57 protein-coding genes and 1 pseudogene are annotated in these 53,863 nt (G+C 71.3%); 35 read left to right on the top strand and 23 right to left on the bottom strand.

What is annotated here, in order from left to right; translation table 11 throughout:
* The first annotated feature begins 281 nt into the window (after positions 1-281).
* The 3 genes from ACIRPT_RS15315 (at position 282) to ACIRPT_RS15305 (ending at position 3,313) form a co-directional block, all read left to right on the top strand.
* Positions 282-443 (top strand): hypothetical protein, encoded by a 162-nt coding sequence (locus ACIRPT_RS15315; RefSeq protein WP_403511072.1) that lies wholly within the window; start codon positions 282-284, stop codon positions 441-443.
* 161 nt (positions 444-604) lie between these two features.
* Positions 605-2,593, top strand: coding sequence for an ABC transporter ATP-binding protein (locus ACIRPT_RS15310; protein WP_403827188.1), 1,989 nt, complete (start codon positions 605-607; stop codon positions 2,591-2,593).
* 96 nt (positions 2,594-2,689) lie between these two features.
* A complete protein-coding gene (locus tag ACIRPT_RS15305; RefSeq protein ID WP_403827186.1) occupies positions 2,690-3,313 on the top strand; it encodes a GNAT family N-acetyltransferase in 624 nt (207 codons plus the stop codon).
* 36 nt (positions 3,314-3,349) lie between these two features.
* On the opposite strand, the gene mshD is transcribed toward ACIRPT_RS15305, so the two are convergent.
* Both mshD and ACIRPT_RS15295 read right to left on the bottom strand, forming a co-directional pair.
* Positions 3,350-4,267 carry a mycothiol synthase gene (gene mshD, locus ACIRPT_RS15300; RefSeq protein ID WP_403827910.1) on the bottom strand — a complete coding sequence of 306 codons (918 nt, stop codon included), beginning with the start codon at positions 4,265-4,267 and terminating at the stop codon, positions 3,350-3,352.
* 13 nt (positions 4,268-4,280) lie between these two features.
* Positions 4,281-4,595 carry a hypothetical protein gene (locus ACIRPT_RS15295; RefSeq protein WP_403827184.1) on the bottom strand — a complete coding sequence of 105 codons (315 nt, stop codon included), beginning with the start codon at positions 4,593-4,595 and terminating at the stop codon, positions 4,281-4,283.
* Between the two features lie 150 nt (positions 4,596-4,745).
* Between ACIRPT_RS15295 and ACIRPT_RS15290 the strand changes: the two genes are divergently transcribed.
* The gene (locus ACIRPT_RS15290) at positions 4,746-6,566 is read left to right on the top strand and encodes a bifunctional metallophosphatase/5'-nucleotidase (protein ID WP_403827182.1); all 1,821 of its coding nucleotides are present in this window, start codon (positions 4,746-4,748) and stop codon (positions 6,564-6,566) included.
* 101 nt (positions 6,567-6,667) lie between these two features.
* Here the strand turns inward: ACIRPT_RS15290 and ACIRPT_RS15285 are convergent, their stop codons facing one another.
* Positions 6,668-7,504, bottom strand: coding sequence for a hypothetical protein (locus tag ACIRPT_RS15285; protein WP_403827180.1), 837 nt, complete (start codon positions 7,502-7,504; stop codon positions 6,668-6,670).
* Positions 7,505-7,728: 224 nt separating this feature from the next.
* Positions 7,729-8,586 (bottom strand): SDR family oxidoreductase, encoded by an 858-nt coding sequence (locus ACIRPT_RS15280; protein WP_403827178.1) that lies wholly within the window; start codon positions 8,584-8,586, stop codon positions 7,729-7,731.
* 367 nt (positions 8,587-8,953) lie between these two features.
* Between ACIRPT_RS15280 and ACIRPT_RS15275 the strand changes: the two genes are divergently transcribed.
* A complete protein-coding gene (locus ACIRPT_RS15275; RefSeq protein WP_403827176.1) occupies positions 8,954-10,315 on the top strand; it encodes a DUF2993 domain-containing protein in 1,362 nt (453 codons plus the stop codon).
* Positions 10,316-10,348: 33 nt separating this feature from the next.
* Here the strand turns inward: ACIRPT_RS15275 and ACIRPT_RS15270 are convergent, their stop codons facing one another.
* The 8 genes from ACIRPT_RS15270 to ACIRPT_RS15235 all read right to left on the bottom strand — a co-directional run bounded on the left by ACIRPT_RS15270 (position 10,349) and on the right by ACIRPT_RS15235 (position 20,790).
* Entirely contained in the window at positions 10,349-11,773 is a 1,425-nt protein-coding gene (locus tag ACIRPT_RS15270) for a sensor histidine kinase (protein ID WP_403827174.1), read from the bottom strand.
* On the bottom strand, positions 11,770-12,507 hold the full coding sequence (locus ACIRPT_RS15265) for a response regulator transcription factor (protein WP_403511048.1): 738 nt from the start codon (positions 12,505-12,507) through the stop codon (positions 11,770-11,772). The genes ACIRPT_RS15270 and ACIRPT_RS15265 overlap by 4 nt, the downstream gene beginning before the upstream one ends.
* A 136-nt stretch (positions 12,508-12,643) precedes the next feature.
* Positions 12,644-13,717, bottom strand: coding sequence for a S1C family serine protease (locus ACIRPT_RS15260; RefSeq protein ID WP_403827172.1), 1,074 nt, complete (start codon positions 13,715-13,717; stop codon positions 12,644-12,646).
* A 152-nt stretch (positions 13,718-13,869) separates the two neighbouring features.
* Positions 13,870-14,895 carry a LacI family DNA-binding transcriptional regulator gene (locus ACIRPT_RS15255; protein ID WP_403827170.1) on the bottom strand — a complete coding sequence of 342 codons (1,026 nt, stop codon included), beginning with the start codon at positions 14,893-14,895 and terminating at the stop codon, positions 13,870-13,872.
* Between the two features lie 24 nt (positions 14,896-14,919).
* Positions 14,920-15,744, bottom strand: a complete 825-nt coding sequence (locus tag ACIRPT_RS15250) for a response regulator transcription factor (protein WP_403827168.1) — start codon at positions 15,742-15,744, stop codon at positions 14,920-14,922.
* Positions 15,745-16,541: 797 nt separating this feature from the next.
* Positions 16,542-16,970: a DUF6924 domain-containing protein gene (locus ACIRPT_RS15245; RefSeq protein ID WP_403827166.1), complete on the bottom strand. Its 429-nt coding sequence runs from the start codon at positions 16,968-16,970 to the stop codon at positions 16,542-16,544.
* 53 nt (positions 16,971-17,023) lie between these two features.
* Positions 17,024-18,925, bottom strand: coding sequence for an ABC transporter ATP-binding protein (locus tag ACIRPT_RS15240; RefSeq protein ID WP_403827908.1), 1,902 nt, complete (start codon positions 18,923-18,925; stop codon positions 17,024-17,026).
* Positions 18,926-19,056: 131 nt separating this feature from the next.
* Entirely contained in the window at positions 19,057-20,790 is a 1,734-nt protein-coding gene (locus tag ACIRPT_RS15235) for an ABC transporter ATP-binding protein (protein ID WP_403827164.1), read from the bottom strand.
* 168 nt (positions 20,791-20,958) lie between these two features.
* Here ACIRPT_RS15235 and ACIRPT_RS15230 point away from each other — a divergent pair, with 168 nt between their 5' ends.
* The 7 genes from ACIRPT_RS15230 (at position 20,959) to ACIRPT_RS15200 (ending at position 25,299) form a co-directional block, all read left to right on the top strand.
* Entirely contained in the window at positions 20,959-21,204 is a 246-nt protein-coding gene (locus tag ACIRPT_RS15230) for a MoaD/ThiS family protein (protein WP_403511378.1), read from the top strand.
* Between the two features lie 10 nt (positions 21,205-21,214).
* On the top strand, positions 21,215-22,294 hold the full coding sequence (locus tag ACIRPT_RS15225; RefSeq protein ID WP_403827162.1) for a hypothetical protein: 1,080 nt from the start codon (positions 21,215-21,217) through the stop codon (positions 22,292-22,294).
* Positions 22,295-22,480: 186 nt separating this feature from the next.
* The gene (locus ACIRPT_RS15220; protein ID WP_403827160.1) at positions 22,481-23,179 is read left to right on the top strand and encodes a DUF2993 domain-containing protein; all 699 of its coding nucleotides are present in this window, start codon (positions 22,481-22,483) and stop codon (positions 23,177-23,179) included.
* A 217-nt stretch (positions 23,180-23,396) separates the two neighbouring features.
* Positions 23,397-23,504, top strand: coding sequence for a putative leader peptide (locus ACIRPT_RS15215; RefSeq protein ID WP_393538362.1), 108 nt, complete (start codon positions 23,397-23,399; stop codon positions 23,502-23,504).
* A 184-nt stretch (positions 23,505-23,688) separates the two neighbouring features.
* Complete coding sequence (locus ACIRPT_RS15210) at positions 23,689-24,534, top strand: sulfurtransferase (RefSeq protein ID WP_403511025.1); 846 nt, start codon at positions 23,689-23,691, stop codon at positions 24,532-24,534.
* A 40-nt stretch (positions 24,535-24,574) separates the two neighbouring features.
* Complete coding sequence (locus tag ACIRPT_RS15205; protein WP_030660503.1) at positions 24,575-24,862, top strand: DUF1416 domain-containing protein; 288 nt, start codon at positions 24,575-24,577, stop codon at positions 24,860-24,862.
* 146 nt (positions 24,863-25,008) lie between these two features.
* Entirely contained in the window at positions 25,009-25,299 is a 291-nt protein-coding gene (locus ACIRPT_RS15200; protein WP_403511023.1) for a DUF3099 domain-containing protein, read from the top strand.
* A gap of 42 nt (positions 25,300-25,341) precedes the next feature.
* Here the strand turns inward: ACIRPT_RS15200 and ACIRPT_RS15195 are convergent, their stop codons facing one another.
* Positions 25,342-25,707 (bottom strand): DsrE family protein, encoded by a 366-nt coding sequence (locus ACIRPT_RS15195; protein WP_403511020.1) that lies wholly within the window; start codon positions 25,705-25,707, stop codon positions 25,342-25,344.
* Between the two features lie 258 nt (positions 25,708-25,965).
* Between ACIRPT_RS15195 and ACIRPT_RS15190 the strand changes: the two genes are divergently transcribed.
* The 3 genes from ACIRPT_RS15190 (at position 25,966) to ACIRPT_RS15180 (ending at position 28,093) form a co-directional block, all read left to right on the top strand.
* A complete protein-coding gene (locus tag ACIRPT_RS15190) occupies positions 25,966-26,553 on the top strand; it encodes an FABP family protein (RefSeq protein ID WP_403511017.1) in 588 nt (195 codons plus the stop codon).
* A gap of 101 nt (positions 26,554-26,654) precedes the next feature.
* Entirely contained in the window at positions 26,655-27,092 is a 438-nt protein-coding gene (locus ACIRPT_RS15185; RefSeq protein WP_403827158.1) for a Fur family transcriptional regulator, read from the top strand.
* A 20-nt stretch (positions 27,093-27,112) separates the two neighbouring features.
* Positions 27,113-28,093: a YgfZ/GcvT domain-containing protein gene (locus ACIRPT_RS15180; protein WP_403827156.1), complete on the top strand. Its 981-nt coding sequence runs from the start codon at positions 27,113-27,115 to the stop codon at positions 28,091-28,093.
* A gap of 98 nt (positions 28,094-28,191) precedes the next feature.
* On the opposite strand, the gene dtd is transcribed toward ACIRPT_RS15180, so the two are convergent.
* Positions 28,192-28,617, bottom strand: a complete 426-nt coding sequence (gene dtd / locus ACIRPT_RS15175) for a D-aminoacyl-tRNA deacylase (protein WP_403511010.1) — start codon at positions 28,615-28,617, stop codon at positions 28,192-28,194.
* 367 nt (positions 28,618-28,984) lie between these two features.
* Between dtd and ACIRPT_RS15170 the strand changes: the two genes are divergently transcribed.
* The 5 genes from ACIRPT_RS15170 to ACIRPT_RS15150 all read left to right on the top strand — a co-directional run bounded on the left by ACIRPT_RS15170 (position 28,985) and on the right by ACIRPT_RS15150 (position 33,271).
* Positions 28,985-29,530 (top strand): ABC transporter substrate-binding protein, encoded by a 546-nt coding sequence (locus ACIRPT_RS15170; RefSeq protein WP_403827154.1) that lies wholly within the window; start codon positions 28,985-28,987, stop codon positions 29,528-29,530.
* Between the two features lie 54 nt (positions 29,531-29,584).
* Positions 29,585-30,604, top strand: coding sequence for an asparaginase (locus ACIRPT_RS15165; protein ID WP_403827151.1), 1,020 nt, complete (start codon positions 29,585-29,587; stop codon positions 30,602-30,604).
* A 124-nt stretch (positions 30,605-30,728) separates the two neighbouring features.
* Positions 30,729-31,970, top strand: coding sequence for a GNAT family N-acetyltransferase (locus tag ACIRPT_RS15160; protein WP_403827149.1), 1,242 nt, complete (start codon positions 30,729-30,731; stop codon positions 31,968-31,970).
* Positions 31,971-32,148: 178 nt separating this feature from the next.
* Positions 32,149-32,580: an ankyrin repeat domain-containing protein gene (locus tag ACIRPT_RS15155; protein WP_403827147.1), complete on the top strand. Its 432-nt coding sequence runs from the start codon at positions 32,149-32,151 to the stop codon at positions 32,578-32,580.
* Positions 32,581-32,704: 124 nt separating this feature from the next.
* On the top strand, positions 32,705-33,271 hold the full coding sequence (locus ACIRPT_RS15150) for an NADPH-dependent FMN reductase (protein WP_403827145.1): 567 nt from the start codon (positions 32,705-32,707) through the stop codon (positions 33,269-33,271).
* A 49-nt stretch (positions 33,272-33,320) separates the two neighbouring features.
* On the opposite strand, the gene ACIRPT_RS15145 is transcribed toward ACIRPT_RS15150, so the two are convergent.
* A complete protein-coding gene (locus ACIRPT_RS15145; RefSeq protein ID WP_403827143.1) occupies positions 33,321-33,902 on the bottom strand; it encodes a TetR/AcrR family transcriptional regulator in 582 nt (193 codons plus the stop codon).
* A 208-nt stretch (positions 33,903-34,110) separates the two neighbouring features.
* Between ACIRPT_RS15145 and ACIRPT_RS15140 the strand changes: the two genes are divergently transcribed.
* Both ACIRPT_RS15140 and ACIRPT_RS15135 read left to right on the top strand, forming a co-directional pair.
* Positions 34,111-34,524 (top strand): VOC family protein, encoded by a 414-nt coding sequence (locus ACIRPT_RS15140; RefSeq protein WP_403827141.1) that lies wholly within the window; start codon positions 34,111-34,113, stop codon positions 34,522-34,524.
* Positions 34,525-34,589: 65 nt separating this feature from the next.
* A complete protein-coding gene (locus tag ACIRPT_RS15135) occupies positions 34,590-34,949 on the top strand; it encodes a winged helix-turn-helix transcriptional regulator (RefSeq protein ID WP_403827139.1) in 360 nt (119 codons plus the stop codon).
* A gap of 84 nt (positions 34,950-35,033) precedes the next feature.
* On the opposite strand, the pseudogene ACIRPT_RS15130 reads toward ACIRPT_RS15135, so the two are convergent.
* Together ACIRPT_RS15130 and ACIRPT_RS15125 are read right to left on the bottom strand one after the other, a co-directional pair.
* Positions 35,034-35,201 (bottom strand): annotated as a pseudogene (locus ACIRPT_RS15130) (carboxymuconolactone decarboxylase family protein); the annotation flags it as partial.
* A gap of 54 nt (positions 35,202-35,255) precedes the next feature.
* Positions 35,256-35,675, bottom strand: coding sequence for a VOC family protein (locus tag ACIRPT_RS15125; protein WP_403827905.1), 420 nt, complete (start codon positions 35,673-35,675; stop codon positions 35,256-35,258).
* A gap of 226 nt (positions 35,676-35,901) precedes the next feature.
* Between ACIRPT_RS15125 and ACIRPT_RS15120 the strand changes: the two genes are divergently transcribed.
* A complete protein-coding gene (locus ACIRPT_RS15120) occupies positions 35,902-36,513 on the top strand; it encodes a TetR/AcrR family transcriptional regulator (protein WP_403827137.1) in 612 nt (203 codons plus the stop codon).
* Positions 36,510-36,890, top strand: coding sequence for a VOC family protein (locus tag ACIRPT_RS15115; protein ID WP_403827135.1), 381 nt, complete (start codon positions 36,510-36,512; stop codon positions 36,888-36,890). Before ACIRPT_RS15120 ends, ACIRPT_RS15115 begins: the two co-directional genes overlap by 4 nt.
* Before the next feature lie 31 nt (positions 36,891-36,921).
* Here ACIRPT_RS15115 and ACIRPT_RS15110 read toward each other — a convergent pair whose 3' ends face one another.
* A complete protein-coding gene (locus ACIRPT_RS15110; RefSeq protein ID WP_403827133.1) occupies positions 36,922-37,908 on the bottom strand; it encodes an aldo/keto reductase in 987 nt (328 codons plus the stop codon).
* Positions 37,909-38,104: 196 nt separating this feature from the next.
* Here ACIRPT_RS15110 and ACIRPT_RS15105 point away from each other — a divergent pair, with 196 nt between their 5' ends.
* From ACIRPT_RS15105 to ACIRPT_RS15095, 3 genes are all read left to right on the top strand, one after another.
* Positions 38,105-38,827: a DUF6882 domain-containing protein gene (locus tag ACIRPT_RS15105; RefSeq protein WP_403827131.1), complete on the top strand. Its 723-nt coding sequence runs from the start codon at positions 38,105-38,107 to the stop codon at positions 38,825-38,827.
* A 324-nt stretch (positions 38,828-39,151) separates the two neighbouring features.
* Positions 39,152-40,144: a putative protein N(5)-glutamine methyltransferase gene (locus ACIRPT_RS15100; RefSeq protein WP_403827129.1), complete on the top strand. Its 993-nt coding sequence runs from the start codon at positions 39,152-39,154 to the stop codon at positions 40,142-40,144.
* Positions 40,145-40,183: 39 nt separating this feature from the next.
* A complete protein-coding gene (locus tag ACIRPT_RS15095; protein ID WP_403827127.1) occupies positions 40,184-40,993 on the top strand; it encodes a maleylpyruvate isomerase family mycothiol-dependent enzyme in 810 nt (269 codons plus the stop codon).
* Between the two features lie 154 nt (positions 40,994-41,147).
* Here the strand turns inward: ACIRPT_RS15095 and ACIRPT_RS15090 are convergent, their stop codons facing one another.
* Together ACIRPT_RS15090 and ACIRPT_RS15085 are read right to left on the bottom strand one after the other, a co-directional pair.
* Positions 41,148-41,696, bottom strand: a complete 549-nt coding sequence (locus ACIRPT_RS15090; protein ID WP_403827125.1) for an NUDIX domain-containing protein — start codon at positions 41,694-41,696, stop codon at positions 41,148-41,150.
* A gap of 113 nt (positions 41,697-41,809) precedes the next feature.
* Positions 41,810-42,361: a DoxX family protein gene (locus tag ACIRPT_RS15085; protein ID WP_403827123.1), complete on the bottom strand. Its 552-nt coding sequence runs from the start codon at positions 42,359-42,361 to the stop codon at positions 41,810-41,812.
* A 461-nt stretch (positions 42,362-42,822) separates the two neighbouring features.
* Between ACIRPT_RS15085 and ACIRPT_RS15080 the strand changes: the two genes are divergently transcribed.
* Both ACIRPT_RS15080 and ACIRPT_RS15075 read left to right on the top strand, forming a co-directional pair.
* Entirely contained in the window at positions 42,823-43,482 is a 660-nt protein-coding gene (locus ACIRPT_RS15080) for a TetR/AcrR family transcriptional regulator (RefSeq protein WP_403827903.1), read from the top strand.
* 86 nt (positions 43,483-43,568) lie between these two features.
* Positions 43,569-45,008, top strand: coding sequence for an MFS transporter (locus tag ACIRPT_RS15075; protein ID WP_403827901.1), 1,440 nt, complete (start codon positions 43,569-43,571; stop codon positions 45,006-45,008).
* A 55-nt stretch (positions 45,009-45,063) separates the two neighbouring features.
* On the opposite strand, the gene ACIRPT_RS15070 is transcribed toward ACIRPT_RS15075, so the two are convergent.
* Positions 45,064-45,960, bottom strand: a complete 897-nt coding sequence (locus ACIRPT_RS15070) for an NAD(P)-dependent oxidoreductase (protein WP_403827121.1) — start codon at positions 45,958-45,960, stop codon at positions 45,064-45,066.
* Between the two features lie 108 nt (positions 45,961-46,068).
* Between ACIRPT_RS15070 and ACIRPT_RS15065 the strand changes: the two genes are divergently transcribed.
* The 5 genes from ACIRPT_RS15065 to ACIRPT_RS15045 all read left to right on the top strand — a co-directional run bounded on the left by ACIRPT_RS15065 (position 46,069) and on the right by ACIRPT_RS15045 (position 48,911).
* Positions 46,069-46,419 carry a winged helix-turn-helix transcriptional regulator gene (locus tag ACIRPT_RS15065; RefSeq protein WP_403827119.1) on the top strand — a complete coding sequence of 117 codons (351 nt, stop codon included), beginning with the start codon at positions 46,069-46,071 and terminating at the stop codon, positions 46,417-46,419.
* Positions 46,420-46,627: 208 nt separating this feature from the next.
* Positions 46,628-47,248, top strand: a complete 621-nt coding sequence (locus ACIRPT_RS15060) for a LysE family translocator (protein ID WP_403827117.1) — start codon at positions 46,628-46,630, stop codon at positions 47,246-47,248.
* A gap of 80 nt (positions 47,249-47,328) precedes the next feature.
* Positions 47,329-47,772 (top strand): helix-turn-helix domain-containing protein, encoded by a 444-nt coding sequence (locus ACIRPT_RS15055; RefSeq protein ID WP_403510958.1) that lies wholly within the window; start codon positions 47,329-47,331, stop codon positions 47,770-47,772.
* A gap of 32 nt (positions 47,773-47,804) precedes the next feature.
* Positions 47,805-48,425 (top strand): hypothetical protein, encoded by a 621-nt coding sequence (locus ACIRPT_RS15050; RefSeq protein ID WP_403827115.1) that lies wholly within the window; start codon positions 47,805-47,807, stop codon positions 48,423-48,425.
* A 141-nt stretch (positions 48,426-48,566) separates the two neighbouring features.
* The gene (locus ACIRPT_RS15045) at positions 48,567-48,911 is read left to right on the top strand and encodes a DUF2516 family protein (RefSeq protein WP_403510953.1); all 345 of its coding nucleotides are present in this window, start codon (positions 48,567-48,569) and stop codon (positions 48,909-48,911) included.
* 25 nt (positions 48,912-48,936) lie between these two features.
* On the opposite strand, the gene ACIRPT_RS15040 is transcribed toward ACIRPT_RS15045, so the two are convergent.
* Together ACIRPT_RS15040 and ACIRPT_RS15035 are read right to left on the bottom strand one after the other, a co-directional pair.
* Complete coding sequence (locus ACIRPT_RS15040; protein WP_403510950.1) at positions 48,937-50,301, bottom strand: PP2C family protein-serine/threonine phosphatase; 1,365 nt, start codon at positions 50,299-50,301, stop codon at positions 48,937-48,939.
* Between the two features lie 476 nt (positions 50,302-50,777).
* Positions 50,778-51,890, bottom strand: coding sequence for an NlpC/P60 family protein (locus ACIRPT_RS15035; protein ID WP_403827112.1), 1,113 nt, complete (start codon positions 51,888-51,890; stop codon positions 50,778-50,780).
* A gap of 712 nt (positions 51,891-52,602) precedes the next feature.
* Between ACIRPT_RS15035 and pstS the strand changes: the two genes are divergently transcribed.
* Positions 52,603-53,727, top strand: coding sequence for a phosphate ABC transporter substrate-binding protein PstS (gene pstS / locus ACIRPT_RS15030; protein ID WP_403827110.1), 1,125 nt, complete (start codon positions 52,603-52,605; stop codon positions 53,725-53,727).
* Positions 53,728-53,863 lie beyond the last annotated feature (136 nt).

Genomic DNA, 53,863 nt, shown 5'->3' with positions numbered 1-53,863 from the left:
GACAGGCAAGCGGGGGGCCACTCCCGGGGGTTGGGGCCCGCGGGGCCGGGCGGCTCCGGCCCGGCCGGCGGCGGTCCCGGGCGCCGCGGGCGGCCAGTATAAGGCCCACGTAAAATCGCCCGTTACGTATGAGAAATGCCCTCATCCTTAATTAAGCAAGACCTCATGGGAAAAGGCCCGTCGGCTCGGTTTTCTGCCGTAACGTTTTCCTCGTCGCCGCCGGAGAGCAACAAAACGGCGGCGGGAAAACCTCAGCCAATTGACGAACAACGGAGAAATTCATGAGCTTCCGCAAGATCATTGCCGCCGTTCCGGCCCGTCGCGCCGAGCCCGCCCACCGCGGCGTTCCCGCCCGGCACTGCGACACGGTGACCACCGGTCCCGCCCGCGCCCGCCGGGTCGTCACCGTCGAGCGCGCCCACCGCCGGGTGATCGGCGGCTGACGCCGACGCCCTCCGGAGGCCGGCCCCGGTGTGGGGCCGGGGCCGGCCTCCGGGCCTCCCCGTACGGACACACGACACACGGATCCACCGGGCTCACGGGACACACCGGGCCACCGGCCCCACCGGCCCACCGGATCCACGGAAGAGGAGCGCGGCGGCGGATGTCTCCGTACGACGACCAGGCGACGGTACGGCTGCGAGCACTCACCGCCGTACCGAAATTCCCGGCACCCGAATTCACCGGGGGCAAGGAAAAGGAAATTCTGGAAACCCCGGCGGCCGCCGCCGAAACAACGAAAAGCGCGTCCGTCCGGCAGGCATTCCGCACTTTCTGGCCGCTGGTAAAAGGGGACCGGCGATGGCTGGTCCTGATCTGCGTCTGCGTCGTGATCGCCGCCCTCGCGGAAACCGCCGCCATTCTCCTCTTCGGCGAATTGACCGACCATGCCCTGCAGCAGGGGTCGCTCGGCGCGTTCTGGGGACCGGCCGCGAAGTGGCTGGGGGTGGCGGCCTTCGGGGCCGTCATCGGTTACCTGGGCAACTCCACGGCCGTTTGGGTGGCGGAGCGGTTCGTCATGCGGCTACGCGCCCAAGTCTTCGGCCACGTCCAGGACCTGCCGCCGCACTTCTTCCAGCGGCACCGGCAGGGCGATCTCGTCGAACGCCTCACCGGAGACGTCGAAGCCATCGAGCAGTTGGTCGTCTCCGGGGTGGTCAGAACCGTATCCGCGCTGTTCAGCACGCTCTTCTTCTTCACCGCCGCGCTCATCCTGCGCTGGGACCTGGCGCTGGCGACCTTCGTCCTGGCGCCGCTGTTCTGGCTGGCCGCCCGGCAGTTCGCCGCCCGCATCAAGACCGCGGCGCGGCAGGAACGGGTCGCCGACGGGGCGATCACCTCGGTCGTCGAGGAGTCGCTGGGCAACATCGTGCTGACCCAGGCGTACAACCGGCGGCGGGACGAGGAGCGGCGGCTGCGCACGGAGGCCCGCGCCTGGATGCGCGCGTCCGTGCGCGGGGCCCGGCTGAGCGAGATGTACACCCAGCTCGTCGAGGTGCTCGAGACGGTGTGCGTACTGGCCGTCATCGGGCTCGGCGCCTGGGAGATCTCCCAGGACCGGATGACGCTCGGGCAGCTGCTCGCCTTCGCCGCCTTCCTCGGCTACCTCTACCCGCCGGTCCGGGCGCTGGGCCAGCTCGGACTGACCGTCACCGCCGCCACCGCCGGCGCCGAGCGGCTGCTGGAGATCCTCGCGGCCCGGCCCGCCGTGTCCAGCCCTCCCGCCATGCCCCGGCCGCCCGGGCAGGTCCGCGGCGTCCTCGACGTCGACCACGTCTGGTTCCGCTACCCCGGGCCGGCCGCCGCGGACGCCGGCAGATCCACGGACGCCGCGGCCACCGCGAATGCGGCCCCGGCCGCCGCCCCGTACGCCCTCCGCGACCTCTCCTTCACCGCCCGCCCGGGAGAACTGGTCCTGATCACCGGCCCCAGCGGAGCCGGCAAGTCAACGGTCTCCAAGCTCCTGCCGCGCTTCTACGACCCGGCCGCCGGCCACATCCGGCTCGACGGCACCCGCCTCGACGCCCTCCCCCTGGAATTCCTGCGCGAGCACCTCACCCTGCTCCCGCAGAAGACGCTCGTCCTGCACGGCACCATCCGGGAGAACATCGCCTGCGGCCGCCCCGGCGCCACCGACGAGGAGGTCGTACGGGCGGCACGGGACGCCGCCGCGCACGATTTCATCGGCGCGCTCCCCGACGGCTACGCGACCCATATCGCCCCGGGCGCCGCCCAGTTGTCCGGCGGCCAGCTCCAGCGCATCGCCATCGCCCGCGCCCTCTTGCGCGACGCCCCGGTGCTCGTCCTGGACGAGCCGACCGCCGGCCTCGACGCGCTCTCCGCCCGCCGGGTGATCGCGCCGCTGCGCCGCCTGATGTCCGGCCGGACGACCCTGCTGATCACCCACGATCTGCGGCTGGCGCCGGACGCCGACCGGATCCTCGTCCTGGACCACGGTCGGCTGGTGGAATCCGGCCGCCACGAGGAACTGCTGGGCCGCGCCGGCACCTACGCCCATCTGCACGGCCACACAGCCGCCGGGCCGACGGCCGGTCAGGAACCCGCAGCCCGGTCAGGAACGACCACGCCGTAGTCCCCGAGCCGCGGCCGTCGCGGACCCTCCGCCGCCGTGCGCTACCGCCCCGCTAAGTCGGCTGCGCCCGCCACCCGCCCTGCGTACGCTGACCGCGTGACCACACCTCACACCCCCACCACACCGCCGCCGCTCCCCTACACCCCCGCCTACCCCATACGCACCGAGCGCCTGGAGCTGCGTCCGGTCCGTACCGAGGACTTCGAGGCGATCTACGCCTACCAGCGGCTGCCCGAGGTCTGCCGTTACCTCTACTGGGGCCCGTACGAGGAGGCGGAGTCGCGCGCCGCCGTCGCCACCAAGACGACCCGCACCACCCTGCGCGAGAGCGGCGACATCCTGAACCTGGCCGTCATCGTCCGCGAGAGCGGCCGGCTGATCGGCGATGTCACCTTCTTCTGGACCAGCGCCGAACACCGCCAGGGCGGCATCGGCTATGTCTTCCACCCCGGTCACGGCGGCCACGGCTACGCCACCGAAGCGAGCCGCGCGCTGCTGAAGCTGGGCTTCGAGGACCTTCAACTGCACCGCATCCAGGCCGAGTTGGACGGCCGGAACACCGCATCGGCCCGGGTGCTGGAGCGTCTGGGGATGCGCCGCGAGGGCCATCTGCGGGAGAACGAGTTCCTCGACGGCGAATGGACCGACGAGGTCATCTACGCGATGCTGGCGCGGGAATGGCGGGCGCAGCGGGACGCGGGCCGGCCGAAGACCGGATAGCCGGCGCCCGGCGGGCCCCGCCGTCCCCGCCGTCCCTCAGGTCTCCGACCGGTACATCAGATCCGTCTCGTGCGTGACGAACCCCAGCCGCTCGTACACGCTCACCGCCGCCACATTGTCCGCGTCGACGTACAGCATCGCGGTCGGCAGGCCCTGCCCCGCCAGATGCCGCAGCCCGATCGCGGTCAGCGCCTTGCCCAGCCCGCCGCCCTGCGCACCCGGCCGCACCCCGAGGACATAGACCTCGCCGAGGCCCTCCTCGGCATGCACCTTGGTCCAGTGGAAGCCGACCAGCCTGCCGTCCCGCTCCGCGAGGAAGAAGCCCTTCGGGTCGAACCACGGCTCGGCCTTGCGGGCGTCCAGGTCGCGCTGGGTCAGCGAGCCCTGCTCGGGGTGGTGCGCGAAGGCCGCCGCGTTCACCTCCAGCCAGGCCGCGTCGTCGGTGCCCGGCTGGAAGGTCCGTACGGAAGTGCCCTCGGCGAGCTGCGGCTCCGGCAGCATCAGATCGCCCAGCGAGCGCCGCATCTGACGCAGCTCGCGGAACATCGTCAGGCCGAGGGTCTGGGCGAGGTGCCGGGCGGCCGGATGCCCGCCGTGCGCCCACACCCGCAGCCGGCGCCCGGACTGGGCCAGGAGCTCGGTACCCAGTGCCCGGCCGTGCCCGCGGCCGCGGTAGGCGGGGTGCACGACCAGCTCGGCGGCCGGCGCCTCCACCGGGTCGGTGTCCTCCAACTGCCCGTACCCGACCAGCTTCTCCTCGTTGTCCACCAGCGCATGGACGAGCACATGCCGCACGCCCTCCCGCCGGCCGCCCCGCAGCTGCAGCCGCCCCTGCTCGGACACGGCCGGCTGCCCGTCCGTCCGCGCGGCCCGCTCGATCAGCTCCAGCACGGCCGCGGCCGCTTCCGGCGCCGGCTCCTCGACCACCTGAATCCTGCGGCCGGACCGGCCCATCTCGTGTGCAGCGTCAGTCATGCCTGAAGCGTACGGCTCTCCCGGGGGCGGGGACCGGGTGGTCGGGCGCGAGAAATCGCACGGGGGTGTCGTCGCGGACATGTCCGGTGTCGTCGAACCGCTCGGCGAACGGCCCGCCGGAGAGGCAGTGGGCGGCGTTGTCCGCCGGGTCGGCGTCGGGCCCGATCAGGCGGGTCCTGGCCGCGGGCGGGCCGAGCCGGGCCCGTACCGCGCCCGGCCCCTCGGCGCGCAGGTCCGGAAGGGGCGCGGCCGGTTCGTGGGCCTGGCGTGTCGCGGATCCGGCGGCCACGACGCGGGCGTCGCCCACGGCGTCGCGCAGCGGGAGCAGAGCGGTCGGCGGGGCGGCCGGAGCCAGAGTGGCGAACGGGATTCGCCTGCCCGTAACCGTTCCCCCCTGTTGCGCTACGCGCGTTGACCTTATGCTGCCGACCGCTCAGACCATCCAGGAGGGGAACCCATGCCATCCACACCTCAACGGCGGCGGCCGGCAAGCAGATTGACGGTCGGACTGACGGCCGGGGCCGCGGTACTGGCCGCCGCCATCGGGGTCACCGCGACGGCCCTGCCCGCCGGGGCCCAGAGCGCGCATCAGCGGCCCGGCCGCACGGTTGACGTGCAGCTTCTCTCCTTCAACGACTTCCACGGCAACCTCGAACCGCCGCAGGGCTCGTCCGGCACCGTCGAGGAGCTCCAGCCCGACGGCACCAAGAAGAGCGTCCCGGCGGGCGGCGTCGAGTACCTGGCGCAGTCCCTCCGTACGGCCCGCAAGGGGCACCCGTACTCCATCACCGCCGCGGCCGGCGACCTCGTCGGCGCCAGCCCGCTGCTGTCCGGGCTCTTCCACGACGAGCCGACCGTCGAGGCCATGAACAAGCTGGGCCTGGACGTCACCTCGGTCGGCAACCACGAGTTCGACGAGGGCCGGGTGGAGCTGACGCGGCTGCAGAAGGGCGGCTGCCATCCGAAGGACGGCTGCTACGAGGACGGGAAGAAGTTCGCCGGCGCCGGCTTCCCCTACCTCACCGCCAACGTCACGGACGAGAAGACCGGGAAGCCGCTGCTCAAGCCGTACACCGTCTGGCAGCGCAAGGGCGTCAAGATCGGCTTCATCGGCGTGACGCTGGAGGGCACCCCCGACATCGTCAACGCCGAGGGCATCAAGGGCCTGAAGTTCCACGACGAGGTCGAGACGATCGACAAGTACGCCAAGGTGCTGAACAAGCAGGGCGTCAAGGCGATCGTCGCCCTGATCCACGAAGGCGGCATGCCCGCCTCCACCTCGTACAACTACAAGTGCGACAGCCCCGGACCGGGCGACGGGATCTCCGGCCCGATCACCGAGATCGCCAAGCACGTCACCCCCAAGGTCGACGCCCTGGTCACCGGCCACACCCACCAGGCCTACGCCTGCACCATCCCGGACCCGTCCGGCCGCCCGCGCACCGTCACCTCAGCCGCCTCCTACGGCAAGCTCTACACCGACACGACCCTCACCTACGACCGGCGCACCCACGACATCGTGCGCACCAGCGTCAAGGCGCCCGGCGCGGTCAACCACGTCGTGGACCGCACCCAGCCCAAGGCCGCGGACATGACGTCGCTGATCGCCCGCTGGAACAAGCTCGCCGCGCCGGTCGCGAACCGCCCCGTCGGCCACATCTCCGCCGACATCGCCGGCCGCGGCGCCGCCACCCCCGAATCGCCGCTCGGTGACGTCATCTCCGACGCCCAGCTGGAGGCCACCCAGGCCGCCGACAAGGGCGGCGCCCAGCTCGCCCTGATGAACCCCGGCGGCATCCGCTCCGACCTCGCCTACAAGGCGTCCGGGGCCGAAGGGGACGGCGTCGTCACCTATGGCGAGGCCTTCACCATCCAGCCGTTCACCAACATGATGAACGTCGTCGACCTCACCGGCGCCCAGCTCCTGACCGCCCTCCAGCAGCAGGTCAGCGGCCCGAACCAGGCCTCCCCCAAGATCCTCCAGGTCTCCAAGGGTCTGACCTACACCCTGGACCTGACCAAGTCCGGCGCCGACCGCATCGTCAAGGACTCGGTCAAGCTCAACGGCACGCCCCTCGACCCGGCCAAGACCTACCGCGTCGCGATGAACGAGTTCCTGGCCGGCGGCGGGGACGGCTTCCCCGTCTTCAAGGAGGCCAAGAACAAGTACGTCGGCCCCTCCGACGTGGACGCCTTCACCGCCTACCTCACGGCCCACTCCTCGGCGTCCGGCCCGCTGGACCCGCCGAAGGCGGACCGGATCACCGTGGTGAAGTAGCCCGCCCGCGGACCGGGTGCCTGCGCCCGGTGCCGCCCATACCAAGCGCCCCCTGTCCGGCCCGAGTGGCCGTACAGGGGGCGCCGTGTCGGTGCGCGAGGTCAGCCGCCGTACGGGTTGCCCTGCTGCGGCGGGGCCTGCTGGTAGCCGGGCTGCTGGGGGTGAACCGGCTGCTGCGGCTGACCGGGTGCGGCCGGGTAGCCGTACTGGCCGGGCTGCTGCGGGTGCTGACCCGGCTGCTGGGGCTGGGCCTGCGGGTAGCCGTACTGGTTCTGCTGGGGGGCCGGCTGCTGCGGCGCCTGCTGATAGCCGGGCTGCGGCTGCTGCGGGGCGGGCTGCTGGTAGCCCGGCTGGGGCTGCTGCTGGTAGCCCTGTTGCGGCTGCGGGGCGCCCTGCGGCGCGTACCCCTGCTGCGGTGCGTACCCCTGCTGCGGCGCAAGGGCCGGCTGCTGCTGCGGCGGGGCCATCATCCCCGGCTGCTGCTGGACCGGCGGCATACCGGGCTGCTGGCCGGCGAACCCCTGCTGCGACACTCCCAGCGTGCCCAGCAGCTGCTCCAGCTCACCCCGCCAGATGCGGTGGACGTTCAGCCGGACCGGCGCCGCCTCGCCGGGGAGCGCCATCTTGACGTAGCTCCACAGCGGGTTGAAGTTGATGTCCGAGAACGCCTGCTGGGCCTGTTCCCGCGGAATGGCGTGGACGACCTCCTGCGGCCGCTGGCTGAGCCGGTGCAGCCGGTGCAGCACGACCGCCTGGTCCGTCACCGTGACGAAGTAGTACTTCACCAGCAGCTGCCCGATCAGGCCCAGCACCCCGTTGGTCAGCCACGGGGTGGGCCCCGTGACCGTGGCGAATGTCACCAACGCCCGGTCCCCCGGGGCCTGCTGGGCTATCGCCGCGGAGACCTGTTCCTTCATCGTGTCCTTGCGTATCGCCATTGCGGCTGTTCCCCAATTCCCGTGACAGTGGACCGCCCAGCGTATCCACGCGGCCAGTGGGCTCCATGGTGGCGCCGGATGCCGGTCCCCCGCACCCTTCCGTGAAACACGGCACATCCGCTCCGCACCCGCGCGCCGTGCGGACGTTGGGAACGGCGGACCAGCCAGGACCGGCCGGGACCGGTCAGAAGCGTTCAGGTCCCGTCAGGACACACCAGGCCACCTCAGGAGAAGTCGGCGGCGTGCTCCCGCGCCCACTGGGCGAAGGTGCGGGCGGGACGTCCGGTGACGCGCTCGACCGCGTCCGAGACGGGAAAGAGCGGCTGTCCGACCGACCCGCCGAAGAGCCTGACGAGCTCCAGCGCGGCCTCCTTGGGGAAGTGCGGACCGGACATCGCCTCGGCGGCCGCCTCCTCGGAGATCTGCTCGACGCGGGTCTCGCGCCCGATCGCCCGGCCGATCTCGGCGACCTGGTCCGCCATGGTCATCGGCTCCGGGCCGGTGACGGCATAGGCCTGGCCCAGGTGGGCACCGGTGCGGTCCAGCAGGGCGATGGCGGCGACATCCGCGAGGTCGGCCTCGTGGACGGGGACGCCCTGCGCGCCCGGATGCGCCTCGCGCACCACGCCCGACTCCCGGATCGCCGGGGCCCAGGCGAGGGTGTTGGTGGCGTAGTTGCTGCCGCGTACGAAGGTCCACTCCAGGCCGGAGTCGCGCACCGCGCGCTCCACGGAGGCGTGCATCCGGGCGATGAAGTTGGACTCGTCGGCGGGCGTATCGGTCACCGACGACGAGGAGTTGAGGACGACGCGCCGGACGCCGGCCTTCGCCGCGGCGGCCAGCACCGCGGCGGCGGCCTCCTGACCGCCCGCGGCGAGATTGAGGAACAGGGCGTCGGCGCCGGTCAGCAGGGGTTCGAGGGAGGCGGCGTCGGTGAGGTCCGCGCGGACCGTCTCGGCCTCGGCCGGCAGGCCGGCGCGGGCCGGATCGCGGGTCAGCGCGCGGACGGCCACACCGTCCTCGAGCAGCCGGCTGACAAGGCTGCGGCCGATGTTTCCGGTTGCCCCGGTTACGACGATCATGGAATACACCTTTACGCGAGATGTCGGAACGTGCGGTCGGTCGTCACGGGAACGCCCCGGCCGCGCCGCTTGTTCCGTCGACGCGCGCCCATCCCCCGAAGAAGCCCGGAGGGGACCAACGAACCCCGAAGACACCGAAGTGCCCGCGGAGAAGGAAAGGGCGGAAGGAAACCGAACGGCGGGAAATGCCGCGGAGAACAGGCACGGTGGGTGTCGACGACTCAGGTCAACGAACGACCTGACGCCAGTTCAGCGGGACTCACCCGCGCGACAAATCTTCCCCAAGTCGACGGGGCATCTTTCGCGTACATCACATACTGCCGGTAAGAGTTGCACTCAAGGGTCCCGCTCGTGGTGGGATATGCGGATGCGAACCCCCATACGCATACCCTCACCCGCACCGTCGTCCGCCCCTCAGCGGCACCCGCACTCCCCGGCAGCAGGTGCTTCGGACGACACCCGCGGCGACACCCGCAAGCTGGAAAAGGTCAATCCCTACGCGGATCTGGCCGCCCTCGCCGACCCCGAGCCGGAGCCCGAGCCGGAGCCCGAGGCCGGGTACCGGATCGCCCGCCGCACCTACCTCAATGAACGCGACGAGAGCGATGACCCGCTGGGTCTCGGACTGCGGTCGGACGACGAGGACGAGGAGTCGTGGACGCCGCCGAACCACCGCCGGATGAAGCGGGGGGTCAGCCGCTTCGCCGCCGTCCCGATCACCGCGAAGGTGCTGGTGGCCGTCCTGGTGTGTACGGCATTCCTCGCCCTCTTCGACCGGTTCGCCGTGCTCTACGCGCAGAACAAGACCGAGGAAAAGCTGAAGGAATCCCTGCATCTGACGGCCAATCCGGAAGTCACCATCGAGGGATTCCCCTTCCTCACCCAGGTCCTGGACAAGCGCCTCGACCACGTGGACGTCACCATTCCCGACCTGGCCGCCGACCGGGTCTCGCTGGCGAAGTTCTCGGCGACCGCGAACGACATCCGTATCGACGGCGATCTGCCCACCTCCATCAAGGGCGCCACGATCGGCAGCATGAACGGCAGCGTGCTGCTCGCATTCGACGACATGAATCGCGAACTGGGCGCCTCCCAGGTCAAATTCAGCGAGATGGGCCCCAATGCGGTCCGCGCGGTGGGCCAGCTGCCGATCGCCGGCCACCAGCTGCGCGTACGGGCCGAGGCGCGCATTCAGCGGGCCGGCGACCGCGGGATCTCCACCGACATCAGCCGGATGCGTCTCGACATCGGCGATGTCGCCGTCTACCGCCCCGGCACCGGCAAGGAGGAAGGCCTCCGGCTGACCCGCAAGACCGCCGCCCAGCTCAGCCGGGAGGCCGCCAAGGTGAAGGCGATGCTGAGCATTCCGGCCATCGCGCAGCGCATCGGCATTCCCCAGCGGTACATCGACGACGCGCTGCGCAGCGAGGAGAAGCTGCATGAGCTGACCGGTTCGCCGCGCTTCATCGAGAAGCTGATGCAGGTCAACCTCGTGGACGTGGTCGTCGACCACCCCTGGCTGCTGGAGAAGGTCGGCATCGACCCGAAGATCCTCGGCGCCCTGACCGGACTGACCAAGCCGCAGCTCGCCGACCAGCTCTCGCTCTCCTTCCGGCTGCCGAAGACTCCGGGCGATGTCCGGCTGCTCGACATCTCCGTCGAGCGGGACGGCATCCGCGCCAAGATGGCGGGGCGGAACCTGCCGTTCGGGGATGCCGCGAAGAAGTAGCCGAGAGGCGGCCGGAGCGGGCCGGGGCTACGGCTACGGCTCCCGCTGCGGCGGCGCCGGAGGCTCCGGCATCTCCGGCGTCTCCGGAGGCGGCGTCGCCGCGCCCGGCAGGGTCAGCACCGCCTCCGTGCCGCCGAGGTCCGCGGACCGCAACCGCACGGCGCCGCCCGCCTGTTCCGCCGTACGGGCCACGATCGACAGGCCCAGCCCGCTGCCGGGCAGGCTGCGTGCGGACGGCGAGCGCCAGAACCGTTCGAAGACATGCGGCAGCTCGTCCTGCGGAATGCCGGGGCCGTGGTCCCGGACGGTCAGCTCGCCGCCCGCCAGCCGGACCTCGACGGAGCCGCCCGTCGGGCTGAACTTCGCGGCGTTGTCGAGGAGGTTGACCACCGCGCGCTCCAGCCCGGCGGGCTCGGCGCGTACGTACCAGGGGTCGAGGTCCGCGGTGATGGTCAGGGACGGGCCGCGCAGCCGGGCGCGGGCCAGCGCCGAGCCGACGATGTCGTGCAGGGCGACCACCTCGACGGCGGCCTGCCCGCGCACCGGGCGGGACAGCTCCTGAAGGTCGCCGATCAGCGCCGCCAGCTCCCCCATCTGCGCCTTCACCGACTCCAGCAGCGCCGCCCTGTCCGCCGCCGGGATCGGCCGACCGGACTGCTCGCTGCGCACCAGGAGGTCGATGTTGGTGCGCAGCGACGTCAGGGGCGTCCGCAGCTCATGGCCGGCGTCGGCGATCAGCTGCTGCTGGAGATCGCGGGAGGCGGCCAGCGCGGAGGTCATGGAGTTGAAGGAGCGGGAGAGGCGGGCGATCTCGTCTTCGCCGTCCACCGGGATGCGGACGGCGAGGTCCTCGGTGCGGGCGATGTGTTCGACGGCGTCGGTGAGCCGGTCGACGGGCTTCAGCCCCGCGCGGGCGACCCACAGGCCGGCGCTGGCGGCGCCGAACACGCCGGCCCCGGCGACGAACAGCAGGATCAGGGCGAGCTGGTTGAGCGGGCGGGTGACCTGGTCCATCGGGGTGGCGATGGAGACGGCGAGCCGGTTGGCGCCGTCGAAGGCGGGCACGTCGAAGACCCGCATCTCGGCGCCGCTCTCGTCCTGGGTGGTGTACAGGGTCTTGCCCAACTGCCCCTGGGCCACCCGCAGATCCGTCCGCTGCGCCGGGATCTTGGCCTTGCCCGGGACGTGGCAGACGTCGCCGGCCGCCGTGATCACCCGGACGGTGTACGTCGTGAAGAAGGGGGGCTGGGGCTGGCCCTGGCAGGACGCGTACAGCTTCGAGATGTTCGCGTCGGCCGCGTTGACCGAGGTGAGGGTGTCGTCCAGCTGCTGGGTGAGCCGGTCCCTGGTGATGAGCCAGCACGCCGCCGCCGAGGCGGCGACCGCCACCGCGACGGCCGTCGCCACCAGCATCGCCAGCCGGGACCGCAGCGGCAGTCTGCCGTACCAGCGCGTCATTCCGTGCCGCCCTCCGACCTCAGGACATAGCCCACGCCGCGCACCGTGTGCACCAGCCGCGGCTCGCCGCCCGCCTCCGTCTTGCGGCGCAGATACATCACATACACATCGAGGGAGTTGGAGGTGGGCTCGAAGTCGAAGCCCCAGACGGCCTTGAGGATCTGCTCGCGGGTCAGGACCTGGCGGGGGTGCGCCAGGAACATCTCCAGCAGCGTGAACTCGGTACGGGTCAGCTCGACCGGCCGGCCGCCGCGGGTCACCTCGCGCGTGGCCAGGTCCATCCGCAGATCGGCGAAGGCCAGCGTCTCGCCCTCCTCCGGCTGCGCACCGGCCGCCGCCGCGTACGAGCTGCGCCGCAGCAGCGCGCGGATCCGGGCCAGCAGCTCGTCCAGCTCGAACGGCTTGACCAGGTAGTCGTCGGCCCCGGCGTCCAGCCCGGTGACGCGGTCGCCGACCGTGTCCCGCGCGGTCAGCATCAGGATCGGTACGGTCACCCCGCTCGCCCGCAGCCGCCGGGCGGCGGTCAGCCCGTCCATCCGGGGCATCAGCACGTCCAGCACGATCAGTTCCGGGTCGTAGGAGGCGACCTTCTCGACGGCGTCCAGACCGTCGACCGCCTGCTCCGTCCCATAGCCTTCAAAGGCGAGCGAGCGTTGCAGCGCCTCGCGGACGGCCGGCTCGTCGTCGACGATCAGGATGCGGGCGGGCTGATCACCGTGCTCGGCGGGGCTCATGTGCGTGGTTACCTCGGGGTGGATGGGGGTACCTCCCGTGCCCTTGAGGCAGGGGGAGGAACGAACGGCTGGTTCTCAGCCTTGCACGGCGGTGGGCCGGGGTGGGGGCACCTCCGTGCCCTTACGGCGTGGGCGGTCAGACGCCGCTGTTGCCGCCCCCGCTCCCGCCGCCCCGCAGCGAGTCGAGATCCGCCTTGACGGTGTTGATCGGGATGGCGAAGCCGAGTCCGACGCTGCCCGCGGTGCTGCTCGACGCCGAACTCGGCGAGTACATCGCGGAGTTGATGCCGATGATCTGGCCCTGCATGTTGATCAGCGCGCCGCCGGAGTTGCCCGGGTTGAGCGAGGCGTCGGTCTGTATGGCCTTGTACGAGGTCTTCGAGGACCCGGTGTCGCCGTTGTACTGGTTGCCGCCGAACTCGAACGGCCAGCCGCCGCGGTCGCCCGGGTCGCCCTGCTGCCCCTGGCCCTCGTCCTTGGGGACGGTCACGTCCCGGTTGAGGGCGGAGACGATGCCGCTGGTCACGGACCCGGTGAGGCCCTCGGGCGAGCCGATCGCCACCACGCCGTCGCCGACCGCGATCTTGTCGGAGTCGCCGAGGGTGGCGTGCGTCAGCCCCTTGGCGCCGTTAACCTTGATCAGCGCGAGGTCCTTGTCGGGGTCGGTCCCGACGACCTTGGCGGTCTTCCTGCTGCCGTCGCTGAAGGTGACCCGGACCGTGCGCGCACCGGCCACCACATGGTTGTTGGTGACGATCTCGCCGTTGCCGGTGAGCACCACACCGGACCCCGTGGACTCCCCGCTCGCGGTCCGGGACTTGATCTCCACTATCGCCGGGCTGACCGCCTTGGCCACCCCGGAGACGCCGCTGCCGCTGGTCTTGCCCGCGTTGACGAGCGGCGTGCCGGCGCTGTCCTGCTGGACGTGCCGGGTGGCGCCGGCCAGCAGCGCCGCGCTGCCGCCGCCGATGAGACCGGAGGCGAGCGCCACCGCCGCGATCAGCGCGATCGGCCGGCGAACCGTGCGCCGCGGCTCATGGGGCGCGGGGCCCGGCATGCCCGGCGTTCCCGGCGTGTACGAGGGCGGCGGCGGAACCGCCTGCCCGTAGCCGTACTGCCCGTGGCCGTTGTGGCCGTGGTCGTCGTCGCCGTATGCGTACGGCCGGTCCTGTGGCATCTCATCGCCGCTTCGGCGGTAGCTGTCGGTCATGGCTTTGACTGTGCTGTGCATCCATGAGAACCGTCTGAGAGCGCCCTGAGAGACCCGACAGAAGTCGGTATGCCCGGTATAAGGACGGCCTCCGGGAGGGGCCGACACTGCTGCGATACGGCCGCGTTGTGTCCGCGATCCCGCGGCGGCCGTCAGCCCCCGCAGCCGCAGGACCGGCGGACCACCAGCCGCGACGGGAACTGCCGCAGCCGCTCCCGGCGCGACCCGACCACCCGCAGCCCGTCATCCAGGACGAGATCCACCGCGGCCCGCGCCATCGCCTGGCGGTCCGAGGCCACGGTCGTCAGCGGCGGGTCGGTCAGCCCCGCTTCCTTCACATCGTCGAAGCCCGCGACCGCCAGCTCGCCCGGCACATCGATCCGCAGCTCACGGGCGGCCCGCAGCACCCCGATCGCCTGGTCGTCGGTCGCGCACATGATGGCCGGCGGCCGGTCCGGCCCCGCCAGCAGCTCCAGCGCGACCTGGTAGGCGTCATAGCGGTTGTACGGCGCCAGGAAATAGCGGCCCTCCGGCGTCTTGCCGGACTCCAGCATGGCCCGCCGCCAGCCCTCGACGTGGTCGGTGACGGGGTCGCCGGACTTCGGGGTCTCCTCCGTACCGCCGAGGAAGGCGACGTAAGGGTGGCCGTGCTCCAGCAGATGCCGGGTGGCCAGCTGGGCGCCCCAGACGTCGTCCGTCATCACGGCGACGTCGTCGATGGCGTCCGGACGTCGGTGCAGCAGCACCACCCGGGCGTCCCAGGCGTCGATCTCGGCGGCGGCGTGCTCGCTGGGGCCCTGGCTGATCAGGATCAGCCCGGCCACCCGCATCCCGAGGAACGCCCGCAGATAGTGGGCCTCGCGCTCGTCCTCGTAGTTGGCGTTGCCGACCAGCACCATCTTTCCGCGCTCGGACGCGGCCCGCTCCACGGCGTGGGCCATCTCCGCGAAGAACGGCTGCCGGGTGTCCGGCACGATCAGGCCTATGAGGTCGGTACGGCGGGACGCCATCGCCTGCGCGACCCGGTCCGGCCGGTAGCCGAGCTCCTTGATCGCGGCGAGTACCCGCTCGCGCGTGGCCGGGGCGACCGGCCTTGGTCCGTTGTTGATGACGTAACTGACAACGGCGGTGGACGTACCCGCCAGTCTTGCCACATCATCCCGCGTCACCTTGGCCACGCGCGGCAGTCTACGCGGGTGGTCCTACCTGGAGGCAGGGCGTCCGGCGGCGGATTCCGCGCGGGCCCCGACGGCCTTCCCGGAGCCGTCACCGTCGCGCGACGCCCCCCGCTCGTCCGTCGCCGCCTTCGCGGCCTCCGCCTTGGCCTTCGTCTGGCTGTCCGCCGGCCGTTCGGCCTTCTCCGGCGTCACGAAGCGGTAGCCGACGTTACGGACCGTACCGATCAGTGACTCGTGCTCGGGGCCGAGCTTGGCGCGCAGCCGCCTGACGTGCACATCGACCGTCCGCGTACCGCCGAAGTAGTCATAGCCCCACACCTCCTGGAGGAGCTGGGCGCGGGTGAAGACCCGGCCCGGGTGCTGCGCCAGATACTTCAGCAGCTCGAACTCCTTGAAGGTCAGATCCAGTATCCGGCCCTTCAGCTTCGCGCTGTACGTCGCCTCGTCCACCGAGAGATCACCGTTGCGGATCTCGGTGGGGACGTCGTCGGTGGTGATCTGCTGGCGGCCCATCGCCAGCCGCAGCCGCGCCTCCACCTCGGCGGGCCCCGCCGTGTCCAGCAGTACGTCGTCGATGCCCCAGTCGGCGGTGACGGCGGCCAGGCCGCCCTCCGTCACCACGAGCACCAGGGGACAGCCCGGTCCGGTGGACCGCAGCAGCTGGCACAGGGAGCGGACATGCGGAAGGTCACGACGGCCGTCGATCAGTATGACGTCGGCCCCTGGGGTGTCGATCAGGGCCGGGCCCTCGGCGGGGGCCACCCGCACGCTGTGCAGCAGCAGGCCCAGCGCCGGGAGCACCTCCGTCGACGGCTGGAGTGCGTTGGTCAGCAGCAGAAGCGAACTCACTTCCGACCACCTACCCGGTTTTCGGCGTGATTCATCCTGTGCGGCTGCTCACGGTTCTGCTCGCTTCGTTTGCCCATGACGTCTGGTTCCTCCTCGGTCCCTGCGACGAAGGCACCACCCGGCCGGAGCCGGGGGCAGTCTGCGGCACTGCTTCGTACGGGTGCTCTCCCGACGACGCTTCACGGACACCTTCCGCCTGCCCGCTTCGCATGTGTGAAAGCACAAAAGGACCCGGGGGCTACGCTGCCCGGATCCTTCTTGCCCAGCAGAATAGCTCAACTGGCTTCCGGACCCTCGGCCGATTTTGCACGTTCTTGTGTTCCGTCGATCACTTCGAGTGGTCATCGGACGCCATCGTTGACGCAAGGCGGCACCCGGCCCGAGGCCCCGGACACCCCGCTCACGGCCCGGATCGGGCGGAATTCGGGGGTTTCCCCCGCCCCCTCCTCCGCCACCGCGATCGCCCTCGCACGCGACTCCGACGGGCGCCCCGCATCTCCCCCGCGCCACGCCGTACCGCGCCGATTTTCCCAGCATGCGGACATGATCACGCTCACCCCGCGGGGCCCGGCCACGCCACCGTCGGCAACCGCGAGCCGCCGGATCAGGCGCCTCCCCGATCCGCCGGGCCCGCGCCCCGAGCCGTCGGCGGGCCCGCGCCGCCGGCTTCTCCACGGGCGGCTCGCTCGACCCCCGGCACGCGGCCCCTTGCGGCCCCTTGCGGCCAGGGGGAGCACGAGGGGCGCACGGGTGCGTACTCCGAAAGCGTGGTGGCGGTGGGCGCCCGGGGCGGCCGCTCAGAAGCCGCGGAATATCCCGTCCGCGTCCGCGGCGTCGGCCCACTCCCAGAAATCCATGTTGCCGATGGAGAGGTTGGCGTCGAACGAGACGAGCTCGCCGGCGACGATGCGGAAGGTCTGCCCGCGCCGCTCCTCGTCGTCATCGAGATCGACGGCGATCACCGGATGCTCGTCGGAGGTCATGGCCAGACGGTCCGCGACAAAGCAGTAGTACGCGCCCCCGGCCGGCGCCAGCGCCACCAGCCGCTCGGGCGTGACGTGCTCATAGGCGCGGTCGTCGACGTACTGCACATCCGCCTCGAGGGGCTCGCCCTCCACCAGGGGCGGCGTCTCCACCGCCCTCCGGAGCGCCGCCCAGGCGGCCGGGTCGTCAAAGTACGTGCGGATCATCAACGGGGCGTCGGCGCCGGGCAGTTGCTTGTCCATACCCGAACGGTAGGGCCGCCCACTGACAACGCCGCCGCCCCGCCGGCAGCCGGCTACTCCGGCTCCGCCACCGCCTCCGCGAACTGCGCCGCGTACAGCCGGGCGTAAGCGCCCCCGGCCGCCAGCAGCTCATCGTGCGTGCCCTGTTCGACAATGGCGCCGGATTCCATGACGAGGATCAGGTCCGCGTCGCGGATCGTGGACAGCCGGTGCGCGATGACGAAGCTGGTGCGGCCGGTGCGGAGCTGCGCCATGGCGTGCTGGATGAGGACCTCGGTACGGGTGTCGACCGAGCTGGTGGCCTCGTCCAGCACGAGGATGGCGGGTTCGGCGAGGAAGGCGCGGGCGATGGTGATGAGCTGCTTCTCGCCGACCGAGACATTGCTGCCCTCTTCGTCGATGACGGTGTCGTAGCCCTCGGGGAGGGTGCGGACGAAGCGGTCGACGTGGGTGGCCTTCGCGGCCTCGATGACCTTGTCGAGGGAAGTCCCCGCGGGGGCGCCGTAGGCGATGTTGTCGGCGATCGTGCCGCCGAAGAGCCAGGTGTCCTGGAGGACCATGCCGATGTGGGCGCGCAGTTCCTCGCGGGACATGGCCGCGATATCGACGCCGTCCAGGGTGATGCGGCCGCCGCGGACCTCGTAGAACCGCATCAGGAGGTTGACCAGGGTGGTCTTGCCGGCGCCCGTCGGGCCGACGATGGCGACGGTCTGGCCGGGGTGGACGCTCAGGGAGAGGCCGTCGATGAGGGGCTTCGCCTCCTCGTAGCGGAAGGAGACGTCCTCGAAGGCGACCCGGCCGGTGATGTGGTCGGGGCGGGCCGGGCTCTCGGCATCCGGGTCCTGCTCCTCGGCGTCGAGGAGTTCGAAGACCCGCTCGGCGGAGGCGACGCCGGACTGGACGAGGTTGGCCATCGAGGCGACCTGGGTGAGCGGCTGGCTGAACTGGCGCGAGTACTGGATGAAGGCCTGGACGTCGCCGATGGACAGGGCGCCGGAGGCGACCCGGAGTCCACCCACGACCGCCACCAGGACGTAGTTCAGGTTGCCGATGAACATCATCGCGGGCTGGATGATCCCGGATATGAACTGGGCCTTGAACCCGGCGGCGTAGAGCGCGTCGTTCTGCTCGCGGAAGAGCTCCGCGGACTCCCGCTGGCGGCCGAAGACCTTGACCAGGGAGTGCCCGGTGTACATCTCCTCGATGTGTGCGTTGAGCTTGCCGGTGGTCTTCCACTGCTGGACGAACTGCGGCTGGGCGCGCTTGCCGACCTTGGTGGCCACCACGACCGAGAGCGGGACGGTGAGCAGCGCGACCAGCGCCAGCAGGGGCGAGATCCAGAACATCATGGCGAGGACGCCGAGGATGGTCAGCAGCGACGTCACTATCTGGCTGAGGGTCTGCTGCAGCGTCTGCTGGATGTTGTCGATGTCGTTCGTCGCCCGGGAGAGCACCTCGCCGCGCTGCTGCTTGTCGAAGTAGCTCAGCGGCAGCCGGGCCAGCTTCTCCTCGACCTGCTCGCGCATCCGGAACACGGTCCGCTGGACGACGCGGGTGGCGATCCGCGCCTGGACGAAGCCGAAGACGGAGCCGCCGGCGTAGATCAGCGTGGTCCACAGGAGGACGACGCCCACCGCGCCGAAGTCGATGCCGTGGCCGGGGACGACCGGCATGGCGGGGAGCATGTCGGCGAGCCCGCCCTGGCCGTGGGCGCGCAGCTGCGCCGCGGCCTGGGCCTTGGATATTCCCTCCGGCAGCCCGCGGCCGACGATGCCGGCCATGATCAGGTCGGTGGCGTGGCCGAGGACCTTGGGCGCCGTCACGGTCAGCGCCACGCTCAGCACGCCGAGCAGCAGACCGGCGGTGATGACGGCGCGCTCGGGCCGCATCTGGCCGAGCAGCCGTTTGCCGGAGCCCTTGAAGTCCATCGACTTCTCGGTGGGCTGTCCGCCCATCATCCGGCCGGGACCGGCCATCGGGGCGGGCCCGCGCCGGGGCGCCGCCTTGGCCTCGGGGCCGGTGGCGGGAGCGGCGTCGACCGCTCGGGTGGAACCGGTGTCCGTACCGGGCTTCCTGTCCGCGGTGGTCACGCCGCCTCCTGCTCGGTGAGCTGGGAGAGGACGATCTCCCGGTACGTGTCGTTGCCGGCCATCAGCTCGGTATGCGTGCCCGTGCCGACGACCCTGCCCTCGTCGAGGACGACGATCCGGTCGGCGCCGCGGATGGTCGACACCCGCTGCGCGACGATCACCACCGTCGCCCGGTCCGTCTCGCGGGAGAGCGCGGCCCGCAGCGCCGCGTCGGTGGCGTAGTCGAGGGCGGAGAAGGAGTCGTCGAAGAGGTAGATCTCGGGCTTGCGGACCAGCGCCCGCGCGATCGCGAGGCGCTGCCGCTGGCCGCCGGAGACATTGGAGCCGCCCTGGGCGATGGCGGCGTCCAGGCCGCCGTCCATCCGCTCGACGAACTCGCGCGCCTGGGCGGTTTCGAGGGCGTGCCACAGCTCCTCGTCGGTGGCCCTCGGATTGCCGTAACGGAGGTTCGTGGCGACCGTGCCGGAGAAGAGATACGGCTTCTGCGGGACCAGGCCGATGGCCGTCGCCAGCGTCTCCTCGTCGAGGGTGCGGACGTCCTCGCCGTCCACCAGGACCGTGCCGCCGGTGGCGTCGAAGAGCCGCGGTACGAGCCCGAGGAGGGTCGACTTGCCGGAGCCGGTCGAGCCGATGACGGCGGTGGTCTCGCCGGGGCGGGCGGTCAGCGAGATGTCCTTGAGGACCGGCTCCTCGGCGCCCGGGAAGCGGAACTCGACACCGCGCAGTTCCAGCTCGCCGTGGCGGCGCAGCTCGGTGACGGGGTGGTGCGGCGGGACGACGCTGGTGTCCGTGCCGAGCACCTCCTGGATGCGCTCGGCGCAGACCTCGGCGCGCGGCAGCATCATCACCATGAACGTCGCCATCATGATCGACATCAGGATGTACATGAGGTAGCTGAGGAACGCCGTCAGCGCGCCGATCTGCATCTCGCCGCTGTCGATACGCAGCCCGCCGAACCAGACGACGGCCACGCTGGAGAGGTTCACGATCAGCATGACCAGCGGGAACATCATCGACATCAGCCGGCCGGCGCGCAGCGAGATGTCGTAGAGGTCGGTGTTGGCGCCGGCGAACCGCTCGCGTTCGTGTTGGTCGCGGACGAAGGCGCGGATGACCCGGATGCCCGTGATCTGCTCGCGCAGCACGCGGTTGACCGTGTCGATACGGGTCTGCACCCCGCGGAAGAGCGGACGCATCCGGCGGACGATCAGTGAGACGAAGATCCCGAGGACCGGGACGATGACCAGGAGGGTGCCCGACAGCGTCACGTCCTGGTTCAGTGCCATGACCACGCCGCCGACGCACATGATCGGCGCCGAGACCATCATCGTGAACGTCATCAGCACCAGCATCTGGACCTGCTGGACGTCATTGGTGGTCCGGGTGATCAGCGAGGGTGCGCCGAACGTGCCCATTTCGCGGGAGGAGAAGGACTGCACCCGGTCGAAGACGGCGGCGCGGATGTCGCGGCCCAGCGCCATGGCCGTACGGGCGCCGAAGTAGACCGCGCCGATGGCGCAGAGGATCTGGAGGACCGTGACGGCGATCATGAAGCCGCCGAGGCTGAGTATGTAGCCCGTATCCCCCTTGACGACACCGTTGTCGATGATGTCGGCGTTGAGGGTGGGGAGATAGAGATTTGCCAGCGTCTGGATCAGCTGGAGCAGCACGATCAGGGATATAGAGCGCCTGTGGGGGCGCAGATGCGCCCGCGCTAGTCGGACCAACACGAACCGAGCCTAAGGGAAAAATTGCCTTCGGCAATCGAATATCCGGGTTCGCGGAAGGCCCTCGCGAGCCATCGCCGGGCCCCGGCCGGGAGCGGGACCGGTCGCCGCGTGCGCCATCATGGTGGCGGCAACGAAGGAGAAGGGGCCGTCGTGACAACAACAGGCACCGTGCGTTACTGGGCGGCGGCCAAGGCCGCGGCCGGTACGGCCGAGGAGCCGTACACGGCGAGCACGCTCGCCGAGGCACTGGACGCGGCGCGCGCCGCGCACGCCGCCAACCCGGAGTTCGCACGCGTCCTCATGCGCTGCTCTTTCCTGGTGAACGGCACCACCGTCGGCTCCCGGGACCACGCGACGGTCGAACTGTCCCAGGGCGGCACCGTCGAGGTCCTGCCCCCGTTCGCCGGAGGGTGAGCACACGATCATGAGCGACAACCAGCCGCAGCAGTACCCCGGGTACCAGCCGCAGGAGCCCTACGGGCCGCCGTACGACCGGCAGCCGGCGCCGCAGCCGTACGACCCGTACGCGCAACAGCAGCCGCAGTACGGGCACGGCCAGGAGCAGTACGGCCAGGACGCCTACGGCCAGGCCCCGTACGGCACGCCGCCGCCCGCGGACCCCGCTGCCTTCCCCTCCCAGCACCACCAGGCCACCCTGGCGCCCCAGGAGCCGGACGCCCGGCAGCACCCGCAGCCGACCCGGCCCGGCACCGCCGCCGGCGCGCCCGCGCCCGCGTCCACCGCGCACCTGGCGCCCAATCAGCGGGCCCGCGCCGAGGGCCGCTCGCCGATCATCGCGCCCGGCATGCAGCCGGCCGTGCTGACCGCCGTACTCGCCGCGCTGCTCGCGCTGACCGCGCCGCTGCCCCGTCCGGTGCTCGCCGTGCCGGTCGTGCTGCTCCAGGCGGTCACGGCGGCCGGCTGGTTCCGGCTGAACGGCATGTGGCCCGCCCGCCAGGGCATCGCGCTCGCCTTCCTGGCCGGACTCACCACCGATGTCGCGCTGCTGGCCACCGACCGCGCGGACGCGCCCGTGGTCGCCATCGGCACGCTCGGCGTGTGGTGCATGTTCGTTCTCGTCCTCCAGCTGCGCAATCGCAGCAGCGCCGACGAGCGGATGTACGCGCTGACCGCGGGCCTCACCTCGACCGCGCTGGCGGTGCTCGCCTCCGGCCACCTGGCCGCCGCCCCGCACGCGGTCTCGGTCGGCGCCGCGGCGGTCGCCGTGGCGACGCTCGCCCGCGCGCTGCCGCTGCCCTCGTTCGTCTCGGGGGCCATCGCCCTGGTGGCGGCGGCGGGCGCCGGGATCGGGGCCGGGCAGCTGACCGGCTTCGGGACGTCCGGCGCCCTGCTCGGCCTGGCGGCCGGCGGCTGCGCCCTCATCGGCCTGCGGGTGGCCAGCTACGACTACCCGTCGCGCTTCGTGCACATGACGGCCGGGGTGGCGCTGCCGCTGGCGCTCGCCGCGCCCGCCGTCTACGTCCTGGGCCGCGCCCTGGGCTGACCGGCCGCCACCGGGAGAACCACGAGATCATCCGGGAGAACCGGGAGAGATCGCACCTCCCGGTGGCCGCGGGGCGCGCTCGCCGGGCGTCCTCGTTTAGGCTCCCGGTGCGCAGGCAGGGGGCCTGTGCCGTTTGCACCGAAGACACGGCCGGGCGACCGGCCCTTGTGTGGGGGTAGTGGTTCGATGCGTGCACTACGAGTGCTGCTGGTCATCGTCGTCATACTCGGCGCGCTGTTCGTGGTCGGCGACCGCCTCGCGGTGAATTACGCCGAGGACATGGCGGCGGACAAGATCCGCAGCAGTCAGGGGCTGGAGAAGACCCCCGAGGTCTCGATCAAGGGCTTCCCGTTCCTGACCCAGGTCCTCGGCCGCAGCCTGGACGAGGTGGACGCGGAGCTCGGCGGCGTGTCGGCCAGCGCCGACGGGCACACCCTGCGCGTGGACAAGCTGAGCGCCCAGTTCCACGACGTGACGCTGGGCAGCGACTACACCTCCATCCAGAGCGCCGCCTCGGCCACCGGCCAGGCGCACATCTCTTACGCGGACCTGACCAAGGCGGCCGGCGGCGACGTCAAGATCAGCTACGCCGGTGAGAAGAACGGCCGCAGCCAGGTCAAGATCTCGCCGAACATCCCGGTGCTCAACAGCCTCGAGGTGACCGGTTCCCTCACCGTCTCCGGCAACACCGTCAAGCTGCGCGCCGACGAGATCCCCGCGATGTGCCGGGCCATCCCGAGCTGCCAGTCGAGCGTGCGCTCGCAGACGGACCACGAGTGGACGCTGTCGCAGCTGCCCGGCAATCTGAAGCTGGACAAGGTGGCGACGAAGGCGGACGGCATCTCCCTCACCGCCTCCGGCACGGACGTCAAGCTTCCCAGCTGACCGGCCGGGCTCCCGCGGCGGACCGCCCCACCGGCCCGCCGCGTCCACACCCTGAGACGGCGCCGTCCGCACCCCAGACCCCCCACCGGCACACCGGACACCGCGGACCCGCCCGCACCCCCGCCCCGCACCCTCGTATCCCACATTGCGGACAATCACGTCTCAGTATTTGAGGCACCGGTGACATGCCCGGTCGTCCGTCCCTACGATCGGTGCCATGCAGAGCGCATTGAGCGGTCTCCGTCCACGGAGACAAGCGGTACTGACGAAGCGGCGGGCAGTCGACCTGTGCCGCGTCGCCGCCATGCTCTGTCGCCCTGCCTGACGGGCACTCCGCTCCCCGTCTTCACCCGGCCCGCCCCTCGGGCCGTCCCTGCATGTCCCCCGCGCAGCGCCGCGCGGCACCCCTCGTACAGACCCCCCGTCTGGCGTGGCGCCGCAGCGCACACCTGGCGCACCCGCGTGCAAACCTGCCACTGCCCCCCGCAACTGCCCCGGAGGAGAAGAACATGAGCCGTAGCGACGTCCTCGTAGACGCCGACTGGGTCGAGGCCCACCTCGAGGACCCGAAGGTCGTGATCGTCGAGGTTGACGAGGACACCTCGGCCTACGACAAGAACCACATCAAGAACGCGGTCCGCATCGACTGGAAGAAGGACCTCCAGGACCCGGTGCGCCGCGACTTCGTCGACCAGGCGGGCTTCGAGCAGCTGCTGTCGGCCAAGGGCATCGCCAACGACGACACCGTCGTGCTCTACGGCGGCAACAACAACTGGTTCGCCTCCTACGCCTACTGGTACTTCAAGCTCTACGGCCACGGCAGCGTCAAGCTGCTCGACGGCGGCCGCAAGAAGTGGGAGCTGGACTCGCGCGACCTGGTCGACGGTTCCGAGGTCCCCGCCCGCCCGGCCACCGAGTACAAGGCCAAGGCCCAGGACACCTCCATCCGCGCCTTCCGTGACGACGTCGTCGCCGCGATCGACAACCTCAACCTCGTCGACGTGCGCTCCCCCGACGAGTTCAGCGGCAAGCTGCTCGCGCCCGCTCACCTCCCCCAGGAGCAGTCGCAGCGCCCCGGCCACGTTCCCAGCGCCCGCAACATCCCGTGGTCGAAGAACGCCAACGACGACGGCACCTTCAAGTCGGACGACGAGCTCAAGGCCCTCTACGAGGAGGAGACCGTCGACCTGGCGAAGGACACCATCGCCTACTGCCGCATCGGTGAGCGCTCCGCGCTGACCTGGTTCGTGCTGCACGAGCTGCTCGGCCAGAGCAACGTCAAGAACTACGACGGCTCGTGGACCGAGTACGGCTCGCTGGTCGGCGTGCCGATCGAGCTCGGCGCCAACAAGTAACCCTCAGAGCTTCTCCCTTACCCCTCAAGGAAGTACCCCCATGTGTGGAGCACAGGCAGGCGGCCCCGACGCCTCGACCATCAAGCCCGGTGAGACGACCATCCAGGGCAGCGTGACCCGCGACGGCCAGCCCGTCACCGGCTACGTCCGTCTCCTCGACAGCACCGGCGAGTTCACCGCCGAGGTCCCCACCTCGGCGACCGGACAGTTCCGCTTCTACGCGGCCGAGGGCACCTGGACGCTGCGTGCGCTCGTTCCGGGCGGCACCGCCGACCGCACCGTCGTCGCCCAGAAGGGCGGCCTGGCGGAGGTCGCCATCGCCGTCTGACACACGGCACTCTCCCCCAGCTGACGCTGGGAGGGCCCCCATGCCGGAGGGCCGCACCCCAGGGGTTTGGACGCCTTTGCCGGGGTGCGGCCCTCCGCGCTGCCACCGGGCTTCTCTCCCGTCACCGGCGGATTTACCGTGGACTTATGTCCGCGCACCGTCGGCTGTCAGCACCACAGCGCCGTCATCGCAGGTACTTCCTCCTGATGGGCGTGTGCCTGGTGCTGTTCGTGCTGGCGTGGAGCGTGGTGCGGCTGTGGTCCGTGCCGGTCGCGGTGGCGATGTGCGTGGTCGCCATGGTCATCCCGCCCGTCGCGGCGATCGTCGGCAACCGCCGGGAGCCCGGCGAACGCTGGTGGGACGAGTCCGGCGACCCGGAGTCCGACCGCTGGTGGCGCGAGCTGGACGACCGGGACGACCAGCAGCACCCGCAGTAGGCCGCCGCCTCCGTGGACCGGACGGGCTCCCGTACGCCGGGCTCAGTACACCAGCGCCTGCACGCCCTCCGGCATGATCTCGCTGACGAAGACCTGCGCGCCGGCGAGCCCCGCGCGGTCGATCAGGTCCTTCTGCTCGATGCCGCGCCGGGCCGCGCACTGGGTGGACACCGTGATCGCCCCGCCGCCCGCCAGGATCTTGTCGATCAGCTCCGGCAGCGGCGCCGCATGGGCCAGCTCGAACTCGGCGGCCCGGCCCGGCAGTGCGAACCACGCCGATTCCCCGGTCAGCCACAGCGACACCTCGACGCCGCCGGCCACCGCCACCGCCGCCACCGTGAACGCCTGTGAGCACCGTTCGGGCGCGTCCGCACCCGCCGTCACCTTGATCACGAGCTTTTTCGCCATATGCCCAGCGTAGGCCGGGGCGGCGGACCTCACAGCGCCGCCGACACCGGCGCCGACTAGACTCACAGGCGGTCCGTTACACCACACTCCGCCCAAGGAGCGCGCTCGTGCTTGAGGCAGTCTTCACCACCCTGCTCGTTCTGGTCGCCGTCGGCGTCATCGCTTTCGCCGGCCTGACCTGGAAGAAGCTGTACCAGGGCCAGCGCTGACGGTCCCGCCGAGCAAACCCTCCCCTCTCTATAGATCGCCTGAGCTCTCATGATCGAGATCCCGTCCGACCTGAACCCGGCCCTGGTGCCGCTCGCCTTCCTCCTCGGCACCTGGGAGGGCGCGGGCGTGTCCGACTTCCCGGGCGCCGAAAAGTGCAACTTCGGGCAGGAGGTCACCTTCAGCCACGACGGCCGTGACTTCCTCGAATACACCTCGCACAGCTGGGTGCTCGACGGCGAGGGCAAGAAGGTCCGCCCGCTGGAGACCGAGAGCGGCTACTGGCGCATCGACGCCGACCGCAAGGTCGAGATCGTGATGGTCCGCGACCAGGGCGTGGCGGAGGTCTGGTACGGCGAGCTGGCCGACCAGAAGCCGCAGATCGACCTGGCCACCGACGCCGTCGCCCGCACCGCCGCGTCCGGCCCGTACAGCGGCGGCAAGCGCCTCTACGGCTACGTCAACGGCGACCTGATGTGGGTCGGCGAGAAGACCACCCCCGAGGTGCCGCTGCGGCCCTACATGTCGGCGCACCTGAAGAAGGTCGGCGATCTGAAGGCATGGGCGGAGAGCCTTCCCGACGACATGCCGGACGGCGTCTCCTTCTTCCGCCCGGACGGCACGCCCTACGAGGGCTGACCGGCACCTGGCACCACCCGGCGGTCGCGGCACCCGGCCCGCGGCCGCGGGGCAGGCAGGAATTCTTCGCCCTCGCGGGGAGAACACTTCATACTGGGCGTGTGGTGACGACCGACTGGCAGAGCGACCTCCGCAGGCGCGGGTACCGCCTGACCCCACAGCGCCAGCTCGTCCTGGAGGCCGTGGACAGGCTGGAGCACGCCACCCCCGACGACATCCTCACCGAGGTGCGCAAGACGGCGGGCGGCGTGAACATCTCCACGGTCTACCGGACCCTGGAGCTGCTGGAAGAACTCGGCCTGGTCAGCCATGCGCACCTCGGGCACGGCTCGCCGACGTACCACCTGGCCGACCGCCATCACCACATCCACCTGGTGTGCCGGGACTGCACGGACGTCATCGAGGCGGACCTTTCGGTCGCCGACCTCCTCACGACCCAACTGCGGGGTCAGTTCGGCTTCGAGACCGATATGAAGCACTTCGCGATCTTCGGGCGGTGTGCGGCATGCACGGAGAAGGCCGCTCGGAAGCAGGATTAGCCGCGCCGTAGGCTGGATGCATGCTGCGACATTCACCCGCCAGCCCGCTGCTGTCGCTTCCCGGCGCCGTTGCCGCCGAGGCTCCCGACGAAGGCGTCGCGGCGCACTACGGCGATCTCTTCCGCGAGCAACGCGCCCTCGCCGACGGCTCCGGCTTCGTGGACCTCTCCCACCGCGGCGTGGTCACGGTCACCGGCGCCGAGCGGCTGAGCTGGCTGCATCTGCTGCTCACCCAGCACGTCAGCGATCTGCCGCCCGGCCAGGCCACCGAGGCGCTGATCCTCTCCGCGCACGGCCACATCGAGCACGCCCTGTACCTCGTCGACGACGGCGAGACCACCTGGCTGCACACCGAGCCCGGTAATCAGGAGGCGCTGATCGCCTACCTGGAGAGCATGAAGTTCTTCTACCGGGTCGAGGTCGCCGACCGCACCGCGGAGATCGCCGTGGTCCATGTACCGGCCGGCTCCATCGCCGAGGCCCCCAAGGGCGCCGCCGTACGCGAGACCCCGCACGGCCGCGACTTCTTCCTGCCCCGCGCCGAGCTGGAGTCCTTCGCGGCGGACCACGGACCGGCCATCGGCATCCTCGCCCTCGAAGCCCTGCGCGTCGAGGCGCACCGGCCGCGCCTGGGCCTGGAGACCGACCACCGCACCATCCCGCACGAGTTGGGCTGGATCGGCACCGCCGTACACCTCCAAAAGGGCTGCTACCGCGGCCAGGAGACGGTCGCCCGGGTCCACAACCTGGGCAAGCCGCCGCGCCGGCTGGTCTTCCTCCACCTGGACGGCAGCGAGGTCCATCTCCCGCCGCACGGCGCCCCCGTGCGCCTGGCCTCGGAGGGCGAGGAGGGCCGCCAGCTCGGCTTCGTCACCACCTCGGCCCGCCACCACGAGCTCGGCCCGATCGCGCTCGCCCTGATCAAGCGGAACGTCCCGGTGGACGCGGAGCTGATGGCCGGGGGGACGGCGGCGGCACAGGAGGTCGTGGTCGAGCCGTAGGGCCTGACCGGCGGATCATGGTCGGGCCGGGCCTCGCCACGTAGGGCGGCGGGGCCCGGCTGGGTCCTAGGGCCCGGCCATGACCCATCGGACAGGCCCTAAACCTCCACCAGCACCGTGAACGGCCCGTCGTTCGTCAGGGCCACCTTCATGTCCGCGCCGAAGCGGCCGGTCTCCACCCGGGCGCCCAGGGCGCGGAGTTGGGCGACGACCTCGTCGACGAGGGGCTCGGCGACCGGGCCGGGGGCGGCGGCGTTCCAGGTGGGGCGGCGACCCTTGCGGGCGTCACCGTAGAGAGTGAACTGGCTGATCACCAGGAGCGGCGCGCCGTTGTCCGAACAGGACTTCTCGTCCTGGAGGATCCGGACCGACCACAGCTTGCGGGCGAGCTGCGCCGCCTTCTCGCGGGTGTCCTCGTGCGTGACTCCCACCAGCACGCAGAGCCCTTCCCCGACGATCTCCCCGACCGTTTCGCCCGCCACCTCGACGCGTGCGCCGTTCACCCTCTGTACCACTGCTCGCATACGCGCCATCATGCCCCGAGCGTCTCGCCCTTCGGACGGCCGTACCCCCACAGGGGCCGTTCGGGTGCCCTCGCCCTGCACACGGACCGCCCAGAGTGGCACGATGCGTGCACGTGGTGCGTTTCACGGACAACATGCCCTGGATGCCGCACCGGACAAGGGGACGGAACGACTCATGACCACTGCCGGCTCCGGGCAGACACCCGGTCCCGTACCAGCCGCCCGTACGACACCGACCGCGCCCGCGCCGTCGGCCGCCCGTATGAGACCGACCGCCCCAGAGATGCCCACCGCTCTGACGCCGCCCAACGCCCTGACGACCACGGCAACGGCTCGTATCGAGCCCGCCCGTACCGAGGATGGCCCCATGCCCCAGGCAGGCCAGGCGCAGCACCCCCGCCCGCCGCAGCAGCGAGACCGCTTCCGCCCCGTCGCCACGCCCGACCTGTCCGGTCTGGGCCTGCCCGAGCTGCGCGTGGTGCGGCGGGACTCGCAGCAGGAAGAGGCCGATCTGAGCTATCTGCGGCGGCTGCTCCAGGGCCGGATCGACATCCTGCGGGCCGAGATCGCCCACCGGACCGCGCCGCATTCGCCGCTGCTGGACCGCCTCCCGGAGATCCTCACGGACGTCCCGTCGCGGCACCGCTCCTCGGCCCGGCATGTGACGCTGGGCACGCCGCACAGCGAGGAGTACCGCCTGCTGGCCGAGGAGATGCTCGGCGAGGTGGAGCTGTCCGATCTGGGCGCCCGGACGGACGAGGAGCTGCATGCGGCGATGGCGCGGCTGATCCGTCACGAGCGGGGGATCTCGCTGCGCCGTCAGTCGCTGCAGCGGATGGCCGATGATTGCAGCGGCGAGATTGCCCGCAGGTACCGTGAAGGTGAAGCACAAGTCGACGACCTGCTGTCCTGACCAGGCCACAAGCCCTCGGGGTGCGGGTCCATCTCATCCTCCGGAAGGCAGCCGATGACCTCGCCCCGCCCGATATCCGACCCGGTATCCACACCGGTAGCAGCACCGGTATCTGCGCAGTCCCCGGAAGCCCCCACCTCCCCCGTCCTCGCCGAGGTCGTCCGCTCCGGCTTCGTCGAGGGCCGCCACCGCGGTTCCCTGGTGGTGCTGGCCGCCGACGGCAGCGTGGAGTGGTCGCTCGGCGATATCGCCGCCCCCGTCTTCCCCCGCTCGTCCAACAAGCCGATGCAGGCCGCGGCCGTGCTGCGGGCCGGTCTGGACCTGGCGGGCGAGCGGCTGGCGCTGGCCGCCGCGAGCCACTCCGGCGAGCCCTTCCACCTCGATCTCGTCCGCACCATGCTCACCGAGCACGGCCTGACCGCCGGGCAGCTGCAGACGCCGCCCGACCTGCCGCTGGACCCGGCGGAGGCGGAGGCCTATCTGGCCGCGGGCAACGTCCGCGAGCCGCTCGCCATGAACTGCTCCGGCAAGCACACCGCGATGCTGGCCGCCAGCGCCCTCAACGGCTGGCCGCTCGACTCCTACCTGGACCAGGACCACCCGCTCCAGCAGCTGATCCTGGCGGGCGTCCGGGAGGCCGGCGGCGAGGACGTCGCGCACATCGGCACGGACGGCTGCGGCGCGCCCCTGATGTCCCTGTCGCTGACCGGTCTGGCCCGCGCCTTCCGCCACTTCGTCCTGGCCGATCCCGGCACCCCGGAGCGTCGGGTCGCGGATGCCATGCGCGCCCACCCCGAGTACGTCGCCGGTACCCGCCGCCCCGACACGTGGCTGATGCGGGCCCTGCCCGGCACGCTGTCCAAGATGGGCGCCGAGGCCGTCCAGGCGCTGGCCCTGCCCGACGGCCGGGCCCTGGCCTTCAAGATCGACGATGGCGCGGCCCGCACCCTGGGCCCCGTGCTGGCGCGCGTCCTGCGCCAGATGGGCATCGACGACCCCGTACTGGCGCAGATCGACGACGTACCGCTGCTGGGCGGCGGGGCGCGCGTGGGGGAGATCCGGGCGGCGTTCTGACGGGCGGGGAGCGCTGCGGTCCTCATGTCGTCGACGGTACGGCGGGGGTCTGACAGCGGCGGGTGCGGCAGAGAATCCGGAAAAGCGTGCGACGCGCCCGCCCGCCCGTGGCTAGCGTGCGGGCATGAGCCCAGAGATCCGCACGATCGGCGACGATGACCTCCGCGACTGGATCACGGCCCTGGCGACGGGGTTTCTGCGCCCGGCGGAGGCGTCCGACGAGGACATCGCGTTCCGGAAGGCGGATTACGACCCCGAGCGGACCTGGGGCGCGTACGACGGCGGACGCTGCGTCGCCACCTTCCGCAGCTTCGCGCAGGAGCTGACGGTGGTCGGCGGGGCGGTCGTCCCCGCCGACGCCGTCTCCGCCGTGACGGTCCTGCCCACCCACCGCCGCCGCGGCCTGCTGAGCCGGATCATGGCGAACGACCTGCGGGCCGCCAAGGAGCGCGGCGACGTCGTCGCGAGCCTGATCGCCGCCGAGTACCCGATCTACGGGCGGTTCGGTTTTGGGCCGGCGTCCTGGACCACCAGCTGGCGCATCGATACGGCCCGCGCCGCGCTCGACCCGCGGCACGCCGCCCCGGAGAGCGGCGGCCGGATCGGCTTGGCCACCCCGGAGGAGGTCCGCGAGTTCGGGCCCGGCCTCCATGACCGCTTCCGCGTCCAGGTGCCCGGCGCGGTCTCCCGTAATCACTGGTGGTGGCAGCGGGACACCGGGGCCGTGCGGCTGACCGGCGACACCGCGGGGGAGCGGCACCACGCCGTCTACCGCTCCCCCACCGGTGAGATCGAGGGCCTGGCCAGTTACTCCTACGAGGCGCGCTGGGAGGCCAAGCGGCCGGAGAACACCGCGCATGTGCACCGTCTGATCGCGACCTCGCCCGCCGCCGAGCGGGCCCTGTGGCAGTACCTGTGCTCCATCGACTGGGTGCGGCACGTCACCACGGGCTGCCGCGCGCCCGACGATCTGCTGCCGGACTTCCTGGGCGACCCACGGGCGGCGGCCGTCGACGAGCACTCCGACTACCTGTGGCTGCGGCCGCTGGACGTTCCCCGCCTCCTGGAGGCCCGTACGTACCCGGTGGCCGCCACCCTCGTCCTGGAGGTCGAGGACCGCGCCGGGCTGGCCGGCGGCCGCTTCCTCCTGGACGCGAGCCCGGCGGGGACCAGCTGCACGCCGACCACCCGCTCCGCCGAACTCACCTTGGACGTGGGCGAGTTGGGCGCGCTCTGCCTGGGTGACGCGGCGGCCGGCCGGCTGGCGGCGCTGGGCCGGATCCAAGAGGAGCGGCCGGGCGCGCTCGCCACCGCCGACGCGCTGCTGCGCACGGCGCGCCGACCGTGGTGCCCGGACCTTTTCTGACCGGGCGATCCGGCCCGGTCAGACGACGTCGCGCGCTCCCCGCGAAACGGCGGCCGTGGGCGCTGCCCCGCGCGTCCCGGCCTGCATAGGGTGGCGAGGACAGACGACAGCGCACGAGTGCCCCGGAGCACCTCCCGTGCACCGGAGCACCACCCACCACAACAGGAGGCCGGCGACCATGAGCGACGCGAATTCCCAGCCGCAGGGGCCCGAGGCGATCGAGCACGCGCACGACCCTGAGGTGCTGCAGCTCGCGGCCAAGGTGTTCGACCTGGCGCGGCACGGTGACACCGACACCGTCGCCGCATATGTGGACGCGGGCGTGCCCGCCAACCTGACGAACGACAAGGGCGACTCCCTGGTGATGCTCGCCGCCTACCACGGTCACGCGGCGACCGTGGAGGCCCTGTTGCAGCGCGGCGGCGACGCCAACCGCCCCAACGACCGCGGTCAGACGCCGCTGGCCGGGGCGGTTTTCAAGGGCGAGGACGAGGTCATCAAGGTCCTCGTCGCACACGGTGCGGACCCGGCGGCGGGTACGCCCTCGGCGATCGACACCGCCCGGATGTTCGAGAAGGCGGAGCTGCTGAAGCTCTTCGGCGAGGGGTGACCCGGCGGCCCGGCAACACGCCTTGACCTCAAGATTACTTGAGGTTCTAGCCTCGGGGTCCTGACGGCAACACCGCCGTGCGCGCGCCTTTCCGGCCGCGCGCTCCCGCCACGAAGGGCCCCGCATGTCCGAGCACCGCCACACCCTCGCCGTGATCGTCGGCAGCACCCGGGAGGGCCGGTTCGCGCCCGTCATCGCGAACTGGTTCACCCGGCACGCCGAGACCCACGCCCATATCGACGTCGACGTCATCGACCTGGACACCATCCGCCCGTACGAGCTCCGCGCCGGCACCGAGGCACACACCTCCTTCGCCAAGCGCATCGACCAGGCGGACGCGTTCGTCGTGATCACCCCGGAGTACAACCACTCCTTCCCGGCCCCGCTCAAGCACGCCATCGACCTGCTGCGTCCCCAGTGGCAGGCCAAGCCGGTGGGCTTCGTCTCGTACGGCGGGATCTCCGGCGGCCTGCGCGCCGTCGAGCAACTGCGGCTGGTCTTCGCCGAGTTGCATGCCACCACGGTGCGCGAAACGGTCAGCTTCCCGATGGCCGGCAACCTCTTCGACGACGCGGGCGAGCCGCGCGACCCCGCCCCGGTGGCGAAGGCCGCCGACGCCCTGCTCCGCCAGCTGACCTGGTGGGCGGTGGCGCTCCGGGAGGCCCGGCTGGCGCGGCCGTACGGCGCATAGCCCGGTCGCCGCCCGGCCGCCCCACCCACTCCGTTACTCGGCTACTCGATCACCCGGCTTCCGGGCCGACCGTCCGGTCGACCAGGGTGGAGATCAGCCCGTCCGTCTCCTCGACCGGCACCACCCCCGGCAGCGTGAGCTGCTCCAGCATCAGCCCGGTCATCGCCAGGTAGATCAGCATCACGGCCGTCCGGTCACCCGGCAGCCCGCCCTCCAGGTGGAAGCGGATGTCCTCATCCAGCGTCTCGCGGATGGCCCGGGTCAGCTCCGCCCGCAGCTCGGGCCGCCGGGTGGCCTCAAGGCGCAGCTCCAGCATCGCCAGATAGCCCGTACGGTTCTCCGTCACCCGGCGGTTGATCCAGCGCATCAGCTCGGCCACCAGCTCCCGGCTCGGCGGCGCCGCCATCACCTCGGCGACCTCGTCCGGGTCGGGGGCGATGCGCTGGTGGATCTGGCCGGTGACCTGGGCCAGCAGATCGTCGCGGCTGGCGAAGTAGTTGGACGCGGTCCCCTTCGGCACTCCCGCGGCCGCGTCAACGGCCCGGAAGGTCAGCCCGCGGGCGCCGTCCTTCGCCAGCACCTCGATCGCGGCGTCCACCAGGGTCGTACGCCGCTCCGGATTACGCACCATTCCGCTGCTCTCCCTCCTCGAGCCCGCACCGGAAGCCGATGGGCTCGGAGTCCGCCGGATCCCGGAACAACTCGTTCCCGAAATCACTTGCAACCACTACAGGAAGAGTACTACAAATGGAGCACTACAGCCGGAGTGGTTAGGCGGTTGCGGTCTCGTGCCGCGCCGCCCGACCACCCACGCACGGCACGAACACGAGGAGACCCGTATGCGATTCACCAAACTCGGCACCGCCCTGCTCACCGACGACGTCGCCGCCAGCACCCGCTTCTACACGGACCACTTCGGCTTCCGGCCGCTCGTCGAGCTCGACTGGTACGCCAGCCTCCAGCACCCCCAACACCCCGATTACACCCTCGACTTCACGCAGCGCGGCCACGCGGCGATGCCCGAAGGGTTCCGCGCCCAGGAAACCGGCGGCGTACTCCTCGGCTTCCTGGTGGAGGACGCGGCGGCGGAGGAGGCCGCGCTGCGCGACAAGGGCGTCCACATAGCCGAACCGCTTCGCGACGAACCCTGGGGACAGCGCCGCTTCAACGTCTGGGGCCCCGAGGGCACCCTGATCGAGGTGCTCCAGACCATCGACCCCGACCCTGAATGGATGGCGGCGCAAGGGCTGTGACACCCGTGCGCGCCCGTCCCGCGGATAATTGCCCTCGGCCGGAACGACTTCAGGGGGCATGGGGCATGAGCGCACGCAAGGGTCCGTACGAATGCGGTCTGGACGCCGCCGTGGATGTGATCGGCGGCAAGTGGAAGGTGCTGCTGCTGTGGGCTCTGGCCGAGAGCCCGCGGCGGTTCGGCGAACTGCGCCGGGAGCTGCCGAAGATCAGCGAGAAGGTGCTGGCCCAGCAGCTGCGCGAACTCGAGGCCGACGGCATCGTGCACCGCGATGTCCACGACCAGGTCCCGCCGAAGGTCGAGTACTCCCTCACCGGCCGGGGCGCCTCCCTCAACGAGGCGCTGGCGCCCCTCGGCGCCTGGGGCCGCACCCATATGACGCACCTGGAGGCCACCTTCCCCCGGCGTCACCCGGCGGAGGCCTGACCGCCCTCGCCGGCCCGCCGCGCGCGTCGCGGCGGGCGTTGCCTGCACGCGCATCGGAACGGTCCGGGGCCCACCGGAATTCCGTTACCAGGCCACTTCCCCGGCGACCTGGCGGGTGGTCGGGTTGAGGCGGTTGAAGAGGTTGGTCACGCCGATCCACAGGATCAGGCCGGCCAGTTGCCGCTCGTCGTAGTGGTCGGCGGCGGCGTCCCAGATCGCGTCCGGAACCGGGTCGGACCGGTCCGCCGATTTCCCGGCGCGACCGGAAATCTCCCCGCTACGCGCCCACGCCGCAGGTCACACCCCTTATCCGGGCACCCCCTCGGCCGGCCGCTCCTGCAGCGCCCAGCCGTTCCCGTCCGGATCGCTGAAGTAGACGAACGAGTTCCACGGCTCGCCCGGCCCGTCGGCCATCGCGCCGTTCTCCACATGCTGTACGGGACCGGCCGCCACTCCCCGCTCGACCAACTGCGCCCGGGCCGCCGCGATATCGGAGACGACCAGCTGCAGCCCCTGCACCGACCCCGGCTCCGGCGCCTCGACACCCGCGCCCTCGGCGATGACGATGGAGCAGCCCGACCCCGGCGGCGTCAGCTGCACGATGCGTACGTCCTCGCCGACGCGGGTGTCGTGATCGACGACAAATCCCACCTGCTCGCTGTAGAAGCGCTTCGCCCGGTCGATGTCGGACACCGGAACCGGCACCAGTTCGAGCTTCCAGTCCATGCCCATCACGCGTCGTCCTTCCCTCGAGGCGACGGACAAAAGTGTAGGTAACGGGCGCCGGGTGCGCTCGCGACTCGGATCCGACGGCCAAATCCATTGACGGAGTGAGCACTCACTCCGTACCGTGAATGTCATGACGCCACGAACTTCGGAAACTGCGCAATCCGCGGAATCTGCGGAAACGACGTCCGCCGGCGCGGCCGCGCCCCGCCGCCGCGCCCCGGGCATGAGCATCGACCAGCGCCGGATCATGATCGTGACGGCCGCACTGCCGCTCGTGGCGGAGTACGGCGCGGCCGTCACCACCAGCCAGATCGCGCGCGCCGCCGGAATCGGTGAGGCCACGATCTTCCGGGCGTTCAAGGACAAGGACGAGGTGCTGGACGCCTGCGTCGCGGAGGCCATCGGCACGGACCATGTGCTGCGCGAGCTCGGCTCCATCGACCTCGCGGAACCGCTCGAGATACGACTGACGGAGGCGGCCGAGGCGCTGCATGCCCATCTGGAGCGGGTGGGCGCCGTCGTCGGCTCGCTGCACGCCTCCGGTCACCGCCGCGGGCGCGAGCCCGGCGGCCCCGCCCACCCGGCCGACCGCCCGGCGCCGGACAGCCGGGCGCGGTCCTTCGCCTCCCTGCGCAACGGCGTCATCGACCTGATCGAACCCGACCAGGACAAGCTGCGCCTGCCGCCCGAGAAGGTCGCCGCCGCCTTCCTCGGCCTGCTCTTCACGCGGATGCAGACCCCGGTCGCGGAGGCCGATGCCCCGCTGACGCCGGAAGAGCTCATCGCCGTACTGCTGCACGGCACCCTCAACGCCCCAGGGAAGAGCAGGCAATGACGATCAGCCTCAACCACACCATCGTCCCGGCCGTCGATCACCACGCGGCCGCCCGGTACTTCGCGACGGTCATGGGGCTCGAGGCCCCTTCGAGCAAAGCCGAGAACGGGCGAGGGCGCTTCGCCCCCGTCCGCGTGAACGAAACGCTCACCCTCGACTTCATGACGGTGCCGGACCCCGAAGGCCATCATCTGGCCTTCGACGTCGACCCCGAGACGTTCGACGGAATCCTCGCCCGCATCCGGGCGGCGGGCATTCCCTTCGGCAACCACCCCGCCTCGCCGGACAACGGGCGGACCGACCACCCGCTGTGCGCCCGCGGCCTCTACTTCGGCGACGACTCCCGCAACCTCTACGAGATAATGTCCCCGGCGTGACCGGGCCCGGCGGGCCGTCGGGGTGCCGGGCTCAGCGGCCCACGAACCCCATGCTCGTCTCGTCGTACCGCGTGCCGGCGATCTGACCGGCCGGGGCCGCGGCGTCGATCGCGGCGAGGTCCTCGGGGGACAGCTCCACGTTCAGCGCGCCGAGGTTCTCCTCCAGGTACTTCTCGCGACGGGTGCCCGGGATCGGCACGACATCGTTCCCGCGGTGCTGCACCCAGGCCAGCGCGAGCTGCCCGGCGGTGACCCCCTTCGCGGCGGCCAGCTCGTTGAGCTTGTCCACGATGGCCAGGTTCTGCTCCAGGTTGCCGTCGGCGAAGCGCGGCTGGGAACGGCGGACGTCGGTCTTCTCCAGCCCCTCCACCGAGGTGTAACGCCCGGTCAGGAAGCCACGGCCGAGCGGCGAGAACGGCACCAGCCCGATGCCGAGCTCCCGGCACACCGGCGCGATCTCGTGCTCCAGATCGCGGGTCCACAGCGACCACTCGCTCTGCAGCGCGGCGATCGGATGCACCGCATGCGCCCGCCGGATGGTCGCCGCCCCCGCCTCGGAGAGCCCGAGGTGGCGTACCTTGCCGGCCGCGACGAGTTCGGCCATCGCGCCGACGGTCTCCTCGATCGGCACATCGGGGTCGACCCGGTGCTGGTAGTAGAGGTCGATGTGGTCGACGCCGAGACGGCGCAGCGAGGCGTCGCAGGCCTCCCGTACATACGCGGCGTCACCGCGGATGGCGGTCGGCTCGCCCAGCCGGTTGGCGAAGCCGAACTTGGTCGCCAGCGTCACCTCGTCCCGCCGCCCTGCGATGGCCCGCCCGATCAGCTCCTCGTTGTGCCCCGCACCGTAGAAGTCGGAGGTGTCCAGCAGGCTGACGCCGAGGTCGAGCGCCCTGTTGATGGTGGCGATCGACTGCGCGTCGTCCGAGTTCCCGTAACCGTGGCTCATCCCCATGCATCCGAGCCCCTGCGCGAAAACCGCCAACTCACCAAGCTGACGTGTGGAATTGTCCGTCATGCTGCCGCCTCCAGGCGCCGTACCGAGGATGGATCCCGGGCGGTCCCCGTGATCACGTTCCAAACGGTAGGAGTTGAAGCGCACTCGAAGTCAACAGGCAGCAGGACGGCGGGCCGCATCCCCGAGACCCCTCACTCCCCTCACTCCCCTCAGCCACCTCAGCACCACTCACCACACCGGCCACTAGGGTCACCTCATGGACTCGAACTCGCCGCCACCAACCGCCACTTCCCCCTTTAGCGAGGCCTTCGTACGGGTCGCCGAACCGCACGCCGCCTGGGCCGCGGAGCAGCTGGAAACGTTCAACGCCTTTATGCCGAGCGGGCCGTGGAACGCCGATCTCGACCGGCGGCTCTACCAGCAGGGCGGCCGCGACCTGCGGATATCCATCCTGGGCAGCTATGACGAGTCCGATGGCTCATGGCTGTGGGGCTGGGCCAACCCCGGCTTGCAGGGCACCCCGGCGGTCGGTGCGGCTCAGTCGTTGCGGCAGTTCGGGCAGGCACACGGCGTGCGCGAGTTCACCGAGGAGGCCCTCGGCCTGTCCGGGTGCGGTGACCCGCGGATGGCCGTGGAGACTCTCGCCTTCGCCGCGATGGGCGTACTCGGCGCGGCCGGCTACATAGGCGTCCAGGCCTCCCCCGACGCCCGGCTGTACATGGTCCCCGACGATCCGCAGGTGCCGCTGGCCGCGCCCGACCCGGTGACCCTGCCGCGCATGCTGCTCACCGGCGCGGGAGTTCATCCGGGCGGCTCGGCCCGGTCGGTGGTCTCCGGCTACTTCGCACGACACCGGCTTCCGCAGCGCCCCGGCTCCGGCCGGATCAGCGCCGAACTGCCCAACGGCAGCACGGCCGATGTCTCCTTCGACGACGCCGGCCGCATCGCCTCCGTCGAGGTCGGCGCCATCGGAGCGTAGGCGAGAGGAATGGCCAGAGGAACGGTAAGAGGAATGGCAAGAGGAACGGCGAGAGGACCCGCAAGAGGAGTGCGCGAAGGCATCGCGGCCCGTACTGGCGGGCCGTCAGGAATCGACGACAGCGACGCTCCCGGCGCGGTCCCGCCCGCCCTCGGGTACTCTTGCCGTCCCAACAAGGGATCGACCAAGGAGGTGAGACCGATTTCCCGCCAGATCAGGCAGGTGCTCCCGTCTCACGCCGCACGGTCCACCGGACTCAGGTGACTGTCCGGCACAAGTGACCCGGGAGCGCCCATCGGCGTCCCGAAAGGCTCACAGGCTCGTATGCCGACCCAGCGTTCCTCACTCAGCTCGACCCGCGGCGCATCGCACGGCTCCTCCCGCGTCTCAGCAGGCAACGCCGCACCCCACGCGTCATCCCCCTCCCCGCTCGGCTCCTCTCCCTTTCCCGCGGCTGCCTCGTCGGCCTCCGCGTCGGCCGGCTCCATAGCCGTCCCGCCGGCCCTCGCCCGCCCCGCCGTCATCGCCAGGCTCCGCGCCGCGGGCTGTGTCTTCGCCGAGGACGAGGCGGAGTTGCTCGTCTCCGCGGCCCGCACCCCGGCCCAGCTCGCCACCATGGTGGAACGGCGGTCCCTCGGACTTCCCCTCGAACACGTCGTCGGCTGGGCGGAGTTCCACGGACTGCGAGTGACCGTGGACCCCGGCGTCTTCGTGCCCCGCCGGCGCACCGAATTCCTCGTCGGCCGGGCCGTCGCCCTCGGCCGCCGGGCGGCCCGCGCCACACCGGACCGTACGGTCGTCGTCGATCTGTGCTGCGGCTCCGGCGCGGTGGGCGCCGCGCTGGGCACGGCGCTGGACCGGGTCGAGCTGTACGCGGCCGATATCGAACCCGCGGCGGTGCGCTGCGCCCGCCGCAATATCGGCGCCGTCGGCGGCGAGGTGTACGAGGGCGACCTCTTCGCCCCGCTGCCCGCCGCGATCCGGGGCCGTATCGACGTCCTGGTGGCCAACGTCCCGTACGTACCGTCCGAGGAGGTCGGCCTGCTCCCCGCGGAGGCCCGCGAGCACGAGCCGCTGGTGGCGCTCGACGGCGGCGCGGACGGGCTCGACGTACTGCGCCGGGTGACCGCCGCGGCGCCACAGTGGCTGGCGCCCGGCGGCCATCTGCTCGTCGAGACCAGCGAGCGCCAGGCCGACCGCGCCGTCGAAACCTTCGCCCGCAACGGACTGATCCCCCAGGTGGCGGTGTCCGACGAGTGGTACGCCACGGTGATCATCGGGACGAGACCGCGACGAGGGCGCGACCACCGGCAATAAAGAACGGCGCCCCGCGCCGCCCGGGGCTACCGTGACGGCATGCCTTCGACGAGCCTGAGCTTCGCGCGCCACTGCACCGAAATCGTCGCGCAGACCGACATGTTGAGGTCCGTCGTCGAACGCGCAGACCTGACGACGCCGGTGCCCGGCTGCCCCGACTGGACCCTCGGCCAGCTGCTGCGGCACCTCGGCGGGGCACACCGCTGGACCGAGACGATCATCCGGACCCGGGCCACGCGGGAGGTCTCCGACGCCCAGGTCAATGACGTCTTCGGCTTCCACGACGAGGATCCCGCCGCGCTCGGCGCCTGGCTCGCCGAAGGCGCCGAGCAACTGGCGGACGCATTGCGCGCGGCCGGACCGGACGCCGAGGTATGGACCGTGGTGCCCGGCGGCACCCCGGAGTTCTGGGCGCGCCGTATGACCCATGAGACGGTCGTCCACCGGGCCGATGCGTCGTTCGCCGTCGGCGCGGAATTCGCCGTCGACGCCGCGGTCGCCGTCGACGGCCTCGACGAGTGGATGGCCTTCGGCTCACTCGCTCAGGTGCTGGAGACCAAGCCGGAGATGTACGACCTGCTGGGCCGCCCCACCAGCACCCTCCACTTCCACGCGACCGACACCGCGCCGCAGGCCGCGGCGGAATGGCTGATCGACCTCACGGGCGACACCATCACCTGGCGCCGCGCCCACGAAAAGGCCGCCGTCGCGGTCCGCGGCCCCGTCGCCGACCTGCTGCTGCTCGTCTACGGCCGACGCCGCCCGCACGGCGACGGCATCGAGATCCTGGGCGATGCACGGCTGCTGGATGCCTGGCTGGACGGCGTGAGCTTCTGGCTCAAGGAGTGACCCCCGCGGGCCCTCCTCGACCAGCGGCCTCTGATGACGGCACGGGGGACGCCGGATGACGGCTTGCCCCCCCGGCGACGGCTTGCCCCCGGCGACGGGACACCGCCGGCCGTACGGCATCACCGCGTACGGGATCACCACCGACCGCACGACATCACCGCCATACATAGGTGTCGTCCGTGACGGCCTCCAGCGCCGCGTCGGCGACGGCGGCACGCGCGTCCGGGAGCGCGGCGAGCGCCGGCCCGAGCGGGGGAAAGATGTGCAGCTCGGCCGTCTTGCGATAGTCGATCCACTCGATCACGCCGACGTCCTGAGACCCGTCGGGCAACGCGTCGTACTCCTCGGTGGCCAGGCCGGCGCGTACGGCCTCGGCGATGTGCAGCCGGTGGACCAGATGCAGCTTGCGCGGCGACGGAGCCGGCCCCGGCCGGCGGACCATCTGATCGACCACCCACAAGAGCCCGCCGTCCTCGGCCCGGTCGATGTCGAGGGCAAGTTCCTCCGCCAGCTCGCGGCGCAGCGCACCCGGAAGGCTCTCGCCGGACTCGACGTTGCCGCCGGGCACGCTGTAGAGGGGCCCGGCGGGCCGGTCACGGCGGATGAGGGCGACCTCATCGCCGCAGAACACCAGCGCGGCAGTACGGATCTTGATGCGGGAGAAGGGCAGCGCCGAGTCGGCGGCGTCCGGGGTGGCCGTCATGCCGCCATGGTGCCGCTCGCCACGCCCGTCGTGCAGGCATCACCTCGCTCGGGCATCACGTCACGCGGGCATCACGTCACGCGGGCATCACCTGGGCAAGCAATCAATGACGGCTAGATGAGCAGGACAATGGCGGCGCCGACACCCCCCGCAAACAGGGCGAAGGCCGCCTCACCCCAACCGCCCTTCCCCCAGCGGAACGGCCGGTCCAGGGAGAGCCGGCCGGGGCCGGTGGCGGCGATGGCGAGGGCGACGACCGCGATGCAGACGTTGTACTCCGTGCCGCCGCTGATCGCCCACAGGCCGTGCGCCGCGGTGACGGTGACCATGGCGTTGATCATCACGCCGATCAGGGCGGCGGCCGCCAGCGGGGTCAGCAGCCCCAGCGCCAGGCCGAGGCCGCCGAGGAACTCGGACGCGCCGCCGATCACGGCGTAGACCTTTCCGGGGTGATAGCCCAGCCTGGAAAATCCCCCGGCGGTTTCCGACAGACCGCCGCCGCCGAACATCCCGAAAAGCTTCTGGGCGCCGTGTCCCGCCATGAGCAGGCCGAAGGTAATCCGGACAAGAAAGAGACCGCAGTCGCCGGCGGACGCCAACGGCTGCGCCGAGGCGTCGGCCGAGGGCGTGGGTGAGGCGCGCAGTCGCTCAGCGATGCGTTTCATCGGGAGCTCTCTTCTGCGCCGAGGTCCCCGGGCGGAGCCGACCGGCCGCTCAAGGAACCGGCAGATCGGGTGGTGCAGTCACGCGGTGTTGCCCCTCGCGTGCGAGGCGCGGAGGGTCACCACACTGCCGGGGCGGCGGCCAGGACGCAGTGGGGCAGGCAATGGGGCGGGCAATCGTGCCGAAATTCAGCCGGAGTAACGCCGCAGGCTCACGCGCACTCACACGCTCACGCGCACACCCACGCCACCGTTTTCCGCGCCGGTCCTGGTTCTCGCGGCGGACCGGCCGGGCCGCCGGTCTTTCTCGTTATGAAATATGTCGGCTTGGGGTGCTCACATCGTCATTCCTTTCCCTTCAGCCTCTCACGCCGACCCCGTGGCGCGGGAGTACGCCGACCGGCCGGTGGAGTGCCGTAGACACTGTCTACAACCTCTGGTAGACAGTGTCTATGACCAAGCCGATGTCCACGCCCGCGCCGACACCCGCACCCCCGCCCCTCCCCGGCAGCGACGACAAGGAAGCGGGCCTGCGCGCCCGGCTGGTGGACGTCGGCGTCGACCTCGTCACCCGAGAGGGAATCCAGGCGCTGTCCCTGCGCGAGATCGCCCGTCAGGCCGGCGTCTCCCACGGGGCGCCGCGGCGCTACTTCCCGACCCACCTGTCCCTGCTGTCCGCCATCGCCCGCCGGGGCTTCGCCGACCTCGCCGCCAAGGTCACCGACGCGCTCGCCGACGGCGACCGGGACACCCGGCAGGCCGCTCGCGCCCAACTCCTCCAGCTGAGCGGGGTCTACCTCGACTTCGCCCTCACCCACCGCGGCATGTATGAGCTGATGTTCCGTCACGACCTGCTGGAGAGCAACGAACTGGGCCTGCGGGACACCAGCCTGCCGCTCTTCGACACACTCGTCCGGCTCGTCACCCGGGCGCGACCGCCATCGGACGCGGAGCCGGCCGCGACACCGGCGGTCGTCGCGGGCGCGCTGTGGGGGAACCTGCACGGCATCGCCCAGCTGTGGGGCTGGGGCAGCCTCCCCCTCGCCACCGGCGCCGACACCGTCGAACCGCTGCTCCGCGCCGCGCTCGACGCCCACCTCGGACCGGATGCGGCGGACCGGTGACCCCCACACCCCACGCCGAGCACCGACGCGAAGCCCACCCCGAGAACCCTCCCGAGAACGCCCCTCGGCGCCCCCGCCACCGGCGCCTGGCCCTCGCCGGCAGCATCATCGGAGCCGTGATCGTCGCCCTCGACGGCACCGTGCTGACCGTCGCCCAGCCCTCCCTGCAACGAGACCTGCACGCCTCCTTCGTCCAGGTCCAGTGGACCAGCACCGGCTACCTCATCGCCGTGGCCGCCCTGCTCGTCTTCGCGGGCCGGCTCGGCGACCGGTACGGCCACCAACGGGTCTTCGCCCTCGGCATCCTGGGCTTCGGCGCCGCCTCGGCGGGGATCGCCCTGGCGCCCGGCGTCGGCTGGGTGATCGCCCTGCGCATCGTCCAGGGAATCTTCGGCGCGCTGCTGCAACCGGCCACCCTGGGCATGCTGCGCGCCACGTACCCGCCCGACGAAATCGGCATGCCCATCGCGCTCCGGACGAGCGCCATCGGGCTGGCCGCCGCCGCGGGCCCGGTCATCGGCGGCGCCCTGACCGCCCGCCTGGGCTGGCAGTCCGTCTTCCTCCTCAACGTCGCACCCGCGCTCGCCATCGGCGTACTGGCGCTGCTCGTACGGATACCGACACTCGCACGGATACCGACACCCCGTCAGACCGCGTCCGCCACCCGTCTCGACCTGCCCGGTGCCTGCCTGCTCGCGACCGCCCTGGCGTGCCTGGTGCACACCCTCGTCGGCATACCGGAATCCGGCTGGACGGCGACGACCGCGCTGGGACTCGTCGCGGCGACGGCGGCAGGCATCGCGTTCGTCCGGCACGAACGCCGCACGACGAGCCCACTGGTGCCGCCCGCCGTACTCGGCTCGGCAACCGTCGCCTCGGCGCTCGGCGTCCTCCTCTCCGCATCGGCGGCGATGTTCGGCACGCTGTTCGTCGCCACCTACTTCCTCCAGGACGTCCTCGCCCTCGACCCGCTCCAGAGCGCTCTGCGTGTGCTCCCCCTGGCCGCGATGATGGTGCTGAGCGCGCCCGCCTCGGCCGTACTGCAACGCCGGCAGGGCCCCCGCCGGACGACCGCCGCGGCGATGGCCCTGCTCGCCGTCGGCATCCTGCTCCTCTCCCGCCTCGACCAGTCGTCGTCGGCGGTGGCGATCGGCGGCGGGTTCCTCTTGCTGGGCGCCGGTTTCGGCACGGTGATGGTGACCGCGACGGCCGTCATCGTCCGCCACGCCTCCGTGGCCGACGCCGGGGTGGCCGGCGGCCTCCAGCAGACCGCCATGAACATCGGCCCGGCACTCGGCGTCGCCGCCGCGACCATGCTGGTGACCCTCGCCGCACCGAGCGGCGCGGGACACCCGCCGGCACCCGGCGACGGTCCCCACTGGAGCGGCCCGGCCTTCACCTCGGCCATGGGCACCACCCTCACAGCCCTCGCGGCCGTCGCCGCCGCCGGCGCCCTGCTTGCCGTCAGACTCCCCGGCCGGACCGCCCGGCGACGCGCCGAGCCCCCCTCGGCATCCGCCGCCTGACCACCCGCCCGCCCACAAGACGCCGGCGAACCTGCCTGCCTACCGGCCTGCCCACCTACCCGCGGCCGAGGACCTCGGCGATCCGGATGAACCCGTCCGCGCCGTGCCCCCGCCCGATGGCGCGACGGGCCATGCCCTCGGCCGCGCGCATCACGCCCGCGTCGATGCCATGGGCCTCGGAGGTGTGGACGATATGCGCCATGGACGACACCGCCGAGGTGAGCGGATTGCCCTCGCCGGAGAAGCCGCCGTCGTCCGCTTCCGCCGCGGTCTCTTCGAAGAGCGGCGGCAGGATCGCGCCGATGCCCTTGGCGAACGGTGCCAGCTCGCGCGCGGTGACACCCTCCGCCCGCGCCACCGCCAGGGCGTGCGCATAGCCCGCCATCGCGGTCCAGAAGATGTCGAGCAGCGCGATGTCGTAGGCCGCCGCCCGGCCGATCTCCTCGCCGAGGTGGGTGTGGGTGCCGCCCAGCGCGTCCAGTACCGGGCGGTGCTCCCGGTAGAGCTCTTCCGGGCCGCTGTGGAGGAACACCGCGGCCGGCGTTCCGATGGTGGTGGTCGGCGTCATGATCGCGCCGTCCAGGTACCGGATGCCGTGCCCGGCCGCCCAGTCCGCGGTGTCCCGGGCCCGGTTCGGGGTGTCGGCGGTCAGGTTCACGACGGTGCGCCCCTTGAGCGCACCGGTGACCGCGTCGCGCCGCAGAATGGCGTCCGCCGCGTCGTAGTTCACCACGCAGACCACGGTCAGCCCGCTCGCGGCGACCGCCTCCTCGGCCGATCGCGCGCCGACCGCCCCCCGCCCGGCCAACTCCCGGTCCCGTCCGGGCGTCCGGTTCCAGACCGTCGTCCGCAGACCGGCATTCAGAAACGCACCGGCCAGCGCCCGGCCCATCGGCCCCAGCCCGAGCACGGTGACGGAGGACTGTTCGGAGTGCATGGACGCACTGGACATGAGCTCAACTCCCTTGAAATAACATCAAAAACAACGAAGAGAAAACGAAGAGAAACAGAAAGCCGCAGCGGAAACAGAAACCGGAACGGGAAAAGGAACGGGACGCAGATGACACGCAGTCGTGCCCAGGACCCGAATGTCTGCGGAGTGACCGCCGCGATCGCCGTGATCGACGGCAAGTGGAAGACGGCGCTGCTCTGGCTGCTGGAGTCCGGCCCGCAGCGCCCCGGGGAGCTGCGCCGGCAGCTGCCCGGCCTCAGCGAGAAGGTGCTGACGCAGGCGCTCCGCGAAATGGAGACGGACGAACTCGTGCACCGGGAGGTGCACGATGTGCTGCCGCTGAAGACCGAGTACTCCCTGACCGCCTTCGGCCGCGAGCTCTCCGAGGCGCTGGGCCCCGTTTCCGACTGGGGCCACCGCCGCCTGGCAAAGCTCGCCGAGGCCCCCTCGGCCTCCTGACGCAAACGCCTCCGTCCCCTCCGCGTCCGGCGGCCCGCCGGCCGCCCGTCACCAGATTCGCCCGCTCGTCATCCGCTGCCAAGTACCCACAAAAAAGTGGGTACTACGGGCATCGGCACGCGCCATGTCGCGGGAGATCCCGGCGCCGGTTTCACGCGGTCGCGCCCGCCGGCCGGAGTGGCCGCGTACGGAATGCGAGACTGAACCCATGTTCGTACAGTTCCTTGCCGCGGCCGGCGTGCTCGCCGTGCTGACCATGGTTCCCGGTCCGGACATGGCGGTGACGACGAAACGCGCCCTCACCTCAGGCTGGCGGGACGGCCTGCGGACCGTCGGCGGCATCACGGCGGGGCTGCTCGCCTGGGGCGTGCTCACGGTGGTGGGCCTGGCCGCGGTGCTCGCCGCCTCCGCGACGGCCTACACCCTCGTCAAGCTGGCCGGAGCGTTCTACCTGGCGTTTCTCGGCGTCCAGGCGCTGTGGAACAGCCGGCGCGGGCGCGCGGAGGCTTCGCCGGCGAGCGCGCCGCCCCAGGCGGGCAGCGCCTGGCGGTCCGGGTTCGTCAGCAATGTCTTCAACCCGAAGATCGCCGTCTTCTACACCGGCTTGCTGCCCACCCTCGCCCCCTCGGGCCTCCCCCCGCAGGCCGGCATGGCGCTCCTGGTGCTGCTGCATGCGGCCCTTACGTTCCTCTGGCTCGGCAGCTATGTGATGGTGCTGGCCAGGGCCCGCGCGTTCTTCGAGAAGCCCGCCGTACGCAGGGCCATGGACCGTGTCACCGGCGTCGTCCTGATCGGCTTCGGCGTGAAGGTCGCCACGGCTCAGCCCTGAGCGGCCCGCCGCGCCAAACACACCCCCACTTTTGCTAGCGCTTGCTTGCAATAGTTAGCACTACCGTGCAGTATCGAGTCATGGCATCACTCAACGTCGGCAATCTCGGTGAGTTCCTGCGGGAGCAGCGGCGCACGGCGCAGCTGAGCCTGCGGCAGCTCGCGGATGCCGCGGGGGTGTCCAACCCGTATCTCAGCCAGATCGAGCGCGGCTTGCGCAAGCCGAGTGCGGAGATCCTGCAGCAGCTGGCCAAGGCGCTGCGGATCTCCGCCGAGACGCTGTACGTCCAGGCCGGGATCCTCGATGAGCGACAGGGGCTGGACGGGGTCGAGGTGCAGACCGCGATACGCACCGATCCGTCGCTGAACGAGAAGCAGAAGCAGGTCCTGCTGCAGATCTACGAGTCCTTCCGCAAGGAGAACGGGCTCGGGAGCAGCGCGGACCGCACTGCGAACGGGCATGAGAACGGGCGCGGTTCGGACTCCCCAGAGTCAGAGGCCGACGGCGGCCCGCACGCCACCTGAGCAACCGATTTCGTTTCCAGGAGGAAGAACGCATGGCCATCACCGATGACCTCCGCAAGACCGTCACCGACGCGACCCCGCTGTACGCCCTGGCCGGTGCCGCCGACCTGGCCGCCGAAAAGCTCGGCGAGGTGCCGGCCTTCGTCGAGAAGATCCGCGCCGAGGCGCCCAAGCGCTTCGAGGCGGTACGGGCCACCGACCCCAAGGACGTACAGGACCGGCTCGCCAAGCAGGCCAAGGACGCTCAGGAGAAGCTGACCGAGCTGCTGGGTTCGCTGGACGGTGACCTGAAGAAGCTCCGCGACCAGGCACAGGACATCGCGCTGCAGGGCCTGGGCCGGGCCGCCGAGGCCGCCGTGCAGGTGCGGGAGACCTACGACGAGCTGGCCGAGCGGGGCCGCGGCGCGGTGGACAGCTGGCGCGGACAGACCGCCGACCACGTCGAGGAGCTCGCGGTGGCGATCGAGCCGGAGTCGACCACGAAGTCCGAGCCCCAGTCGCAGTCGGCGGCGAACCACAACTCGGCCGCGGGCAGGGCCACCACCGCGAACGGCACGAAGACCGCGGACGGCAGGCCGGCCGGAGCGAAGAAGACCACTCCCCCGGCGCGCAAGCCGGTGGCGAAGAAGACCACGCCCCCTGCCGCCAAGTGACTTCCGTCACCTTGCGCTGAGCGGGGTCGGGCCGGGCACACTTCGGGTGCCCGGCCCGTTGGGTACGGTGGGTCCGCAACAGGGCCGTAAGAGGCCGGGCCGCAAGAGGCTCGGGCCGGTAGAGCGACTGGTGGTGCAAGCGTGCTGTTGTACGGGTTTGGAGAGTTTCTGTACTGGGTGCAGATGGCTCTGGGCGTGTACGCCGCCGTGATGCTCATCGATTCCGCGGTGCACCGCGAGGACGCCTACCGCGCGGCCAACAAGCAGAACAAGGGCATGTGGCTGATCTTCCTCGGCCTGGCCACGGCGGCGCTCTTCCTGCTGCCCTTCGACGCGTTCGTGCCGATCCTCGGCCTGATCGCCGTGATCGTCTACACCGTGGACGTCCGGCCGGCGCTCCGCCAGGTCGCCGGCGGCGGCCGGGGCCCGCGCCGCGGCGGCTCCAGCTCCGACGGTCCGTACGGGCCGTACAACGGCGGCCGGTAACCCCCCGGGGGCACCGGCCTCGGCCCTACCGCCGGTCCAGCAGCAGCACGGCCACGTCGTCCGTCAGCTCGCCGCCATTGAGATCGCGCACTTCCCGCACCGAGGCATCCAGCAGCTCCTCGCCGCGCAGACCGGCCGCCATCTGGCGGCTGACCAGGTCGGTCATGCCGTCCTGGCCCAGCCGCTGATTGCCCTTGCCGATCCGGCCCTCGATCAGGCCGTCGGTGTACATCATCAGGCTCCAGGAGCCGCCCAGCTCGACCTGCCGGCGCGCCCAGCGGGCGTTGGGCAGCAGCCCGAGCGCCGGGCCGCCGAATTCGTACGGCAGCAGGCGCGGCGGCCGTCCCGCGCGGGCCAGCAGCGGCGCGGGGTGGCCGGCCAGGCACAGGCCGGCGCGGCGGCCGTCCGGGGAGATGTCGACGGTGCACAGGGTCGCGAAGATCTCGTCGTCCGAGCGCTCGTGCTCCAGCACCTTCTGGAGGGTGGCGAGCAGCTCGTCACCGCACAGCCCGGCGAAGGTCAACGCCCGCCAGGCGATGCGCAGTTCGACGCCGAGGGCGGCCTCGTCCGGGCCGTGGCCGCAGACATCGCCGATCATCGCGTGAACCGTGCCGTCCGGGGTGCGGACGGTGTCGTAGAAGTCGCCGCCGAGCAGCGCGCGGCTGCGGCCGGGGCGGTAGCAGGCGGCGAACCGCAGATCGGAGCCGTCGAGGAGGGGCGTCGGCAGGAGACCGCGCTCGAGGCGGGCGTTCTCCTGGGCGAGCATCCGCGATTCGGTGAGCTGGCGCTGGGCGAGATCGGCGCGTTTGCGTTCGACGGCGTAGCGCACGGCGCGGCTGAGCACGGCGCCGTCCAGCTCGTCGCGGAAGAGGTAGTCCTGGGCGCCGACCCGTACGGCATCGGCGGCCCGCTCCGCGTCCGTCTCCGAAGTGAGGACGAGGACGGCCTGCCCGGTCGCCATCCGCAGCACCTCACGCAGCGCGCCGAGCTCGTCACCGGGGCAGTCGGCGTCGGCCGCATCGCACTCGGTGTGCTCGGGCGGGGCCAGGTCGAGCAGGATGCAGTGCACATCGTCGGTGAGCAGGCGCTCGGCCTCGGTGAGGTTGCGGGCGGTGCGCATCCGGACCCTGCGGCCGGCCCAGTCCCACATGTCGGGGATGGGGCTGTTGGGGTCCTCGCCGATGAGGAGCAGGATCAGACCCTGGGGCAGCGCGCCCTGATCGTCGGAGGCGAGGCCATCGTCCGCCACCGGGGCGCCGGCGTCCTGGAGGGAGGCATCGCCCGTCGCCGGTGCGACGGCCTCCTGCGCGGCGTCCGCGCAGGCGTCATCCACCGGTCCTGCCTGTTGCGGCAGCACGGCCGTCCGCTGGTGCGGTACGGGTACGGGCATTCCTCAGTTCCTTCCCTCCCCCCGAGGGTGCGGCGGCGCGCCGAGCGGCGCGCCACCGTGCCCGGATTTGGCTGCCGCTCTTCGGTCACATGAGCGAGGCACTACCGGGCACTGAGAGGCGACCATAGCGTCAGTGCCGAGCGGTTTGGAATGGCCGATGGCAATCGGCCAAAGTCATATGCGGCACCTCATCTGCGATTTGGCGCGCGGCGGGAGGAAAGCGGAATGACGAACATCACCCCGCCTGACCGAATCCTGACCCTGCGCGGTTACCCGCCGTTAACCGGCCGATACCGATCAATCCGGTCATTCACCCAGTGGCCCAGGTCACGAGACGGGGCTCCTATCGGCCATATGGCCGCCGACAGCGGTAAGGGCGTTCCCGTTCCCCCGGCCGCACCGACTTCTCCGACTTCCCTCGGCGCCCGTCCCGACTCCGCTCGGCTTATGCCGGCGCTTTCGGCCGCTCGCCGCCGCTACCGGTCCGCGTCACGGTCGGATTCGGCATCCGGCCGCACGACGCCCAGGATCGGCATCGAGCCCGCCCCGGTGATCGTCACCTGCCGGCCCGGCCGCGGAGCATGCACGATCGCGCCGTCGCCGATGTACATCCCGACATGGCTGGCGTCCGAGAAGTAGATGATGAGGTCCCCGGGCCGCATGTCCTTGATCGCGACCCGGTGCAGCTGCCGCCACTGCTCCTGCGAGGTCCGCGGAATCGTCGTGCCGCCGGCCTGCCACGCCCGCAGCGTCAGTCCGGAACAGTCAAAGGTGTCCGGCCCCTCGGCACCCCATACATAGTCCTTGCCGATCTGTGCCGTGGCGAACGAGATCGCCCTTTTCCCGAAGCGGGAGGCTTTGTTGCTGATCTCCTCCAGCACGCCGGAGTCGAGCCATTTCTGCTGCTTGAGGAACGCCCGCTCATCCTCCAGCTTCTTCAACCGGTCCTTTTCCTTGGCGGCCAGCCGGGATTCGAGTTTCTTCGCCGCGTCGATCTTTTTCTTGATGTCGCGCTGCGCGCTTTCCTTCTTCTTGCGGTTCGCCTCGAGCCGCTCCCAGCGGTCCGTCGCGTCCTCTGAATACCCCTCCAACTCGCCCTTTGTTCTGGAGAGTTGAGCGATCACACCCTTGGCGGCCTGCTGCGCCTTACGGACCAGGGTGGCATCGTCGAGAAATCCGCCGGAGTCGGCGCCCAGCATCAGCTTGGCCTCGGAGGGCATTCCGCCGCCGCGGTACTGCGCGCTGGCGAGCGCGCCCGCCTGACGCTTGAGGGCGGCCAGCTTCTGCTGGGTGCGGTCGATGTTCCGGGCCAGCTTGACGATCTCTTTCTGCTGGAGCTCGACCTGCTCCTTGGCCCCGTTATAGGCGTCGGTGGCCTTCTCCGCCTTGCGGTAGAGATCGTCGATCTTCTTCCGTACGTCCTCGAGGTGCTTGAGCGACGCCTCGGCGGAATCCGTCCCCCGCCCTGACTCCCGTCCCGTTCCCTGTTTCGCGCCCCGCTTCTCCCCCGGCTTCGGATCCGCGTACGCGGCGGACGCCGTCCCGCCCAGCAGCCCCATCGCGCACAGGACCACCACCGTGCACGCCACGACCCGGCCGCTCCGTACAGCGCCGTGGTCCCCATTGCCCCGTACGCCCCGAACGCCCTGCCGTGCCCCCTGGCTCCCCACCAGCCACCTCCGGTCGTTCCGCACCGATTCGCGTGTTGTTCGTCTCCCGCGCGGATGCTGCCATACCAACCGGTAATTCAACAGGGCGACGGGCCGTTCCGTCCGGGTCCATGGCCCGCAGGGGCGCGGGAGCGGCGGTGCACCGGGTACTCGGGGGAATGCGCGAAGCGATTCACCCAAGGCCCGCCGCGCAACGGCCCGCGCCACGGCGGGACATTGCCGCCCCGTTGGACGCGCGGCACTCCCGTTCCGTTCCCTTCCGCGACGACCCGGGCCGCCAGATCGGCAACCGCGGCCGGACCGGCGACCGGGCGGGCAACCAGGCAGGCGATCACACCCCACGGCGCACGCATGCTCGATGGCTAGGCCCCTATGTGCCGCAATGACCGAACGTTTTCGGACACTCTCGGGCGCCCGCCCCCATCCGATGGCCGAGGTTCACCTTGCGTTCACTCCTCTCCATCGGCCGCTTCACCTGATCTGCCTAATTTCGGCCGTGCCGAGTGCGCGTCACGCCCAGATGGCAAGCGCGCCACGGCGGACCGACGCTGGAAGTTGCGCTGGTCACCTCACCCTCATAGCTCCCCAGCACGCCGGTGAAGCGGCGCGCCCCAGGAAGGAACTCTCGACAGTGAAGCTTCAGCGCAAGAACCGGGTTCGCGCCCTCGCCGTTGGCGCTCTCGCCGTCTCCGGTGCCCTGGCCCTGACGGCGTGCGGCTCCGACGACACCAGCGGCTCCAGCGGTGGCGGCGGTGCCGCCAAGGCCGCGAACATCAAGTGTGAGGGCAAGGGCAAGCTGCTCGCGTCCGGCTCCTCCGCGCAGAAGAACGCCATGGACGTGTGGGTCCAGAGCTACGCCGGCGCCTGCAAGGGCACCGAGATCAACTACCAGCCCACCGGCTCCGGCGCCGGCGTGACCACCTTCCTCCAGGGCCAGACCGCCTTCGCGGGCTCCGACTCGGCGCTCAAGCCCGAGGAGATCGCGAAGTCGAAGAAGCTCTGCAAGGGCGGCCAGGCGATCGACCTCCCGATGGTCGGCGGCCCGATCGCGGTCGGCTACAACGTCCCCGGCGTGGACAACCTCGTCCTGGACGCCCCCACCCTGGCGAAGATCTTCGACTCGAAGATCACCAAGTGGAACGACGCCGCCATCAAGAAGCTGAACCCGGGCGCCAAGCTCCCGGACCTCAAGATCCAGGCGTTCCACCGCTCCGACGACTCCGGTACGACGGACAACTTCACCAAGTACCTCAAGGCCGCCGCCCCCGGCGACTGGAAGCACGAGCCGGCCAAGAAGTGGGAGGGCACCGGCGGCCAGGCGGCCTCCGGCTCCTCCGGCGTCTCCTCGCAGGTCAAGCAGACCAGCGGCGCGATCTCGTACTTCGAGCTGTCCTACGCCACCGCCGGCAAGATCCCCACGGTCAAGCTGAACACCGGCGCCAAGGCCCCGGTCGAGGCCACCGTCGACAACGCCTCCAAGGCGATCTCCGAGGCCAAGCCGGCCGGCGAGGGCAACGACCTGGCCCTGAAGCTCAACTACACCACCAAGGCCGAAGGCGCGTACCCGATCACCCTGGTGACGTACGAGATCGCCTGCGACAAGGGCAACAAGGCCGACACCCTGCCCGCCACCAAGTCCTTCCTGACCTACGTCTCCAGCGAGGACGGCCAGAAGGCCCTCAAGGCGCTCGGCTACGCCCCGCTGCCCACCGAGATCGCCGACAAGGTCCGCAAGACCGTCGCCACGCTCTCCTGACCTACCGGGCGGGGGGGGGGGCCCCCCCGGGGGGGGCCCCCCCCCGGGGGGGGCCCCCCCCCCCCCGGCCCCCCCCCCCCCCCCCCCCCCCGGGAAAACCAAAAAAAAAACCCCAAACAAAAACCAACCCCCCCCC

Origin of the sequence: Streptomyces sp. NPDC101227, assembly GCF_044767545.1 — a bacterium.
Taxonomy (GTDB): domain Bacteria; phylum Actinomycetota; class Actinomycetes; order Streptomycetales; family Streptomycetaceae; genus Streptomyces.
The sequence above is the reverse complement of the archived record's forward strand: the minus strand, read 5'-3'. Positions and strand labels throughout refer to the sequence as shown.

Excerpts from the sequence above, each read along its gene's own strand:
- ACIRPT_RS15315 (WP_403511072.1), top strand. The coding sequence starts at position 282 with ATGAGCTTCCGCAAGATCATTGCCGCCGTTCCGGCCCGTCGCGCCGAG.
- ACIRPT_RS15310 (WP_403827188.1), top strand. The coding sequence starts at position 605 with ATGTCTCCGTACGACGACCAGGCGACGGTACGGCTGCGAGCACTCACC.
- mshD (WP_403827910.1), bottom strand. The coding sequence starts at position 4,267 with ATGGGCCGGTCCGGCCGCAGGATTCAGGTGGTCGAGGAGCCGGCGCCG.
- ACIRPT_RS15290 (WP_403827182.1), top strand. The coding sequence starts at position 4,746 with ATGCCATCCACACCTCAACGGCGGCGGCCGGCAAGCAGATTGACGGTC.
- ACIRPT_RS15285 (WP_403827180.1), bottom strand. The coding sequence starts at position 7,504 with ATGGCGATACGCAAGGACACGATGAAGGAACAGGTCTCCGCGGCGATA.
- ACIRPT_RS15280 (WP_403827178.1), bottom strand. The coding sequence starts at position 8,586 with ATGATCGTCGTAACCGGGGCAACCGGAAACATCGGCCGCAGCCTTGTC.
- ACIRPT_RS15275 (WP_403827176.1), top strand. The coding sequence starts at position 8,954 with ATGCGAACCCCCATACGCATACCCTCACCCGCACCGTCGTCCGCCCCT.
- ACIRPT_RS15270 (WP_403827174.1), bottom strand. The coding sequence starts at position 11,773 with ATGACGCGCTGGTACGGCAGACTGCCGCTGCGGTCCCGGCTGGCGATG.
- ACIRPT_RS15265 (WP_403511048.1), bottom strand. The coding sequence starts at position 12,507 with ATGAGCCCCGCCGAGCACGGTGATCAGCCCGCCCGCATCCTGATCGTC.
- ACIRPT_RS15260 (WP_403827172.1), bottom strand. The coding sequence starts at position 13,717 with ATGACCGACAGCTACCGCCGAAGCGGCGATGAGATGCCACAGGACCGG.
- ACIRPT_RS15245 (WP_403827166.1), bottom strand. The coding sequence starts at position 16,970 with ATGGACAAGCAACTGCCCGGCGCCGACGCCCCGTTGATGATCCGCACG.
- ACIRPT_RS15240 (WP_403827908.1), bottom strand. The coding sequence starts at position 18,925 with ATGGGCGGACAGCCCACCGAGAAGTCGATGGACTTCAAGGGCTCCGGC.
- ACIRPT_RS15225 (WP_403827162.1), top strand. The coding sequence starts at position 21,215 with ATGAGCGACAACCAGCCGCAGCAGTACCCCGGGTACCAGCCGCAGGAG.
- ACIRPT_RS15220 (WP_403827160.1), top strand. The coding sequence starts at position 22,481 with ATGCGTGCACTACGAGTGCTGCTGGTCATCGTCGTCATACTCGGCGCG.
- ACIRPT_RS15215 (WP_393538362.1), top strand. The coding sequence starts at position 23,397 with ATGCAGAGCGCATTGAGCGGTCTCCGTCCACGGAGACAAGCGGTACTG.
- ACIRPT_RS15210 (WP_403511025.1), top strand. The coding sequence starts at position 23,689 with ATGAGCCGTAGCGACGTCCTCGTAGACGCCGACTGGGTCGAGGCCCAC.
- ACIRPT_RS15205 (WP_030660503.1), top strand. The coding sequence starts at position 24,575 with ATGTGTGGAGCACAGGCAGGCGGCCCCGACGCCTCGACCATCAAGCCC.
- ACIRPT_RS15200 (WP_403511023.1), top strand. The coding sequence starts at position 25,009 with ATGTCCGCGCACCGTCGGCTGTCAGCACCACAGCGCCGTCATCGCAGG.
- ACIRPT_RS15195 (WP_403511020.1), bottom strand. The coding sequence starts at position 25,707 with ATGGCGAAAAAGCTCGTGATCAAGGTGACGGCGGGTGCGGACGCGCCC.
- ACIRPT_RS15190 (WP_403511017.1), top strand. The coding sequence starts at position 25,966 with ATGATCGAGATCCCGTCCGACCTGAACCCGGCCCTGGTGCCGCTCGCC.
- ACIRPT_RS15180 (WP_403827156.1), top strand. The coding sequence starts at position 27,113 with ATGCTGCGACATTCACCCGCCAGCCCGCTGCTGTCGCTTCCCGGCGCC.
- dtd (WP_403511010.1), bottom strand. The coding sequence starts at position 28,617 with ATGCGAGCAGTGGTACAGAGGGTGAACGGCGCACGCGTCGAGGTGGCG.
- ACIRPT_RS15170 (WP_403827154.1), top strand. The coding sequence starts at position 28,985 with ATGCCCCAGGCAGGCCAGGCGCAGCACCCCCGCCCGCCGCAGCAGCGA.
- ACIRPT_RS15165 (WP_403827151.1), top strand. The coding sequence starts at position 29,585 with ATGACCTCGCCCCGCCCGATATCCGACCCGGTATCCACACCGGTAGCA.
- ACIRPT_RS15160 (WP_403827149.1), top strand. The coding sequence starts at position 30,729 with ATGAGCCCAGAGATCCGCACGATCGGCGACGATGACCTCCGCGACTGG.
- ACIRPT_RS15155 (WP_403827147.1), top strand. The coding sequence starts at position 32,149 with ATGAGCGACGCGAATTCCCAGCCGCAGGGGCCCGAGGCGATCGAGCAC.
- ACIRPT_RS15150 (WP_403827145.1), top strand. The coding sequence starts at position 32,705 with ATGTCCGAGCACCGCCACACCCTCGCCGTGATCGTCGGCAGCACCCGG.
- ACIRPT_RS15145 (WP_403827143.1), bottom strand. The coding sequence starts at position 33,902 with ATGGTGCGTAATCCGGAGCGGCGTACGACCCTGGTGGACGCCGCGATC.
- ACIRPT_RS15140 (WP_403827141.1), top strand. The coding sequence starts at position 34,111 with ATGCGATTCACCAAACTCGGCACCGCCCTGCTCACCGACGACGTCGCC.
- ACIRPT_RS15135 (WP_403827139.1), top strand. The coding sequence starts at position 34,590 with ATGAGCGCACGCAAGGGTCCGTACGAATGCGGTCTGGACGCCGCCGTG.
- ACIRPT_RS15125 (WP_403827905.1), bottom strand. The coding sequence starts at position 35,675 with ATGGACTGGAAGCTCGAACTGGTGCCGGTTCCGGTGTCCGACATCGAC.
- ACIRPT_RS15120 (WP_403827137.1), top strand. The coding sequence starts at position 35,902 with ATGAGCATCGACCAGCGCCGGATCATGATCGTGACGGCCGCACTGCCG.
- ACIRPT_RS15115 (WP_403827135.1), top strand. The coding sequence starts at position 36,510 with ATGACGATCAGCCTCAACCACACCATCGTCCCGGCCGTCGATCACCAC.
- ACIRPT_RS15110 (WP_403827133.1), bottom strand. The coding sequence starts at position 37,908 with ATGACGGACAATTCCACACGTCAGCTTGGTGAGTTGGCGGTTTTCGCG.
- ACIRPT_RS15105 (WP_403827131.1), top strand. The coding sequence starts at position 38,105 with ATGGACTCGAACTCGCCGCCACCAACCGCCACTTCCCCCTTTAGCGAG.
- ACIRPT_RS15100 (WP_403827129.1), top strand. The coding sequence starts at position 39,152 with ATGCCGACCCAGCGTTCCTCACTCAGCTCGACCCGCGGCGCATCGCAC.
- ACIRPT_RS15095 (WP_403827127.1), top strand. The coding sequence starts at position 40,184 with ATGCCTTCGACGAGCCTGAGCTTCGCGCGCCACTGCACCGAAATCGTC.
- ACIRPT_RS15090 (WP_403827125.1), bottom strand. The coding sequence starts at position 41,696 with ATGACGGCCACCCCGGACGCCGCCGACTCGGCGCTGCCCTTCTCCCGC.
- ACIRPT_RS15085 (WP_403827123.1), bottom strand. The coding sequence starts at position 42,361 with ATGAAACGCATCGCTGAGCGACTGCGCGCCTCACCCACGCCCTCGGCC.
- ACIRPT_RS15080 (WP_403827903.1), top strand. The coding sequence starts at position 42,823 with ATGTCCACGCCCGCGCCGACACCCGCACCCCCGCCCCTCCCCGGCAGC.
- ACIRPT_RS15070 (WP_403827121.1), bottom strand. The coding sequence starts at position 45,960 with ATGTCCAGTGCGTCCATGCACTCCGAACAGTCCTCCGTCACCGTGCTC.
- ACIRPT_RS15065 (WP_403827119.1), top strand. The coding sequence starts at position 46,069 with ATGACACGCAGTCGTGCCCAGGACCCGAATGTCTGCGGAGTGACCGCC.
- ACIRPT_RS15060 (WP_403827117.1), top strand. The coding sequence starts at position 46,628 with ATGTTCGTACAGTTCCTTGCCGCGGCCGGCGTGCTCGCCGTGCTGACC.
- ACIRPT_RS15055 (WP_403510958.1), top strand. The coding sequence starts at position 47,329 with ATGGCATCACTCAACGTCGGCAATCTCGGTGAGTTCCTGCGGGAGCAG.
- ACIRPT_RS15050 (WP_403827115.1), top strand. The coding sequence starts at position 47,805 with ATGGCCATCACCGATGACCTCCGCAAGACCGTCACCGACGCGACCCCG.
- ACIRPT_RS15040 (WP_403510950.1), bottom strand. The coding sequence starts at position 50,301 with ATGCCCGTACCCGTACCGCACCAGCGGACGGCCGTGCTGCCGCAACAG.